Raw genomic sequence first — 55,991 nt, forward strand, 5'->3', positions numbered from 1 at the left:
CGGTACGGCCCGGCACCCGCGCCGTCGTCGACCGCGCCGATCAGCGCCGCCGTGGCGGCGATGCCGAGGGCGCCGCCGAGGGTGCGCAGGATGGTGAACAGGCCCATCGCACGGCCCATCGCAGGCGGTGGGACATCGGCGAAGCCGGCGATCTGCACGGTGAGGACGGCGGTGCCCAGGATCAGGCCGACGGCGAACATCAACGCCCTTACGGCCCACGGGTTCTCCGCGAAGCCGAGGGCGGCCAGCACCGCCGCCGCCAGCAGCAGCCCGGGCAGGGCGAGCCGGCGCGGGCCGAGCCGCGGCAGCAGGCGGTCCACCACCTGGGAGGCGGCCATCAGGCCGATCGCCTCGGGGAAGACGCTCAGCCCCGCGTCCAGCGCCGACGCGCCGCGCACGGCCTGGACGAGCAGCGGCAGCGCGAACAGCGCGCCCATCAGCCCGGCCGAGGTCAGCAGGGCCAGCCAGCTCGCGGCGCCGAAGGTGCGGTCGGCGAGCAGCCGCAGGTCCACCAGCGGTTCGGGTGCGCGGAGTTGGTGGCGTACCGCCGCTCCCAGCAGGGCCAGACCGAGCAGTCCGCCGATGGCCACCCCCGGCGAGGTCCAGCCGTGCGCCGGGCCGAAGCCCAGGGCGTAGGTCAGCAGGCCGAGGCCCGGGGTGGCGAGCAGGAAGCCGGTGGTGTCGAAGCGGCCGGCCGGCGGCTCCTCCTCGCCGCGCAGGCCGATCAGGCCGATGAGCACAGCGGCCGCCCCGATCGGCACGTTGACCAGGAACAGCCAGTGCCAGGAGAGGTGTTCGGTGAGGAAGCCGCCGAGCGGCGGCCCGAGGGCGGGCATCAGCGCGGTCGGGACGATCAGGAAGCGGCCCAGGCCGGCCCGCTCGTGCGGGGCGAAGGCCCGGAACAGCAGGGTCATCCCGACCGGGGTGAGCAGCCCTCCGGCCACCCCCTGGACGGCCCGGGCGGCCGACAGCGCGCCCAGTCCCGGTGCCGCCGCGCAGAGCGCGGAGACGAGGGTGAAGGCGGCGAGCGATCCGAGGAAGACCCGCTTGACGCCGTACCGGTCGCCCAGCCAGCCGGCCACCGGCAGGCCGAGGGCGAGGCCGACCAGGAAGGCGGTCTCCACGGCGTTGGCCGCCGAGACGGGCCGGCCGAAGTCCTCGGCGATGCTGAACAGCGCCGGGTTGACGATGGTCGAGTCCAGGCCGTTCATGCACATCGCGGCCGTGTAGACGACCACCACCGCGGCGCGCCCCGCGAGCAGGGGGCGCGCCGGGGTCCCGACCGCCGGAGGGGTCACAGGGTGGTCCAGTGCGCGCTGATCCACTCCAGGGCGGCCGCGCGCTCGCACGGGCCGTGGGCGACGCCCCAGCCGGCCGGGACGGCGGCGAAGGCGGGCCACAGGGAGTGCTGTCCCTCGGGGTTGACGAGCGCGAGGAACGCGCCGTCGGCGTCGAAGGGGTTGGCGGGGGCGTCACTCATCGGTGGTCTTCTCCATCGTCGGTCTTCTTCGGGAGGTCGGCGAGGTGGTCGGCGATCACGCTCGCGATGTGCGCGATCGGGGCGGGCAGGGTCATGTCCTTGTGGGAGCAGGCCACGTCGGTGTTGGCGATCAGACCGGACACGTACGGCTCCCAGAGTTCGGGCACCAGGGTCTCGTCGATGGTGTCGACGGTGGCGCGGAAGAACAGCACGTCGCCCTCGAAGCGGCGGTGGTCGTAGCCGCGCACCAGGTGGTTGGTGTTGAGGTAGATCTCGTTCAGCGCGGCCACGGTGGCCTCGTCGAGTCCGGCGAGCGGGCTGCCCTCGCGGCGCAGCACCTCGGTGACGGCGCCGAGTTCGAGCGGGAGCCCGTCCAGGTCCTCGGGCCCGAAGCCGCCCATGGTGAGCAGTGCCTCCAGGGCCTCGGCCCGGTCGGGGACGGGCAGTTCGCGGAAGCCCTCGGCCGGGTAGGCGTCCAGGACGGCGAGCAACTCGACGTCCTGGCCCAGCTCCTGGAGCCGGACGGCCACCGCGTGCGCGATGATCCCGCCGGTGGACCAGCCGAGCAGCCGGTACGGGCCCTCGGGCTGGACCTCGCGCAGCCGGTCCGCGTAGTGCGCGGCCAGCTCCTCCAGCGTCGCGGGCAGCGGGAGCCCTGCGGTGGCGGCGCCGACGCCCTGGGCCTGGAGGCCGTAGATCGGGATCTCGCCGGGCAGGTTGCGGATCAGGCCGGTGTAGCACCAGCTGAGGCCGCCGGCCGGGTGGACGGCGAACAGCGGGCGCTGCCGGCCGGGGGCGACGGGCCGCAGCGGGAGCAGTACGTCCAGGGCGTCGGCGTCCGGCGCGCCCGCCGCGAGGGCGGCGTCCAGGGCGGCCACGGTGGACGCCTGGAACAGCGCGCCGATGCCGACCTCAAGGCCGAGCACCTCGCGGATCCGTCCTGCGAGCCGCACGACCAGCAGCGAGTGCCCGCCGAGCGCGAAGAAGTCGTCCTCGACGCCGACCGCGGCCACCCCCAGCACCTCGGCGAACAGTTCGCACAGCTGCTGCTCGCGCGGGGTGCGCGGCGGGCGTCCGGCGCCCGCCACGGGGGCCTCGGGGGCGGGCAGGGCGCGGCGGTCGAGCTTGCCGTTGGCGGTCAGCGGAAGGCGGTCGAGCAGCACCACGGCGGAGGGCACCATGTGGACGGGCAGTCCGGCGGCGGCGTGGGCGCGCAGTTCCTCCGGCGTGGCGTCGGCCGCGACCGCGTAGCCGACCAGCCGCTTGTCCCCCGGGACGTCCTCGCGGACCACCACGGCGGCGTCGGCGACGGCCGGGTGGGCGGCCAGCACGGCCTCGATCTCGCCGAGTTCGATCCGGAAGCCGCGCAGCTTGACCTGCTGGTCGGCGCGGCCGAAGTACTCCAGCACGCCGTCGGTGCGGCGCCGGGCGAGGTCCCCGGAGCGGTACATCCGGGTGCCGCGCTCGCCGAACAGCCCGGCGTACGGGTCGGCGACGAACCGGGTGGCGGTCAGCTCGGGGCGGCCGAGGTAGCCGCGGGCCAGGCCCGCCCCGGCCACGTACATCTCGCCGGTGACGCCGGGCGGGACGGGCTGGAGGTGCTGGTCGAGGACGTAGACCCGCAGGTCGGGGATGTTGACGCCGATGGTGCTGCTGCTCCCGGCGGCGGCGCTCGCCCGGTCGAGGGCGACGTACGAGACGTGCACGGTGGTCTCGGTGATGCCGTACATGTTGACCAGCGTGGGCGCGTCCTCGGCGTGCCGGTCGTACCAGTCGTCCAGCCGGCCGAGTTCGAGCGCCTCGCCGCCGAACACCACGTAGCGCAGGGCGAGTTCGCTGCCGGGGCGGTCCCGGTCGGCGGCGCTCAGCTGGTAGAAGGCGGACGGCGTCTGGTTGAGCACGGTGACCCGCTCGCGGGCGAGCAGGTCGAGGAAGGCCGCCGGGTCGCGGCTGACCAGGTGCGGGACGACGACCAGCCGGCCGCCGTGCAGCAGGGCGCCCCACAGCTCCCAGACCGAGAAGTCGAAGGCGTAGGAGTGGAACAGCGTCCAGACGTCCTCGGCGCCGAAGCCGAACCAGTGGTCGGTGGCGCCGAACAGCCGGACCACGTTGTGGTGGGTGACCGGCACGCCCTTGGGCTTTCCGGTGGAGCCGGAGGTGTAGATGACGTACGCGGTGTCCTCGGCGCGCAGCGGGCGGGTGCGCTCGTGCTGCTCCAGCGGAGTGGCCGGGAAGGCGGCGGACTCGGGCCCGTCGACCAGGAGTTGCCGCACCTCGTGGGCGGGCAGCCGGGGCGCGGTGGCGCGGTCGGTGAGCAGGGCGGCGGGGGTGGCGTCGGCCAGCATGTAGGCGAGCCGGTCGGCCGGGTAGTCCGGGTCGAGCGGCAGGTACGCGGCGCCGGACTTGGCCACCGCCAGCAGGGCGACGACGAGGTCGAGCGAGCGGGGCAGGGCGAGCGCGACGATGGTGCCGGGGCCGATGCCCTCGGCGGCCAGCAGCCGGGCCAGCCGGTCGGCGCGGGCGGCGAGTTCGGTGTAGTCGAGCCACTCGTCCCGGTAGTTGACGGCGACGGCCTTCGGGTTGGCGGCGGCGGCCGCCTCGAACAGCTCGGGCAGGGTCGCGCTCGGGGCGGAGGTGACGGGGGCGCCGTTCCACTCGACCAGGGCGCGCAGCCGCTCCTCCTCGCCGATCAGCGGCAGCCGGCCGATCGGGGTGTCGGGGGCGCTCGCGGCGGCGGTGAGCAGCCGGGCCAGGCGCTCGCCGAGGGCGGCCACGGTGGTGGCGTCGAAGAGGTCGGTGCGGTACTCCAGGAAGCCGCCGATGCCGCCGCCGGGCAGCTCGCCGGCGTTGAGGGTGAGGTCGAACTTGGCGGTGCCGCTGGGGATCGCGGCGATGTCGGCGGTCAGGCCGCCGCCCAGCGCGACCCGCTCGTCCGGGCGGCTCTGCCAGGCGAGCATCACCTGGAACAGCGGGTGCCGGGCGAGCGAGCGGGCCGGATTGAGCGCCTCGACCAGCCGGTCGAAGGGCAGTTCGGCGTTCTCCTGGGCGGCGAGCACGGTGCCGCGGACCCGGGCCAGCAGCTCGCGGAAGGTGGGGTCGCCCGACGTGTCGGTGCGCAGCACCACCGAGTTGACGAAGTAGCCGACCAGCGCGGCCGTCTCCTCGTCCTCGCGGCCGGCCACCGGGGTGCCGACCGGGATGTCGGTGCCGCCGCCGTGCCGGCTGAGCAGGGCGGCGAGCCCGGCCTGGACGGCCATGAAGACGGTGCTCCCGGCGGCCCGGGCGAGCCCGGCCAGGGCGGCGTGCGCCTCGGCGCCGAGGGCGAAGGGCACGGTGTCGCCCCGGTGGCCCGCGACGGCCGGGCGGGGGCGGTCGAGGGGCAGCTCCAGCTGGTCGGGCAGTCCGGCGAGTGCGGCGCGCCAGTGCTCGGTCTGCCGGACGGCGAGCGGGCTGGGCGCGTCGGCGGTGCCGAGCCGTTCCCGCTGCCAGACCGCGTGGTCGGCGAACTGGAAGGCGAGCTGCCGCAGTTCGGGAGCCCGTCCGGCGATCCTGGCGGTGTAGGCGGTGGCCAGGTCGCGCAGCAGCGGGGTGGTGGAGGCGCCGTCGCCCGCGATGTGGTGGAGCAGCAGGAGGAGGGTGTGCCGCTCCGCGCCGTCGGCGACCCCGGCCATAGCGGATCCGGTGAACAGCGTGACACGCAGCGGCGGTTCGGCGGTCAGGTCGAAGGCGTGCCGGACGGCCTCGGACAACTCGGACGACTCGGCGGTGCCGTCGTGCAGTTCGACGGCCGCGGGCGGCAGGACGCGCTGGTACGGCGTGCCGTCCGGCTCCTCCCCGTAGACGGTGCGCAGCACCTCGTGCCGGGCGACGACGTCGCCGAGGGCGAGGGCGAGGGCGCTCCGGTCGAGCGGGCCGGTGAGGGTGAGCGCGAACGGGATGTTGTAGGTGGGGCTGGGGCCTTCGAGCCGGTGCAGGAACCAGAGGCCGCGCTGGGCGGGCGAGAGCGGCATCCGCTCGGTGCGCGGCACCGGCACCGGGGCGGGACGGCGCCCGGCCTCGGCGCCCTCGCCGCGGGCCTCTTCGAGCAGGGCGGCGAGACCGGCCGGGGTCGACTGCCGGAACACGTCGGCGAAGCCCACCGGGGCGGCGAAGGTGTCGCGCAGCCGGGCGGCGAGGCGGCCGGCGAGCAGCGAGTGGCCGCCGAGGTCGAAGAAGGAGGTGTCCCGTCCCGGCGCCTGCGGCAGGCCGAGGACCTCCGCGAACAGGCCGCAGACCAGCTCCTCCCCCGGCGTCGCCGCGGCGGCGCCCTCGGTGGTGGCGGCGGGCTCGGGCAGGGCTCGGTGGTCGAGCTTGTCGTGGCCGGTGCGCGGCAGTTCGTCCAGCAGCAGGACGGCCGCCGGGACCATGTGCGCGGGCAGCCGGGCGGCGAGCGCGGCGCGCAGCCCGTCCGGGTCCGGCGCGCTGCCGCTCCGGGGGACGGCGTAGCCGAGCAGGCGCTTGCCCTGCGGGCCGGGGCGGGCGATCACCACGGCCTGGGCGACGCCGGGCAGTTCGGCCAGGACGGCGGCGATCTCGCCGGGTTCGATCCGGAAGCCGCGGATCTTCACCTGGTCGTCGGCCCGGCCGAGGAACTCCAGGGTGCTCCCCCCGGCCCCGGGGCGGCGGCGGGCGAGGTCGCCGGTGCGGTACATCCGGCTGCCGGGCGGGCCGAAGGGGTCGGCGAGGAAGCGCTCGGCGGTGAGGTCGGGGCGGCCGAGGTAGCCGCGGGCCAGGCAGGCGCCGGCCACGTACAGCTCGCCGGTGACGCCGTCGGGCACGGGGCGCAGCGAGCCGTCCAGGACGTAGGCGCGGGAGCCGCGCACCACCCGGCCGTGCGGGGCGCCGTCCGGGCCCGGGGTCCAGGCGTAGGCGTCGACGGTGGTCTCGGTCGGGCCGTAGAGGTCGACCGGGTGGAGGCCGGGGACGGCGGTCAGGCGCTGCCAGAGGGCGGGCGGGGTGGCCTCGCCGCCGACCACGAGGACGGACGGGCGGTGCCGGCCCTCGTCCAGGATGCCCTCGGCGAGGAGGACTTCGAGGTAGGAGGGGGTGAGGTCGAGGTAGTCGATGCGCTCGCGGTCGAGGTGGGCGGCGAGGGCGGCCGGGTCGCGGTAGGTGGCGTCGTCCAGGAGGTGGAGCTCGTGGCCGTGGACCATCCAGAGCACCGGGTCCCAGGAGGCGTCGAAGGCGAACGAGGCGCTGTGGGCGACGCGCAGCCGCTCGCGGCCGGTGCGCCGCACGGCGGGGGCGATGTGGTCCTCGCCGAGGCCGGCGTGCAGGTTGGCCAGCGAGGCGTGGGTGACCACCACGCCCTTGGGACGGCCGGTGGAGCCCGAGGTGTGCAGCACGTAGGCGGGCTGGTCGGGTCGGGGGGCGGGCAGGGCGGCGGGCAGGGCGGCGGCGGGCAGGGCGGCGGCGGGCTCGTCGTCGGCGTCGTCCGGCCGGAGGGTGGGCAGGCCGGCGGGCAGGTCCAGTCCGGCGAGGGCCTCGGCGGTGCCGATCGCGCAGACCGGGCGGGCGTCGGCCAGCACGGCGGCCAGGCGCCCGGCCGGGTGGGCGAGGTCGAGGGAGACGCAGGCGCCGCCCGCCTTGAGGACGGCGAGCATCGCGACCAGGGTGCCGGTGCCGCGCGGCAGGGCGATCGCGACCGGTGCGCCGGCCCGGACGCCGAGGGCGGCCAGCCGGTGGGCGAGCCGGTCGGCGGCGTCGTCGAGCTGCCGGTAGGTCAGCGCGGCCGGGCCGGAGCGGACCGCGACGGCGTCCGGGGTGCGGGCGGCCTGGGCGGCGAACAGCTCGGGGACGGTCCGCTCGGCCGGGGGCTCGGTGCGGCCTTCGGTGGCGCGGCGCAGGCCGTCGGCGTCGAGCAGGTCGATCCGGGCGATCGGCGTCCGCGGGTCGGTGAGCAGCAGTTCGGCGAGGGCGTCGAGGTAGCGCAGCAGGCCGTCGCGGTGGGCGGCGAGGGAGGCGGTGCCGTGGCGGGCCGGGTCGGCGTCGATGGCCAGGCGCAGCGCGCCGTCGGGGCCGGGCGAGACGTTGAGGGCGAGGTCGTCGACCGGTCCTGCGGCGAGGTTGCGGACGGTGCCGGGCAGGCCGGCCAGGTCGAGGTCGCCCTCGAAGGCCTTGATGTTGACCATCGGGCCGAACAGGGCGCGGCGGTCGCCGGTGCGGCCGAGGTCGCGGCGCAGGTCCTCCAGCGGGTAGCGCTGGTGGCGGCGGACGGCGCGCAGTTCGCGGACCACCGCGCGCAGCAGCGTCTCGGCGCTGTCGGCGGGGCGGACGGCGAGGCGCAGCGGGAGCACGTTGGCGGCGGCGACGGGGGTGCGCAGGGCGGCCGGGCCGCGGCGGTTGGCGAGCGGCAGGCCGAGGACGACGTCCTGGGTGCCGGTCAGGCGGTGCAGGTAGCCGGCGGCGGCGGCGAGGAGCAGTTCGGCCCAGGTGGCGCGGACGGTGTCGGCGGCGAGCTCCAGGCGGCCGCGGGTGCCGGCGGGGAGGTCGACGGTGAGGCGGATCCCGGCGTCGGGGGCCTCGTCGGCGGTACCGGCGGAGGTACCGGCCGCGGGCTCGGCGGCGGGCTCGGGGGTGCCGGGGAGGGTCGCCGGGGTGTCGGCGCCGGCCATCCGGGCGGACCAGTGGGCGCGGTCGGCGGCGTACTCGGGGCCCTCCAGGTACGCGGCCTCCTCGGCGGCGGCCTCGGCGAGTGGGGCGAAGGGGCTCGGGGCGGGTTCGGTGCCGGCGGTGCGGGCCGTGTAGAGGGCGGCGACCCGCTCGCCGAGCAGCGTCAACGCGTAGGCGTCGACGGCGAGGTGGTGGATCCGGCGGTACCAGAGCCGGCGGTCGTCGGCGAGCCGGACGAGCGCGTGGGTGAACAGCGGGCCCTCGGCGAGGTCGGCCGGGCGGGCGAGGTCGGCGCGCATCCAGGCCTCGGCCTCGGCGGCCGGGTCGGCGGCGGCGTGCAGGTCGAGGCGGTGCAGCGGCCAGTCGCGGCCGGGGCGCAGCCGTTGGCGGGGCGTGCCGTCCGGGCCGGTGACGACGACGGTGCTCAGCGCGTCCGCCTCGGCCACGGCCTGCCTCAGCGCCTGCTCGAACCGGTCCTCGTCGAGCGGGCCGGTGATCTCGACGGCGTCGCCGGTGTTGTAGACCGGGCTGGCCGGGTCGAGCGCCTGGGCGTACCAGATGGCGGCCTGGGCGGCGAGCAGGGGGATGTCGTCGGTCTGGCTGTCGGCGATCTGGGTTTCGACGGCAGGCATGGGGTGGAGAGCTCCTCGGGGATCCGGAACGCCTTACTTAGGTTAGCCTAATCTAACTTCATATGATCTGGTCAACGGCCTCGCACGGCCGGGCCCCTGACACCCCGGAGGCGCCCCATGTCCCCGATCGAGCCGCTGCCGCAGGGCACCGGACCCACCGCCGCCAAGGAGGCCGTGCGCACGCGCGTCCTCGCCCTGCGGACGGAACTGCTCGCGCTCAGCCGGCGCATCCACGCCCACCCCGAGACCGCCTTCGAGGAGCACCTGGCGGCCGCCTGGTGCGCCGAACTGCTGCGCGGACACGGCTACTCGGTCACCGCGCCCGCGCACGGCCTGGCCACCGCGTTCGACGCGCGCCTCGGCAGCGGACCGGTCACCGTCGCCCTGGTCTGCGAGTACGACGCGCTGCCCGGGCTCGGCCACGCCTGCGGGCACAACCTGATCGCCGCCGCCGGGATCGGCGCGGCCCTCGGGCTCGCCCCGTACGCGGACGAACTCGGGCTCACCGTACGGGTGATCGGCGCGCCGGCCGAGGAGCGCGGGGCCGGCAAGGCCCTGCTGCTGGAGGCCGGGGCGTTCGACGGGGTGGACGCCGCGATGATGGTCCACCCCTGCCCGGTCGAGGTCGCCGACTTCCGCTCCTTCGCCCTCGGCACGCTGTCCGTCCGCTACACCGGGCGGGCCGCCCACCCGAGCCTCGACCCGCACCGGGGGCGCAACGCCGCCGACGCGCTCACCGTGGCCCAGGTCGCGATCGGGCTGCTGCGCCAGCAACTCCCCCCGCAGTGGCGGGTGCACGGCATCACCACGGCGGCCGGGACGGCGCCGAACCTGATACCGGACAGCGCGAGCGCCGAGTACGAGATCCGGGCCTCGGCGGCCGAGGACCTCGCCGAACTGCGCTCCCGGGTCGAGGACTGCTTCCGCGCCGGGGCACTCGCCACCGGGTGCGAGGTGGAACTGACCCGGCCCGAGCCCGACTACCTGGACATGCGCTCCGACCCCCGGCTGCTGGCCCTGTGGCGGGCCAACGCGGCGGCGCTCGGCCGGCCGGAGCCGGTCGAGAGCGGACCCTTCGCCTGTACGGACATGGGGAACGTGTCGCACGCGGTGCCGTCGATCCATCCGGTGCTGGACATCACGGGCGGCACCTGTGCTCCGCACGAGGCGGCGTTCGCCGAGGCGGCGCTGGGCGCGGAGGCGGAGCGGGCGGTGCTGGACGGCGCGGTGGCGATGGCCTGGACGGCGGTGGACCTGACGGTGGGCGAGGCGGCGGGCCGGGCAGCGGGCCTGGCGGCGGCCGAGCCGCGCTGACCGGCACCGACCGGCGGGTGACGGCCGACGGCCGACAACTTTCAGCGAACAGATGATGAAATCTGTCATCTGAAATCTGTTCGCTGAAAGTTGTCACTTGAAACCCGGCCCTCACCCGCCGAGCATCGCCCCGGGCGCGACCCGTACCGCCGTCACGCCCAGCTCCCGCACCAGCGTCCCGACCTCGCCCTCCCGCCACGGATCGGCGAGCACCACCGCGGCGCCCGTCCGCAGCGGCCACAGGTACTCCCAGAGCGGCAGGCCCAGGTGCAGCACCCGGTCGCCCGGGCCGAGCGGGTGGTCCGCCTGGAGCTCGCGCACCCGGCGGTCCGCCTCGGCGTGGGTGAGCCGGACGGCGGTCGGGCGCCCGCCCGGGCCGTACCCGACGCAGAGCAGGTGCTGCGGGGTCAGCGCCCTGGGCGGGTCGGTGGGCAGCTCGCCCGCCGTCTCCAGCCCGTCGAGCGCCCCCGGCACCCCCTCCCCCAGCACGCAGACCGGAGCGTTCTCCGCGAGCAGCCGCTCCCGCCGCCCCGGGGTGTCCGCCGGGTCCAGCGGCAGGTACGCCGCGCCCGACTTCACCACCGCGAGCAGCGTCGTCAGCAGCTCGGCCGGCCGGCGGGCAGGACCCAGGCCGACCACCGTGCCCGGACGGGCCCCGCGGGCGGCCAGGGCCCGCGCCAGCCGGTTCGCCGAGGCGTTCAGCTCGCGGTAGCTGACGGTCCCCCCGCCGGCGAGCACCAGCGCCGGCGCGTCCGGCGTCCGGGCGGCCTGCGCCTCGACCGGTCCCACCGCGGTGGTCGCCGGGTACCGCACCGTGCGTCTGGGCAGCGGCGGCAGCTCGGGCACCGTGGTCGGCGCCTCCCCCAGGACCGCCTCCCGGACCCCGGCGGCCATCACGCCGCACCCAGCAGCTCGGCCCAGGCCTCGATCGCCGGGCGCTCCGCGAGCTGGACGAAGGCCACCTCGGCCCCCTGCTCCTGCCAGCGCCCGGCGAGCGTCATCAGCCGGATGGAGTCCAGCCCCCAGTCGACCAGGTTCTCGTCCAGCGGGATCTCCGCCGGGTCCTCCCCGAGCAGGTCGGCGACCTCGGCCCTGATCCGCTCCACCGTGAAGCCCACGCCCGTCACTTCCCGCCCACCCCTTCGAGCACATCGACATCCGAACCACTCGCGGCGCCGACCGGCTCCGCGGTCACGCCCAGCGCCCCGAGCACGGCCCGCGCCGTGTCGACCATCCCGCAGCGCCCGGCCACCCAGGCCAGTGCGCCGCGGTGCTCCTCCGGGCCGAAGTCGGCGACCGCGTCGGCCACCACGAAGGCCTGCACGTCCCGCATCCAGGCGTCGCAGGCGGTGGCCTGGACCCCGATGTGCGCGTACACCCCGGTGATCACCAGCTGGTCCCGCCCCTGCTCGCGCAGCAGCCGCTCCAGCTCGGTGCGCACGAAGGCGCTGTACTTCCACTTGGTGAGCACGGTGTCGCCCGGCGCCGGGGCGACGGCGTCGGCGATCGCGGTGGCCCGCGGGTCGTCCGGGATGCCGGGGCCCCAGAAGTCCTGCTGCAGCCCGCGCTCGGCCGGGCTCTGCCCGCCGAGCTGCGCCGAGTACACGACCGGGACGCCGGCGGCGCGCGCCGCGTCGGCCAACGCCGCGACGTTGTCGAGGAGTTCGGGCACCGGGGCGGCCTCGGCGTCGTAGGCGCCCAGGAAGTGGTTCTGGAGGTCGTGCACCAGCAGGACGGCGCGCGCCGGGTCCACCGTCCAGGCGACCCGGTTGGCGGGCAGTTCCTCGGCGGCGGGCATGGGATAGCGGGGAATGCGGGGCAGGCCCACGGTGGTGTTCCTTAACTGGAGGGCGGTGGCCGACGGGATCAGCCGGCGGTCAGGGAGGCCGCGATCGCGGCGCGCAGGTCCTTCTTGCTCACCTTCCCGATCCCGGTGGCCGGAAAGGCCGCGACGAACTCGACCCGGTCGGGCACCTTGTACTCGGCGAGCCCGCGCTGCCGCACGAACCGCTTCAACTCGACGCCCTTCGGGGGTTTCTCACGGTTCTCGGCACGCAGCACCACGTAGGCACAGGTGCGCTCGCCCAGGTACGGGTCGGGCATCGACACCACCGCCGCGTCGTGCACCGCGGGGTGCGCGAGCAGGTGGTTCTCGATCTCCTCGGCGGCGACCTTCTCGCCGCCCCGGTTGATCTGGTCCTTGGCCCGCCCCTCGACCACCAGGTGGCCGGTCGGGGTGCGCCTGACCAGGTCCCCGGTGCGGTAGAAACCGTCCGCGGTGAAGGAGCCGGCGTTGTGCCCGGGCGCGTTCCAGTAGCCGCGGATGGTGTAGGGGCCGCGGGTGAGCAGGTGGCCGGTGGCACCGTCGGGCAGGTCCCGGTCCTGGTCGTCCACCACCCGGACCTCGTCGTCCGGCGAGATCGGCCGGCCCTGGGTGGTGGTGATCAGCTCCTCCGGGTCGTCCAGCCGGGTGTAGTTGACCAGCCCCTCGGCCATCCCGAACACCTGCTGGAGCGTGCAGCCCAGCACCGGGCGTACCCGCCGGGCCGCCTCCTCGCTGAACTTGGCGCCGCCGACCAGCAGCACCTCCAGGCTCTCGTACCCGCGGACACCGCGCTCGGCGGCGTCCATCCAGAGCAGGGCGAGCGGAGGCACCAGCCCGGTGATGGTCACGCCCTCGCGCTCGATCAGCGGGAAGGCCGTCTCCGGGGCGGGCTGCGGGCAGAGCACCACCCGGCCGCCGGCGTACAGCGTGCCGAGCGAACCCGGCGAGCTGAGCGGGAAGTTGTGGGCGGCGGGCAGCACGCACAGGTACACGCTGTCCGGGTCCTGCCCGCACAGTTCGACCGAGCCGCGCAGCGAGTAGATGTAGTCGTCGTGGGTGCGCGGGATCAGCTTCGGCACGCCGGTGCTGCCGCCGGAGAGCTGGAGGAAGGCGACGTCCCCGGGGCCCGGCTCCCCGCCGAAGGCCTCGGGCCCGGGCCCGTCGCAGGGCACGTCGGCGAGCCGGACGTGCTCCCCCGGGTCCTCCCCGGCCACCAGCACCAGACGCAGCGCGGGATTCTCCGACCGTACCCGGGTGGCGAGTTCGCGGTAGTCGTGGCCGCCCTCGACGGCCGGCACCACGTACGCGGCGGCTTCGGTGAAGGAGCAGAAGTACCCGATCTCGGTGTACCGGTGGGCGGGCAGCGCGAAGACCGGCAGCGCGCCGATCCGGAACAGCGCGAAGACGACCTCGAAGAAATCGGCGGCGTTGGGCAGCTGGACCACCACGCGGTCCCCGGCCCGGATGCCGCGGGCGAGCAGTCCGGCGGCCATCCGGTCGGCCCTGCGGTCGAGTTCGGCGTACGTCCAGCGCCGCTCCGCCGAGGCGACGGAGTGGCCGCCCGGGTCGACGACGGCGATCCGCTCACCGTGGGCGGCGGCGCGCTCGCGCAGCATCCGCCCGAAGGTCTCGCCGCGCCAGTACCCGGCGGCCCGGTAGCGCTCGGCGAACTCGGCTGGGTACGGGGTGAATCCTGCGAGAACGGTCTCCAGCGGCGTCACCGGGCCACCCCCGCGGCATCCAGGAAGGTGCGGAACTTGGCGCTGGTCTCGGCGAGTTCGGCCTCCGGCCGGGACTGCTCGACCACCCCGGCGCCGGCGTACACCCGCAGGGTGCGCTCCTCCGCCTCCGCGCAGCGGATGGTGACCACCCACTCGCCGTCGCCGCTCGCGTCCTCCCAGCCGACCATGCCGGTGTAGAGGCCCCGGTCGAACGGCTCGACCTCGCCGATCACCCGGCGCGCGACGTCCGTCGGCGTGCCGCAGACCGCCGGGGTGGGGTGCAGCGCGCAGGCCAGCTCCAGGGCGGAGACGGCGGGGTCGGCCAGCTCGCCGCGGATCGTGGTGGCCAGGTGCCACATCGCCGCCGTCCGTACCAGGGTGGGCCGTTCGGGCACCTCCAGGGTGCGGCAGTACGGCGCCAGCGCCTCGCGGATGGCGTCCACCACGACGGCGTGCTCGTGCAGGTCCTTGGGCGACTCCAGCAGCGCGGCGGCGCGCCGGACGTCCTCGCCGAGGTCCTCGCTGCGCGGCACCGAGCCGGCCAGCGGGTTGGCAAGGACGACCGTTCCCCGCCGGGAGAGCAGGAGTTCGGGGCTGGCACCGATCAGGGTGCGACCCTCGCCGGCCGGGACGGCGAAGGTGTAGCCGCCCGGGTCCCGGCGGGCCAGCCGCTGGAGGATGGCGGGCAGGTCGAACGGCTCGGCGGCGCTCAGCTCCAGCGTCCGCGCCAGCACCACCTTGCTCAACTCCCCGCCGCGCAGCCGCTCGACGGCCTCCGCGACGCCGGCACCGTACGCCTCGGGCGCGGGCACCGGGCGGATCCGCCAGTCGGTCCGCTCGGCCCGCGGCGCGGGCAGGGCGATCAGCGGGTCGTCACCCAGGGCCCCCGCGGTGCGGACCCTGGCGGGGACGGCGAGTTCGACCCGGCTGTCCCGGTCGAACGCCACCGCGCCCACCACCAGGGGCCGTTCGACCCCGGCCTGGCCCGCCTCGGCCAGTGTCTCGGCGACCCGTACGGGCAGCGGACGCCCGTCCTGCGGCACCCGGGCGTGCACGCCGGAGCCGAGCAGGGTGCGGGTCGGCGAGGCGAAGAACGCCTCGTCGGAGCCCGCCCGGTACTGGCCGAGCAGTCCGCTGGCCGCACCGATGACGGCGTGGTCCTGGCTCCCGGCAAGGGAGTTCGCCGGGGCCCCGGGCCCGGCGGGTATCGGGCCGGCAGGGGCGTGGTGCACCGTGGTCACGGTGGTTTCTCCAGTCTGGGACGGTTCTTCGGGAAGGCGAGGAGGAGGGACGGGCGGACGAGCGGGCGGACGGACGGACGGGCGCGAGCGGTACGGCTCAGGCGCGCAGGGTCGCGCCGCCGTCGACGTACAGGTCGTGCATGGTGATGTGCCGCGCCCGTTCGGAGGCCAGGAACACCACGGCTTCCGCGATGTCGGCGGGCGCGGCGATCCGCCCGAGCGGGATGCCGACCCGCCAGGCGCTCGGATCGCCCTCGATCACCCGGCGTTCGGCCGCCTCGGCGTCCTCGCCCCACAGCGCGCGCTGCATCTCGGTGTCGGTCGAGCCGGGCGACACCACGTTGCACCGCACCCCGGACCTGGCCAGTTCCAGCCCCAGGCAGCGGGTGAACATGGTGGCCGCCGCCTTGGACGCCGCGTAGGCGGCCATCCCGGCCCGCGGCACACCGGCGGCGTTGGAGCCGACGGTCACGATCGCCCCGCGCCCGCGGGCCGCCATCAGACGGCCGACGGCGCGGCCGGTGTGGAAGACGCCGGTGGTGTTGACGGCGAAGGTGTCCGCCCAGTCGACGTCGGTGAGTTCGACGACCGGAGCGGTGCGCAGGATTCCCGCGACGTTCACCAGCGTGGCGATCGGGCCGAGCCGGCCCTCGATCGACTCCACGGTGTCGGCCACGGCCCGGGAGTCGGAGACGTCCAGGACGTACGGGCGCACGGACGGAAGCTCGGCGGCCAGGGCTTCGAGCGCACCGGGGTTGCGGTCCACCGCGGCGACAACGGCACCCTCGGCCGCCAGCGCCCGGGCCACGGCCGCACCGATGCCCTGCCCGGCCCCGGTGACCATGGCGACGGCACCGGCGAATTCGGACTGTTGCTGCACAGGACATCCCCTCCGACCAGCAAGATTAGGCTAGGCTAACCTAACACAGCTGTTCGCCCGCGCCGAGAGTCTGTGCGAACGTCAACTCACTCCGGGGGCCTCGCACCGGACGCCCCGCACCGGATTCCGAACCCGGATTCCGGCACCCGGTCGGTGCCGGGTCGGGGTGCGGACCCGCCGCACGTCGCCGTCCGGGAGACCGAGGAGGGCACCGCGGCTCCTACGGCAGGCGGCTCGCGAGGGTCAGGGCGCAGACGCCGACCGGCAGGCCTGCCGGCTCCATCGGCTGAAAGCCACAGAAGTCCGGCACGGCTGGGGAGTTGTACTCACGGACGGTCGGGGAGCCGTGGCCGTGGCGCTCCCCCACCGTGGTCCGACACAGTGTTCCGACGGCCGGGTGGTTCCTCGGCCTCGGCACAGAGGCGGGCGCGCTTCGAGGGGTGGTGGCCTCGGGCTCCCGGGTCCCGGTGGGCGGCGGGGGCGGCGTCAACCTCGACGGGGGCGCAGCCGGTCGGTCGTCAGTTCCCGGTGTCCGCCCACGGCGGCACCCTAGCGCGGTGCGGCGGGGGTGGTCGCAGCCTTCGCCGGGCCCGAAGGGGCCTTCGTGGGGGCCGTGGACGGGGGAGCGGTGGGAGTCGTCTGATCGGCGGTGCCGGGAGCCCCCGGTGCCGGGGCGAGCCCGGTGCAGCCGCGCAGGCCGTCGCGGCGCTTGAGGGCGGCCTCGGCGGTGGCGCCGGTGACCGGTTCCGGGATGCCCTTGTCGTCGATGGTGGCCGGGGTGAACGCCTCGCCGGTCACCTTGCCGTCGGCGGTGAGGGTGAGGGTGGTGACGCCGGTCTCGTTGGAGTTGGCGTAGTTGGAGGTGCCGTACCAGAGGAAGTTGCCGAAGCCGTACCCGATGTAGGTGTTGCCGAGCATGCCCGAGCCCACCATGGTGTGCGCGTGGGTGCCGACCACGGCGGTGGCGCCGGCGGTGGCGAGCTTCTTGGCGATGGTGGTCTGCGGACCGGTCGGACAGGCCTTGCCCTCGTCGCCCCAGTGCAGGTAGACGAGCACCACCGGAGCCTGCTGCTTGGCCGTCTCCACCGCCTTGACCAGCGCCGGGACGTCCAGTGCCGAGGCGATGCCCGGCTTGTTGGCGCCCGCCCGCCACTTCTGGTTGGTGAGGTCCTCGACCTGGCTGGCGGCGACCACCGCGACCTTCACCCCGCGCACGGTGGTGACGTACGGCGCGTACGCCTCCTTGGCGTTGCGCCCGACGCCGACCACCGGGATCGGCGAGGAGTCCTTGGCGGCGAGGGTGTCGGTGAGGCCGTCGGCGCCGAAGTCCACGGCGTGGTTGTTGGCCATCGAGACGACGTCGACGCCTGACTCCTTGAGCGCCGGGAGCGCCTTGGGTGAGGTGCGGAAGGTGTACGTCTTCGGCTCGGGGGCACCGCGCCCGGTGATCGCGGTCTCCAGGTTGAGGACGGACAGGTCGGCGTCGGCCAGGGTGCGGGAGATCGGGCCGAGCGCCGGCTCCCCCGGCTGGACGGCCAGCCGGGCCTCGGTGCGGCCCTCGAAGTGGACGTCCCCGGCGAAGGCCACGGTGATGGTGCCGTCGGGCCGGGGCGGGGCGTTCTTGCCCGGGGCGGTGCCGGAGGGCGAGCCGTCCGTCGCCGAGGACTCGGTCGGCGGGGCGGGTGCGGCGGAGGCCGGGGCCGGGTCGGGGTCGTCCGGCCCACAGGCGGCGACGGCGGTCAGTCCGACGAGCAGCGCGACGGTGGCCGCGGCACGGCGCATGAGTGAAGTCCCCCCGAGGATGATCCAAGAGCGGTCAGCCTACGCCACCGAATCACCACCTCCCGGACCCGATCCCACAACATTCCGGCCACAAAAGGGCGCTGGCGGACGCGGCCCCGTGACGCCGCGCGAACCCGGCCCGGACGGCTGTCCCGGCCCGCCGTACCCCGTCCGGGACCACTGCCCTGGCCCGCCCGTCCCAATCGCCCCGCCCGCCCGGGCCATCCCGTCCCTGGCGCGGAGGCGGGCGGGGCGCGCAGCGTGGGTGTAGAGGGAGCAGGCTTCGTACCCGAGGGCCCGGAGGTGTGACGTGATGGGGAGCAACCGATCCCCCGCCGTGGGCGGCGACCCGTCCCCCGCCGTGAGCGGCAGCCGGGCCTCCCCCGCCCGGGAGCGCCGGATCGTGGTCGGGATCGACGGTTCCGAGCCGTCGAAGGCGGCCCTGCGCTGGGCGGTCGGCCAGGCCGTGCTGACCGGTGCGACGGTGCACGCGGTGGCGGCCTGGGAGTACCCCTCCCTGTACGGGTGGTTCGCGCCGATGGTGGACGACGGCTTCGAACGCACCGCCCGTCGCACGCTGAGCGCGGAGATCAACGAGATCCTCGGCCCGGACCGCCCGGTGGAGGTCCGGGAGAGCCTGGTGCTCGGCCATGCCGCCGAGGTGCTGCTGGACGCGGCCGAGGACGCCGACCTGCTGGTGCTGGGCAGCCGCGGCCGGGGGACCTTCGCCCGGACGCTGCTCGGCTCGGTGTCCACCCGCTGCGCGGTGCACGGGGCCTGCCCGGTGGTGATCATCCGCTCCGGCGGGACGGCCACCGGCCCGCCGCGGTCCGTCACCACCATCGCCGGTGCCGGTGCCGCCATGGGCTCCGGGCAGCCGGCCCCCGGCGCCGTGCGCACCAAGGACTGGCAACTCAGCCTGCACGTGGTCGAGGACGCCGACACCACCCGGGTGCACGCCGTGCTGGACGCCGACGGGAACGTCCTGCACAGCGACGCCCGCTCCCGCCGCAACCCGGGGGACGCCCCGGTCCCGGAGGTCGGCGACGAGTTCGCCGTCGGCCGCGCCCTGGTGGACCTCGGCCACCAGTTGCTGCGCGCCGGTGTCCACGGCGCCACCGGACCCACCGAGGAGTGAGTGCCGGGCGACGACGCGAGCACCGCCGCGTGACACTGGTCCGCGGTGTGGGCACCAGGCCCACCGAGGAATGAGCGCCGGGCCCGCGGTGTGCGCACCGACCGGGCGGGTGCGCCATGCTGAATCGCCGCACCGCCCCTCCCACGCCCCGACCGGAAGAGCCGCACCCCGCCATGGACACCAGCCCGGCCCCCGAAACCCCGGCCCCCGACGGAGGCCACTCCCCCGCTCCGTCGTCCGACTCCGCCCCGGGCCTCGGCCCCGGCACCGGCACCGGCCCCACCGCGGACCTCACCCCTGATCTCACCCCGGACTTCACCCCCGCCGAGCGCGCCCGGGGCCGGGCGCTCCGCCGGGCCCAGCTGCCGTGGGCGCTGGGCGGGCGGCTGGCGGGCCTGGCGCTGACCCTGCTGCTCGGCCTCACCCCGGCCGGCGCCGCCCTGGTGACGGCCGTCGGCGGCCGGCTCGGCGGTTCCAGGACGGCCGAGGTACTGGCCGGCGCAACGGCCCTGGTACTGCTCGGCCAGGCGCTGCAACTGCCGTTCGGAGCCGGGGCGCGGACCGTCCGGGCCAGGTACGGGCTGGTGACCCAGGGCTGGGCCGGCTGGGCGCTGGACGCCGTACGCGGTCTCGTCCTCACCCTCGTCCTCGTCCTCCCGCTCGCGCTCGGGCTGTTCGCACTGACCGCCTGGTCCCCGCAGCGCTGGTGGCTGCCGGCGGCGGGCGCGGCGGCGCTGCTGACGGCCGCGCTCTCCTTCCTCCACCCGCTGCTGATCGAGCCGGTGTTCAACCGCTTCTCCCCGATGCCCCCGGGCGAGCTGCGCACCGCCCTGCTGGCACTGGCGGAGCGGGACGGCGTCCGGGTCCGAGACGTCCTGGTGGCGGACGCCTCCCGCCGCACCACCGCGCTCAACGCGTACGTCTCCGGGTTCGGGGCGACCCGCAGGATCGTCGCCTACGACACGCTGCTCACCGCCGCCGCGCCGCGCGAGGTGGAGCTGGTGGTCGCGCACGAGCTGGGCCACGTGAAGCACCGGGACGTGCCGGTCGGCACCGCGCTGGGCGCGCTCGGCGCGGCCGTCGCGGTGGCCGCCCTCGGACTGCTGTCGGCCTGGCGCCCGCTGCTGGACGCCGCCGGGGCGACGGACGCCGCGGACCCCAGGGCGCTGCCGCTGCTGGCGGCGCTCGCGGCGCTGCTGGGCGCGCTGTCGGGGCCGCTACAGTGCGCGGTGAGCCGCCGGATCGAGGCCAGGGCGGACCGGCACGCGCTCGAACTGACCGATGACGCCGAGCAGTTCGTGGCGATGCAGCGCAGACTGGCGGTGGCGAACGTCTCCGATGTCGACCCGCCGAGGGTGCTTGAGCTACTGTTCGCCACTCACCCGAGTGCGACCAGCCGGATCGCCGCTGCCCGCGTCTGGCAGGCCACACCGGAGCGGCGAGCGCCGGAGCGACGCGCGACCCCGGGCGAATATGTTGTATAGTGCAACAAATATCGAGGAGGTAGGAACGCCGTGCCCGGCCGCCAGTCGTCCATCGAGACCATCCAGCGCGAGCTGACCGCCTTCGCCCGCCGCGCCCGGCACAAGGCCTCCCAGCTGCACCCCGACCTCTCCCTGGTCACCTACAGCATCCTCGACCTGATCACCGAGCGCGGCGGCTGCCGGGCCGCCGACGTGGCCGCGCACTTCATGCTCGACAAGTCCACCGTCAGCCGTCAGGTCACCGCGCTGGAGAAGCTCGGCCTGCTGGCCCGCGAGACCGACCCCGACGACCAGCGCGGCCAGATCCTGCGTGCCACCGAGGCCGGGCTCACCCTGCTGCGGGACGCCAACGAGCAGCGCCGCCTCTCGTTCACCGCGCGCTTCACCGAGTGGTCCGACGACGACGTCGCCCGCTTCGCCGCCTACCTGGCCCGCTACGGCGACGAGGGCTGAGGAAGGCCGAAGAAGGCCCCGGCAACCGGCCGGAGAACGGCCGGTGCGGCGCCTCCGGGTGCGCCCCGCCACCTCCACGGTGTACAGAGGAGGAGTGCCCCTCCGGCAGCGCCCCGATGCGCCGCACCCACCCCCCGCGCCGCATCCACCCGACCGCCGCCGCGCCTGGCGGCCCGACCGCCGGGTGCTGACGGCGCTCACCCTCGCGCTGATCGTGCTGATCACCGTGGTCGACATCCTCTCCCCGCCGGAGATCCACCTCGGACCGCTGCTGATCGTCGCCCCCGCCCTCACCGCCTCCTTCGCCGGCCCCCGGGCCACCGCCGGGGTCGCCGCGCTCGCGTTCGCCGCGCTGACCGTCATCGGCGCCGTCCGCGACAGCCTGACCAGCGCCAACATCGAGACCCAGCTGAGCGCGCAGCTGATCGTCTCGGTCCTGATCGTCGGACTGCGGGTGCTGCGCGAGCGGCACGAACGGGAGCTGGCCCGGGTGCGCTCGGTGTCCGAGGCCGCCCAGCGGGTACTGCTGCGCCCGCTGCCGGAGCGGATCGGGCCGCTGCACCTGGCCTCCGTCTACCTGGCCGCCGAGGCCGAGGCCCAGGTCGGCGGCGACCTGTACGCGGCCGCCCGGACCGCCACCGGCACCCGGCTGCTGGTCGGCGACGTGCGCGGCAAGGGCCTGTCCTCGCTCGGCGACGCGGCCCTGCTGCTCGGCGCCTTCCGCGCCGCCGCGCACCTGCACGCCGAGCTGCCCGACCTGGCCGCCTACCTGGACGGCAGCGTCAGCTGGGACCTCGCCCAGCTCGCCGAACAGTCCCGACGGGACCGGTGGGACCGGCAGGACTCACGGGCCGCACGGGATGGACGGGACCGGCAGCCCCGGCCGACGCTGTCCGCACTGGCCCGTCCGGCGCCCGAGGAACCGCCCGAGGAAAGCAGCGAGTCCGGGGAGTCCTTCATCACCGCGGTGCTGCTCGACATCCCCGACGACGGCTCCCCGGTCCGCCTGATCGACTGCGGCCACCCGCCCCCGCTGCTGCTGAGCGGCGGCGGCATCACCACCCTGGCCGCCCGCCATCCCGCCCCGCCGCTGGGCCTCGGCGAGCTCGCGCCGGTGCGGTACGAGGTGGAGACCGTCCCGTTCCACCCCGGCGACCGGCTGCTGATCTACACCGACGGCGTGATCGAGGCCCGCGACGCCCAGCGGCGCTTCTACCCGCTCACCGAACGCGTCGCCGCCTGGCGCGCCGAACGCCCCGCCGCCCTGCTCCACCACCTCCGCCGCGATCTGCTCGCCCACGTCGGCGGCCGGCTGGACGACGACGCGGCCATGGTCGTGGTCGAGCGGCTGTGGTGAGGGACCGCGGACGGCCCCGCGGCCGACGCCGGACCGACGGACCGACGGACCGACGGACAGGTCGCGGCTCCCCGACGACGGGTAACGGATGACAGATGACAGATTTCAGCTTCTGAAATCTGTCATCTGTTGGCCGTTATCTGCTCCGGGCCGGCGCCGAACGCATGGGTGAGGAACTCCCGGCCCGGCCGTCGCCGCAAGAGCCCGACGACAGACCCGAGGACGAGCAGGGCGGACAGGACGGCGGCCGCCCGGGGGCAGCGGGCGTGGAGGAGGCTGGACGACACGACGGGGCTCCTTTCCACGGGAGCCCGGACGGCCCCCGATCGCGGTGCCACCACGATGACCCCCGTACCCCCTCCCGCACATGTACCGAACGGCACACCCCGAGCGGCGACACCCCCGCCCACCCCGGCCCGCCCCTGCCGATCGGCAGGGGCAGGCGCAGGGAAACAGGCAGGCGCAGGGGCAGGACACCCGGCGTCAGGCCGTCAGGCCACGCCCCGCACGTACGGCGTCGTCGTGCTCAGCCAGGCGAAGCCGAGACGCTGGAGGATGGGACGGCTCTGGTCGCTAGCGTCGACCTGGAGGTACTGGTAGCCGAGGTCGGCCGCGAGGCGGGCGCGGTGGGCGACGAGGGCGCGGTAGATGCCCCGGCCACGCCACTCCGGCGCGGTGCCGCCGCCCCAGAGCCCGGCGAACCCGGTGCCCGGGATCAGCTCCATCCGGGCGCCGCTGACCGGACGGTCCCCGGCCATCGCGACGACCATGCTGACCGTCTCGGTGCCTGCTCGCAGCTGGTCGAGCATCCGCTCGCGCAGGCCGGGGTGCTCCGCGCCGAAGGCCAGGGCATGGGCCTCCATCAGCAGCTCCACCCCGGCCGGGTCCGTCACCGGGAGCAGCCGGACGCCCTCGGGCAGCGCGGAATCGGTGGGCAGGTCGGCGATCCGGGCGATCATCAGCGCCTCGTCCGGCTCCGGGGTGAAGCCGGCCGCCAGCAGCCGGGCGCTGAGGTCGGCGGGCCGGTCGTGGGAATAGGCCTTCCACTCGAACTCCAGCCCCAGCCCGGCGAAGTGGCGCACCTGCGCGGCGATCGCCGCGTCCGCTCCCGCCTCGTCCAGGCCGGACCAGACCACGCCGTTCCAGCTGTGCTCCGCGCCGACCTGCCGGACCACCGCGCCGTCGCGTTCGACGCGGCAGCCGGGGTCGGGCGGCGCGTTGCGCCGGAGTCGGTCGTCGTACAGGGCGAGCACCTCGTCATGATCCATCCGCTCACTCCAGCACGGCACGGGAACGCGCGCCATCGAGTTTCCCCGCCACCGGCCGCGGGCCGCGGGCCCCGACGGACGTCACGTCCGCGCCGGACGTCCGGTCACCGACGGACGCCCCCCGACGGACGCCCGGCCCCCTGCCCGGAACCGGCCGGAGCGGATCGCCTCGCTCGGCGCCTCCGCACCCATGATGGAGTCCAACAGGGCCACGGACTCGCCGAGTTCGTCCATCCGCCGGGTGATCCGGGCACGTTCCCCGGCCAGGACCGCGAGCAGTTCCGGGCAGGTCGGGCCGGGCCGGCGCCGCCCGGGGAGCGGCAAGCCGTGGAGGACCTCGGCGATCACGGCGCTGTTGAGCCCGGCCGCGAGAAGGGTGCGGATGCCGCGGACGGTCTCCACGTCCCGCTCGCCGTACTCGCGGTAGCCGCTGGGGCGGCGCTCGGGGGCGAGCAGCCCCTGTTCCTCGTAGTAGCGCAGGGCGCGCGGGGTGACGCCGGCCCGCCGGGCGAGTTCTCCGATCCGCATCGCGGTACCTCCTGTGGCCACACGTCCGCCTGGACCCTCCACCCGGACTCTCCGCACCGGCTCCGCGTCGCGCCGCTCCATCGCGCCGCCCCGTCGCGGTCCTCCGCCTTGACTCTGCCGTCGGCGTGAAGCTCTAGCGTAACCGCCATGCCGAACGAACGATCTTCCTCAACCACCCTCACCCGTACCGCCGTTGCCGTGCTGGGCCTGGGCCCGATGGGCCGGGCGCTGGCCGGGGCGCTGCGGGGCGCCGGCCATCCGGTCGTCGTGTGGAACCGCACGCCGGGCCGGGACTCCGAGCTCCTCGCCCTCGGCGCGCGGTCTGCCGCGAGCGCCGCCGAGGCGGTGGCGGACGCCCCGCTCGTCCTGCTCTGCGTCCGCGACCAGCCGGCCGCCCGGGCCGTGCTGGAGGCCGCCGGGCCCGCGCTGCGCGGCCGGACCGTCGTCAACGCCACCTCGATCGCGCCGGGCGACGCACGGGCGAACACCGTCGACGCCGAGGCCCGGGGCTTCGACCTCCTGGACGCCGCCATCCTCACCCCCACCCCGACCATCGGCCGCCCGGAGGGCACCGTCCTGCTGAGCGGCGACGCCGCGGTCTTCGCCGCCCACGAGGCGACGCTGCGGGCGCTGGGCACCGTACGGCACATGGGTGCGGACCCCGGCCGGGCCGCGGCCTTCGACGCGGCCCTGCTCGACCTGTTCTGGACCACCGTGCACGGCTGGCTGCACGCCCTGGCCCTGGCCCGTGCCGAGGGCGTCGGCGGCGCCGAACTCGCGCCGTACGCCCAGGGGTTGCCGCGCATGCTGCCGCCGCTGATCGACGACTTCGCCCGGCGCGCTGACGAGCGCCGGCACCCGGGCGACCGGAGCAGCCTCGCCTCCGCGGAGGCCGGGCTGGCGCACGTCGCCCACACCGCCCGGGCGCGCGGCCTGGACACCTCCGTACTGGACGCGGCACTGGCGCTCACCCGGCGGGCGGTCGCGGCCGGGCACGGGCCGGAGGGGGTGTCCGCCCTGGTCGAGCTGCTCGCGGCGGAGCCCGGCCTCCCCGGCCGGCCGTAGCACCGGCGGCACGACCGCACTGCCGCACAGCCGCACGACCGCACGACCGCACGACCGCACGACCGCCCTACTGCGCCAGGTACCCGCCGTCCACCGGCAGCACGACCCCGGTGACGAAGGACGCGTCGTCGGAGGCGAGGAAGAGGACGGCGGCCGCGACCTCGGCCGGGTCGCCGAGCCGGCCCATCGGGTGCAGCTTCTCGATCGCCGCGAGGTACTCGGAGCCGCCGGGCTCGTCGTACAGCCGGGCGACGCGCTCGGTGGTGATGGTGCCGGGGGCGACGGCGTTGACCCGGATGCCGCGGTCGGCCCACTCGACGGCGAGGTGCTTGGTGAGGCCGGAGGCGACGAACTTGGCGGGCCCGTACACCGCCTGGCCGCGCTGGCCGGCCTCGCCGGAGATGGAGGAGAGGCAGACGATCGAGCCGCCGGGCCGCTCCTGCGCGGTCATCGCCTCGATCGCGTACTTGCAGGTGAGGAACATGCCGCGGCCGTCCACGGCCATCACGTGGTCCCAGTCCTCGGCGGTGGCCTCGGTGATCTCCATCAGCGGGATGACCCCGGCGTTGGCCACCAGGACGTCCAGCCGCCCGTGCCGCTCGACGGCGGCGGCCACCATCCGGCGGGCGTCCGCGTCGTCGGCCACGTCGCCGACCACCGTGCTGACGGCGCCCGGGAACTGCCCGGCCAGCCGGCCCAGCCCGGCCGCGTCCACATCGGTGGCGACCACCGACGCGCCCTCCCGGACGAATCGTTCGGCGGTGGCCCGCCCGATGCCACTGGCCGCGCCCGTCACCACACAGGAGCGGCCGGCCAGCCGCCCGGCCGCGGGGGTTCCCGCGTTCACAGTCACCATGGCGGCGACTCTACCCAGCGGGCGGGCGGGAGCGGGGGCCCTTCGGCCGGGGCGCCGGATCCGGCCGGTCGGCGGCTCGAAAGTCGCCGGGTGGAAACGACGGCAGCGACGGCCGGGACCGTCAGTACGGTCCCGTCCGTCGCTGCCGTCAATGCCGTCCCGGCCGTCCCGGCCGTCGCTGCCGGCTGGACCGCGGGAGCTACACCCGCGCGTCCGTGGCCAGCGCCTCCGCCACGGGGAGGTTGGGCTGCGGGTGGGTGAGCAGGTGCACGCCCGCCGCCAGCGCGCCGCCGACCAGCGGGGCGAGCAGGAACAGCCACAGCTGCGAGAGCGCGTCGCCGCCCGCGAAGAGCGCCGGGCCGAAGCTGCGCGCCGGGTTGACCGAGGTGCCGGTGAGCGGGATGCCGACCAGGTGGACGACCACCAGCGCGACGCCGATCGGCAGCCCGTCGAAGCCGACCGCGGCCAGCCGGTGGGTGACCGACAGGACGACGTAGACCAGCAGGAAGGTGAGGACGACCTCGGTCAGGAACGCGCCGCCGGCGTTGATGTGCATCTGGGAGCGCTCGCCCCAGCCGTTGGTGCCGAGCTTGCCGTGGGTCTCCAGGCCCGGTATCTGCTTGGCCAGCAGCAGGACCAGTGCCGCGCCGGCGGTGCCGCCGAGCAGCTGCGCGATCCAGTACGACACCGCCGTGCGCGCGTCGATCCGGCGGGCCAGCAGGAAGCCGAGCGTCACCGCCGGGTTGACGTGGCAGCCGGAGATCGGCCCCAGCGCGTACGCGAGCGCGAGCAGCACGAAGCCGAACGCGAACGCGATGCCCACCGGGCCGATCGCCTCCCCCGCGAGCACGGCCGCACCCACCGCCAGCAGCACCAGCAGCAGAGTCCCGAGGAACTCGCCGATCACCGCCCGCCTGTCCGTTCCACCCATACGCCTGGTCCTCCTGACCGTCAGGGCAGGCGGTTAGGTGCCGCCCACGTTCGGCCAACCCTGGTCGACCGTTCGAGGGACCGCATGTCGGCCGAACGGCCCACCGCCGTGTTCACGGCGCGCCCGCCTGCCGAATTACTCCGAACGGATGAAACCGTACGGAAATGGCAAGGCTTACGCAAAACGGTCATAGGTGATCAAGGCTGGTCAGGGTGGGCGGAGGCCGGCCCGGCGGCCGGGCGGCGGACGCCTGTCAGACCGTCAGCACGATCTTGCCGCGCACGTGCCCGGCCTCACTGACCCGGTGCGCCTCGGCCGCCTCCGCCAACGGGAACACCCGGTGCAGCGGCAGCCTCAGGGTGCCCGCCTCGTGCAGGGCGAGCGCGGCCGCGTAGGCACTCCGGTGGTAGGGCTCGACGCCCTCGGCCCCGCCGTTGAAACGGACGCCGTGCTCCTGCGCGCCCTCGATGTCGGCGATCGTCAGCACCCGGTCCGCACTGCCCGTCAGCTCGATCGACAGCGGCAGCACCCCGCCCCGCCCGGCCGCGTCCAGCGCCCGGTCCACCCCGCCCGGGGCGGCCGCCCGCACCCGCTCGGCCAGGCCCTCGCCGTACGTCACCGGGATCGCGCCGAGCTCCCGCAGGTGCGCGTGGTTCGGCTCGCTCGCGGTGCCGACCACGGTGATCCCGCGCGCCCGGGCGAACTGGAGCAGCACGGTGCCCACCCCGCCGGCGGCGCCGTGCACCAGCAACGTCTCGCCGGACCGCACACCGAGGACGTCGAGGGCCCGCTCGGAGGTCTCGGCGGCCGTCGGGATCGCGACGGCCTCCTCCCAGCCCAGCGTGGCGGGCTTGTGCGCCAGCCTCGCCACGTCCACCACCGCGTGCTCGGCGTAGCCGCCGCCCATCGGCGCGCCGAACACCTCGTCGCCGGGCGCGAAGCCGCTCACCCCGGCGCCGACGGCCTCGACCACACCGGACACCTCGAAGCCCGGCACGATGGGGAACGCGAACGGGAACAGCCCGGCCAGCTCGCCGGTGCGCAGCCTGCGGTCCGCCGGGTTGACGCCCGCCGCGCGGACCGCGACCCGCACCTGACCGGGGCCGGGGACGGGCAGGTCGATGTCGGTCAGGCGCAGTACGTCCGCGCCGCCGAACTCGGAGTAGGAGATCGCCTTGGTCATGGAAGGCCCTTCGGTTCCAGGGGAGTTGGTTTCTCCCGACACCTCCATCCTGGAACCGGGGCCGGACACGACCAGCCGGTCCTTCGGAGGGTTCGACCTGTCCGAACGGCCAGGCGGGATCGACGGCACCCGAACTAGGCTGGGCCGCATGGACGGCATCGACGGCATGGACGGCACGGACGACGCGGACGGCACGACTGCCAGGGGCGGCACGAGCGGCACGGACGGCACCCCCGAGGCCTGGCGGCAGCACTGGGGCCGCCCCGAGGACGCGCTGGCCCGCGCCGTCGAGGTGCTGCGCGCTCCCCGGCCCGACGTCCTGCCGCGGCTGTCCGAGGTGCTCGCCACCCTCGTCCCGCACACCGCGCTCGCCCAGCTCAGCGGCGTCTGCACGTTCAGCCCCACCCGCAGCTGCGGCCCGGCCGAGCTGACCGGGGCGATCAGCGCGCTGGACCTGTCCCGGCTGGCCGAACGCGCCGCCGGGACGACCTCGGCCGGCCGGCCCTGGCAGGGCGAAGCCGAACTCGCCGGACGGCCCCGGCCACTGGTGGTCACCGCGGCCACACCGGGCGACGACAACGGCGCCGTCCTGGTCCTCGTCCGGTCGGACACCGCGCCGGTGCCACCCGGGGCGCTCGCCGTCCTGCAACAGCTGTGGGACCTGGTCATCGCCCACTCCGACCACCGCGCCACCGACGCCGCCCCCACCCAGACGGCCGCCTCCCGCGCCTCCGCCAACGGTCGCGCCCGCGCCATCGCCGAGTTCACCGGCACCCACAGCGCGGCGCTCACCGCGATCCTGGCGCCGCTGCGCTCGGCCGACCTGGACGACGCCACGGCCCGCCAGCACGCCACCGAGCTGGCCGTCACCGCCCTGCTCGACCTGCGCCGGAGCGCCGAACTGGACCGCACCCTCAGCGAGCAGCCCGCCGACGCCGCCTTCGCCCGGCTGGTGCGCGAGCTGCGCCCGCTGCTGCGGCACACCCGGGTCCGCCTCGACGTCGCGCCGCCGGCGCAGGCCGACCGGTCCGTCCCCACGGACGCCGCGCACACCGCCCGCGACGCCGTCCGGGCGGCCGTGCTGCTGATGCTGGAGCAGGAGAAGCCGACCCGGCTGCACGTGAGCTGGCGGTTCACGGCCGACGGCCTGCTGCGCGCCGTGGTGCGCGGCGACGGCCTCGGCCTGCTCGCCGCCGACGCCCTCACCGTCCACCGCACCGTCGACCGCATCACCGCCCTCGGCGGACGCCACGGCGTCGAGGCCGTGCCCGGCTGGGGCACCACGGTGACCGTCGACCTCCCGCTCGCCCTGCCCGAACCCTCCCTCTCCGGGGACCCGTTGGACGGCCTCCAGCCGCGCGAGCTGGAGGTCCTCGACGAACTGGCCCTGGGCCGCCGCAACCGGGACATCGCGGCGACGCTGCACATCAGCGAGTCGACGGTGAAGTTCCACGTCGCCAACATCCTCGCCAAGCTCGGCGTCTCCTCACGCGGCGAGGCCGCCGCCCTGGCCCACCGCGCCGGACTGCCGCGCGGGCCGGTCGGACTGCACGCGGCATCCTGAACACCCCGCCCCGAGAGGAGACCCCGTGCCCGACCCGACCACCTGCGGCCCGGCCGCCTGCGACCCCACTACCTGGGACCCGGCCGCCCCCGGCATCCTGCGACTGCCCTCCGGCCGGCTGCTGCGCGGCCGCGGCCTCAGCCGCCCGCTGCCGCCGGGCCCGCCGCCGGCCTTCGGCCTCTACCTGCTGGGCCGCCCGCCGACCGTCGACTGGCCGAGCCGCTGGGTGCGCTGGCCCGACTTCCGCCTCCCGACCGACCGCGCGGACGCCGCCGACGCCTTCCACGAGGCCTGGGAGCGATCGGCCACCGAACGCGTCGAACTCGCCTGCGCCGGCGGCCGCGGCCGCACCGGCACCGCCCTCGCCTGCATCGCCGTCCTGGACGGCGTCCCGGCCGCCGAGGCGGTGGCCTACGTGCGCGAGCACTACAGCCGGCACGCCGTCGAGACCCCGTGGCAGCGCAAGTTCGTGGAGCGGCTGGGAAGGTGACACACCGTGGCCGCGGGGCGCGGGGCGCGGGTCACACGCTCATGCCGTAGCCCAGCTCCTCCGCCGCGACGCACCAGAAGGCGTTCTCGTCGGCGACGGCCTCGGCGTCGAGCTCCGCGAACCGCTCCAGCAAGGCTTCGGTGAGCTCGTCGGCGTCCCGCTCGGCCAGGTCCACGGCCTCGTTCCCGTCCAGCCCCTCGTCCGGCCCGTCGTCCGGCCCCGCACCGGGGCCGTCGTACGCGTCGGCCTCGGCGGCGGCCTTCTCGTAGGCGCGGGTGAAGGCGACGAACGCCTCGACGCCGGAGTTCACCAGCTGGGGTTCGCCGCCCTCCGGCAGGCACCACAGCGAGCCGTCCTCCCGCCGCACCCCGAGGGCACTCACCTCGGGATCCACCGCGACCAGGACGTACCGCACCCCGTCGACCGCGCGTTCCGTCAGCGGCCCCTCCTGCCAGGCCCCGGGGTAGGGGCAGCGGGCGGCGCATCCGGCCAGGAGTGAGGAGAGTTCGGCATCGTTCATACCGGGAGAACCTAGCCTCCGCCTCCGACAGGCAGGTCCGCCCGGATGGTCGCCCGGCAACGGGACGAGGCGGACCGCCGCCGGGTGCTCGTCGCGGTCCGTCCCGAGGCCCTGGAGCGCTTCGGGACGGTGTGGCGCGAGCTGTTCACCGACTGGACGGCCGTCTTCGCCGAGGACACCGAGGCCGAACTCGCCTTCCTGCTACGGCACATGAACCGCACGGTCGAACTCGGCCACCGACAGGCCGCCCGCCTGGCGGCCATGGGGTCCGGCCCGGTGGACTCCCTCAGGCCCGGGGCCGAGCCGGAGTCCGCCGGCGTCCGAGCCGGCGGGCGCTACGTCTTCCGCAACTCCGGTGCCGGCACCCCGATCAGCAGCCGCCGGACCGCGTCCCAGGCGGCGCGCAGGGCGGCAGCGCAGGCCCTGGTGTCGGAACCGAGCAGCCGCAGCCAGGCTCCGCCGTCCTGCGGCAGCACGCTGACCCCGGACAGCAGGTCGCCGCCCGGCTGCCCGCACCCGGCCACCGCCTCGTGCAGGACGTCCGCGATCCTGGCCGCCGGGGCGAGCGGGCTGAGCACGTACAGGCTGGACATCACGTCGTGCCCGGCCAGCACCGCCGGGCCGGTGACGCCTGCGCCCCCGGCCCCGCCGCCGGCCCAGGACCCGGCCCGCGCGGGCACCAGCCGCACCGTGTCCAGGGCCACCAACCCGCCGTCCGGACGCCGCACTTCGAGGTCCGAGGCGAACACCCGGTAGGCGTTGCGCTCGCCCCTGGCGAGCCGGCCGGCCAGGACGGTCTCACCGGCCAGCACCGTCGCGGCCGGGTCGACGGTGAGGACGGTCCGCTGGTAGAGGCGCGAGTCGACGAAGGGGATCACCGGCTCGGGCAGGTACTCGACGTAGGCGCCGGGCCCGGCCGTCAGGTTGACCAGCTGCGTCGCGTAGTCGTGCTCCATCCGGTAGACCTTGGTGGCCGCCTGGGTGGTCAGGTGGACGGCGGTGCCGGCCCCGCAGCGCAGGTCGGTGCGGAGCCGGTCGGCCTGGAGGATGCCGCCGCCGGTGGACATCAGGAAGGTGACGGCCAGGTCGGGGCGGGCCGGGTCGAAGTACAGCGGGCGCATGATCTGCAACGGCGACTTCTGGTAGTGGCCGGTGAGTTCGGTGCGCCCGCCGACCTCCTCGAAGGCCAGCTCCAGCAGCCCGACCTTGCCGGGACGCCCGACCGCGAGGGTGTCGGGCGTCCCGGCGTACCGCAGGACCTCGGACGGGACGCGGTCCGGCTCGTAGTGCCGGGGATCCAGCCGGGGATCCAGCCGGGACGCCGCCGCGGTCGGGAACGACGGGGAAGGCGTCACGCCGAGACCTTGCGGAAGGCCTCCAGGAAGGCCGCGATGGCCACGAAGAAGAGCCCGCACACGACGGACGGCATGAAATCGACCTGTGCGACGCCCCGGAGGACTTCCGCGACCACCCTGCCCGATATCGGACGAGCCGCCACCGAGGCGCTCTCCCCACCCTCTTGCTGACCCATCCCGCGCACCAATTTCCGGTACGGCCGGCATGCCCGGAAGCAGGCCCCGGCGATTCCTCCGGAACCGTACTCCTGCGGAATGCGAAGTTCAGGGAGCACGACGGGTCATGCCGAATCCACGGAAGGTGACCGACGGGGCACTGAGCTGCAACAATCTGTTGAACCAGGCGCCGGTCACGACCGTTGCAGGGAGAAATCCTTTGCGAAGTTCTACTGACGGTTGGCGTAGCCGGCGCCGGTGCCCCCGGTCAGCTCGTCCGGATCAGATGCCGGGCCAGGAACCGTTCGGACGAGGCCAGTTCGAGCTCCGGCACGTCCAGGTGGCCGCCCGGACCGGCGTGCAGCGTCTTGTCGCGCGAACCCAGAGCGCCGAACAGCGCCAACGCCCCCGCCCGCGGGACCAGTTCGTCGTCCCACTGGAGGAGGAACTCCACCGGCACGCCGACCCGCTCGGCCGCCGCCGTCTGCGACGCGTGGCCCGTCAGCCCGAACACCGCTGCGACGATGCGCGGTTCGGCCGCCACCAGCGGGATGCCGATCACGCTCCCCAGCGACAGCCCCCAGTAGCCGACCGGCCCGAGGCCGCCCGGCTCCCCGCCCGGCTCCTCCAGGGAGTCCAGCGCGTCCAGCACGGCCACCCACTCGGGCACCGCCCGCTCCGCGACCGCCGCCGTGTGCCGCGCCACCCAGGCGCTGACCGGCCGGCCCGCCGCGATCAACTCCCCTGTCTCGGTGGCGAACCGCTCGTCCTGCGCGCTGCGCGACCGCTCCCCGTGCCCGGGCGCGTCCAAGGACACCGCCGCGAACCCGAGCCGCACGCAGCGCCCGGCCCGGTCCACCACCCCGGGCCCCAGCTTGTGCTGACCGCCGCCGTGCCCCAGCAGCACCAACGGCCGCCCGCCGAGGGGCGGTCCGTCCGGCTGCCAGAGCACACCGGGCACGCCGTCGAGGGTGAAACGGCGCTGGGTCACGCCGTCCGCGCTGGATTCCGAGGTGAAGTGCACCCAGCCATCATGGCTCCCGACACTCGTTCGAGTCCCGGCTTTTCCGGTTGCCGCCGGAACGCCTGCCGGAACGGTCGTCGGACCGCCCACCGCAACGGTCGTCGGACCGGTCGTCGGACCGCCGGGCGCTACCGCGCGGCCGGGACGGCTTCGCGCAGGAAGGCGAGCAGCAGTTCGGTGGTCTCGGCCGGGCGCTCCAGGCTGGGGAGGTGGCCGGCCCAGGGGAGCTCCCGGTGACGGGCGTCGGGGAGGAGGCCGGGGAGGGCGGCGGCGATCTCGCGGAAGTCCGGGAAGTCGTGGGCGCCGGACACGGCCAGGGTGGGGGCGGTGATCCGGCCGAGGTCGACGTCCTCGCGGTCGGGGCCGACCGTGGCCTCCAGCTGGACGTCGAAGGCGTGCCGCTGCATCCGGCGGACCCTCGCCCGGGTCTCCTCGTCGGCCTCCGGGCCGAGCCAGGACCCGACGTTCAGCTCGACGGCCGCGTCGATCTCCCCGGCCTCGATCAGCTCGTCCTCGCGCCCGCCGAAGGCGCGCAGGGTGTCGCTGGGCCGGTGCCCCGGCATGCCCGCCCCGAGCAGGGCCAGCGCGGTGACCGCCTCGGGGCGCAGCGCCGCCGCCGTGAGCGCGATCCGGCCGCCGTGGGAGGCGCCGACCAGGGCGGCGGCCTGGATGCCCAGGTGGTCGAGCAGCGCGAGGACGTCCCGGGTGTCGCTGTACGGGACGTCGGAGAGCGGCGTGTCGCCGAAGCCGTGGAAGTCGCAGCGGACCACCCGGTACCCGGCGTCGATCAGCGGCTGCCACTGGGCGTCCCACATCCGCCGGTCGCACACCGAGGAGTGCAGCAGTACGACGGCGGGCCCGCTGCCTGCCACGTCATGAGAAATGATCACCGGCGGATGGTAGTGCCCCGGCTGCCGTTCCCCAAACGGTTTCCGGCGGGCCCGCACCGCCGGCCCTCCGCCCCACCGACCCTCGGCGCCCCGCCCGCCCGTACCTCCCTGATGAAGGCCCCGTCCGGATGAGCCCCGCCCGGAGGCGGGCTCGGCGGCACCGGTAAGCGTTTCCGGCCGCCCCGGGCTCTGGACGGGTGAAGGAGGTGCTCATGGGAGAAGCGAAGAGTGTTCGGGACGAAGGGTTCCAGGCGTTCATCGTCGCGGTCTGGCCGCGCCTGGTGCGGACGGCGTACCTGCTGGCCGGCGAGCAGTACGCGGCCGAGGACCTGGTGCAGTCGGCCGCGGAGAAGGCCTGCGCGGCCTGGTCGAAGGTGCGCAGGGCCGACGATCCGTACGCCTACGTGCGACGGATCCTGGTCAACCAGCACGCGCGCCGCTGGCGCCGCCGGCCGCCGGAGCTGCTGGTGGACGCGGTGCCGGACGCGGCCCGGGTGGAGGACGGCTTCGCCCGCTCCGACCAGCGCGGGGCCCTGCTGGCCGCGCTGGCCACCCTGCCGCCGCGGCAGCGCGAGGCGGTGGTGCTGCGGCACTGGGAGGACCTGAGCGACAGCCAGACGGCGGCGGCCATGGGGTGCTCGGTGGGCGCGGTGCGCAGCCACGCCGCGAAGGGCATCGCGCGGCTGCGGCAGGTTTCGGCGCTGGTGGAGCTCAAGGACACGACACACATCGGAGGAGCGGCATGAGGAACGGTACGGACCCGGACGGCGTGGGGGCGGACATGGCGGACGGCAAGGACGTGTGGGTGGGGCTCGGCCTGGCCGAGGCCGCGGCGGGCGCGCGGATCGGCCAGGCGCCGGTGGCGGACATCGTGGCGGGCGGCCGGAGGCTGCGGCAGCGCCGCCGCACCGTGGTCGGCACGCTGGCGCTGGCCTCGGTGATGGCCCTGAGCGTCGGGGCGGTGGCGCAGCTGCGCCCGGACCGGGCGCCCGCCCGGGAGATCGGTCCGGCGGGTGTCGGCGCCGTGCTCCAGCCGGCGGCGAGCGCCACCCCGACCGCCTCCGCCGTGCGCGACCCGTTCGTCCCCGTACGGGTGCTGCTGGGGCAGGGCAGCACCCCGGACGGCAAGCAGTGGCAGCTGTGGGAGGCCCTGTGGCCGGTGGCCCCGAAGGAGCGGGCGTTCGAACAGGCGACGGCGGTGTGGGAGGAGCGCAGCAAGTACGACTCGGCGGTGCCCAAGCCGACGGAGGAGTTCGTCCAGCGGTACTGGCAGCCGGACTCCGATGTCACCAACGTCTACTTCACGGTGGACGGGGTGCGGCTGAGCCACGACTCCGAGGGCTCCCAGGCGGCCCCCGGCAAGCTCGACCCGCGCAACCGGACCACCTTCGGCGGGGGCCTGGTCGGCCACCGGGGCAAGGGCGACACCGTGGCCCCGCTCGACGTGGTGCTGATCTCCCTCGGCCCGGACGTCGGCCGGGTGCTGGTGACCTGGGCGGACGGCTCCACCACCGAGCCGCCGTTCGTCACCGTGGCCGACTCCCCCATCCGCGAGATGGTGGTGGCCCGCCCGGGCACCCTGCGGGCGACGTCCTGGCAGTTCTTCGACAAGGACGGCAGGAAGCTCCCGGACGCCGGCGCCAAGTACCTGACCGAACCGGTCTCCTGACGAGCCGGTTCCGGTCCCGGCCCGGCGGCGTCCTCCGGCGCGTCGCGCTCGCCCCCTGGGCGCCGCTGGCGGTCATGGCGGTCTGCACCGCCGTCCCCGGCCCGCCGGAGGGCACCGCGGCCCCCTTCACCTTCGGCCTGGCCTGGCCTGGTCGACGCATCTCGCCCTGCGGCGTGCCCGGGGTGTGGTGGTCGGTCAGGAGGCCGTTTCCGCCGGCGGTTGACGGAGTGGGAAGTCGGCCCGGCCGACTTCCCACTCCTCGCCGTTCCTCAGCCCAGCAGCAGTTCCGCGGCCCGCTCCGCACCGTCCGTGCGAATCCCGGCCGCGAGGGCGGCGGCGCGCTCGCGGGTCCTGGGGGTGAGCGCCAGGTGCAGGGCGATGGCGAGGGAGCCGGCGGTCGGGGTCCGGCCACTGCTGTGGGCGACGCCGATGCCCAGCTCCGCGACCCGTGAGGCCCAGTACGGCTGGTCCACCATCTGCGGGACCAGCACCTGGGGCGTGCCGGCCCTGGCGGCCGTGGTGGTGGTGCCCGCGCCGCCGTGGTGGACGACGGCGGCGACCTGCGGGAACAGTGCCTGCTGGTTGACCTCGTCGACCGCGAAGCAGTCCGCGGCCCCGTCCACCTCGGCCAGCCGGGCCCAGCCGCGGCCGAGCAGCACCCGGCGGCCCTGCGCGCGGACCGCCTCGACGGCGGCCCGGGCGGTGTCCGGGGCGTCGCGCAGCGGCATGCTGCCGAATCCGACGTACACCGGCGCCTCGCCGGCCGCCAGGAAGGCCGACAGGCCGGCGGGCAACGGGCGTTCGTCCGGCAGGATCCACGCGCCGGTCTGCACCACCTCGGGCCAGGCCACGCCCGCACCGCCCTCGGCCCCGCCCGGGCCCGGCCACGGGTCGAGCAGCGGGTCGGTGGCCAGCCAGGGCCGGCCGGTGAGGACGTGGTCCCGCACGTTGTCGGGCTCCGACAGCCCGACCGCCGCCCGGTGGGTGTTGACCGCGGCCCCGAACAGGGCGTTCATCGTCCCGATGTTCAGCTCCCACAACTCCCGGAGGTCGGTCACCTCCGCCGGGTACGGCAGCATCGGGTACTCGAACGGCCGGTGGTGCGGGGAGGGCAGCATGGTCGGCTGGAGGGCGACGCACACGAAGCGGGCACCCAGTTGCTCGGCCGCCGCCTGGGCGCCGGCCACCGCGGGGAACAGGCCGGTGGCCACCACCGCGCCGCCCGGTCCGGCCGCCCCGAGCACCGCCGCGTGGAACTGCCCGACCAGCGCGGCGGCCCGCTCGGGCAGGTCCGAGGGCGCCGGGGGCGGGCCGCTGACCAGCGCGCGCACCGACTGCCCGACGGGCACCAGGTCCACCCCGGCCTCGGCCAGTCGCGTCGAGAACTCCTCGTCCGGCGGCGCGCACACCCGCACCTCGGCGCCCAGGTCCTTCAGCCGCAGCGCCAGCGCGGCCATCGGCTCGACGTCCCCGCGCGACCCGTACGTCGACAACACCACTCGCACGTCGTGACTCCCCGTTCCTTCGGCTTGCGTCCTCAAGCCGGTGATTCTGCGGCATCACCGGGGCCTTGTGGCAAGGCCCTCCGTGCGCTATACGTTGAGAGTGGCGAGGAGTGGGTACGCCTCCGCGAGCGCCGGCGCAGCCCCGAACTCCCCCTGACCGCAGGGCCCTTCCGGCCGCCGGTCGGCCGGGAAATCCCCGGCCGTCCCCCGCACCGCCTGCCAGACTCCTCCCATGCGCGCGATCATCGAGGACATGGCCGGTCGACTCGCCCGGGTGCCGGGAGTGGTGGGGGTGATGCTCGGCGGGAGCCGGGCGCGGGGCGAGGAGCGGCCGGAGTCGGACTGGGACCTCGGGGTGTACTACCGGGGCGGCCTCGACCTTGACGGGCTGCGCGCGCTGGCCGGCCCCGGGGTGGAGGTGGCGGGCCCGGGCGGCTGGGGTCCGTGGGTGAACGGCGGGGCGTGGCTGGAGGTCGACGGGGTCGCGGTGGACTGGATCCTGCGGGACCTCGACCGGGTCGGCCGGGTGTGGGCGGACTGCCGCGAGGGCCGCTACGAGGTGGGCGTGCAGGCCGGCCACCCGCTCGGCTTCTGGTCGCCCTGCTACCCCGGCGAGGTCGCCCTCGGGCAGCCCCTGGCCGACCCCACCGGCGAGTTGACGGACCTCAGGCGGCAGACGGCCGCCTATCCGGAGCCGCTGCGCGAGGCCCTCACGGCGGCCGCCTGGGAGGCCGGCTTCCTGCTCGACACCGCGGCCAGGAGTGCCGCCCGCGCCGACGTCCTGCACGTCTCGCTCTGTCTGTCCCGGGCCGTCGGCGTCCTGGTCCAGGCCCTGTACGCCCACCACCGCCGCTGGTGCCTGAACGAGAAGGGGGCCCTCGCCGTCGCCGGCCGGCTCCCGGACGCCCCGGCGGACTTCGGCGACCGCGTCCGCGCCCTGCTGGGGGCGCCCGGCGGTTCGGCGGCCGAGCTGACGGCCACCGTCGCCCGGGCGCGGGAGCTGGCCCGGGAGACGGTGGCCGCGCTGGACGGCTGAGCCGGGGGACGGTGGCCGCGCCGGGGCGCCGGCCCGGCCTCAGCCGGAGTGGACGAACGCCTCCTGGTAGCCGGGCCCGGTGATGGGCCGCCGGGCGTAGAAGGAGTCGGGCAGGGCGAAGGCGTCCACCAGGGCGAGCGCGTGCTCGGACAGTCGTGCGACGGATCGTTCCTGCAATCCGGGCAGCTGGGCCGCCTGGCAGGCCGTCAGCTCTCCGGCGCCGAGCAGCAGCGTCCCGTGCGCGTCGATCCGGCGCAGCGTGAACACCCGGTGCAGGTCGTGCAGGAGCGAGCGGGCGGTGTCCTCCCGGGCGTCCTCGGCCCAGGCGAGCAGGGCCGCGGCCGCGTCGTGTTCGGCGCGCGCGGTGACGGCGGCCAGGGCGTCGGGCGCGGCCGCGTTCCACCGCCGCAGGCCGTCCCCGGCCGGTGCCTCGCGCAGCCGCGCCCGGGCGCGGGCGAGCCGCAGCCGGACGACGGTGCGCAGCAGGCCCTGGCGGACGGCCGGGTCGTCGAGGCCGCCCGTCACCGGCGCGGTGGCGGGCCGGGGGTCCTCCAGCAGGAGTTCGGCCGCCGCCTTGGCCCAGAGCGCGAGGTTGTCGCCCTCGGCGGTGATGGTGCCCTCCACGTCCGACGCGTAGGCGGTGATCCCGTTGACCGTCAGCAGCCCCTGGGCACCGCACCGTTCGCGCGCCTCGGTGACCAGGTCCCGGGCCTGCCAGGTGGTCCAGCCCTTGGCGATGGCGACCTGCCGTTCGGCGGCGGCCGGCTCCTCGGGGGCGGCCGGGTCGTGCCGGGCCCAGCACTCGGCGGCTGCGCGGTGCAGGGCGGTCATCGCGTACGCGGTGGCGAGGCCGTCCAGCAGCGGGCCGTGGTGGGTGCGGTGGGCCCAGACCGGGACGCGCCGGTCGGGGCGGGCCCCGGCGACGTCGCGGTGCTGGGCGTACCGGACGGCGGTGGCCAGCGCGGCCCTGGCCCCGCCGATCGCGGCGGCGCTCATGCACAGCTTGCCGACGGTCACCCGGCCGATCGCGGTGAGGAACCGTTTCCGCTTGCTGCCGACCGCGCTGGTGAACGTGCCGTCGTCGGCGAGCCGGCCGTGGGCGCCGGTGAGCAGCGCCTCGTACGGCAGGCCGACCCGGTCGAAGGAGGTGAGGCAGTGGTCGACCGGACTGCCGGGACGCTCCGGCAGCGGGTCGACGGCGATGCCGGGCAGCGGGCGCCCGTCCCCGCCGGTGAGCGGTACGAGGAACAGGAAGACCCCGTGGTCGCGCCCGTCGACCCGCAGCCGCGCGGCGACCACCGCGGACTTGGGGCCGCCCGCGGGGCCGGTGTTCGGCATGAACTTCCGGGCGGACGGGCCGGGGGTGTGCAGGGTGAAGCCGCGGTCGGTCCGGTCGTAGTCGGCCACGGTCTCCAGGGCGGCGGCGTCGTTGCCGTGGCCGAGTTCGGTGCACAGGAAGGTGCCGGTCCGGTCCATCCGCAGGTAGTCGTCCAGCGGGCGCTTGGGCGACCGGTCGTGGTCGAGCAGGGTGCCGAGGAACAGGTTGTAGTGGATGCCGGCGAGGACGGTGAGACCGCCGTCCACCACGGCGGTCCACTCGTGCAGGGCGGCGAGCAGCAGCGGGTCGCCGGCCAGGGCGGCCGGGTCGGTGTGGGCGTTGAGCTGCCGCAACCGCCGGTAGGACGCGGCGATCCGGTCGGCCACCGGGGCTTCGGGGCGGCTGTGCAGGGCGGGGTCCGCGGTGAGCTCCCGCCAGGGCTCGTGGACGCGTTGACGGTCGGGGCCGAAGAGGAGGCGGGACAGCTCGGCGGTCGTCGGTGTCATGTAACCGATCAAAGGCCGGGCGCCGCAGAGGTTACGGCCCTGTGACCGAGATCACCGCACCCGCGGGCGATTCCGGCGGGCGGTCAGCCCCGGTACCAGGAGGCGACGATCGGGCTGTCGGCGGAGGCCGCCACCACGGCGGCGGCTTCCGCCATCTCCCGCTCCCAGTTCCGCGCCGCCTCGGCCGGCCAGGTGGTCTCCACGCAGCCCGGGCAGCAGATCTCGGCGACGACGTCCTCCAGCCGCCGCTCCGCCGCGGTCGGCTCCGAGAGGCTCCCGGCCCAGAGCGCGACGGCGGCCTCCCCCGGCGTGATCTCCCCGGACGTCAGCCGGGCCGCCGTGTGGTGCAGCCGGCAGCGCCGGGCGAACTCGTCGTCCGGGACCGGCAGGCCGAGCTCCCCCAGTGCCCGGTGCAGCAGCCCCGTCAGCTCGTCCGAGGGCTCCCCCCGGCCCTGCCGCCCCGCCAGTTCGCACAGCGCGGGCGAATCCCCGCCGATGCCCCGCCCCAGCAGTTCGGCGGCGGCCATCGGCAGGTCCTCGGGGAACACCAGGCCGGCGGTGTGCCGCCAGGCCAGGGTGAATGCGGCGTCCATCGCGCCATCCTGCCCCGTCGGCCGGGGATGCCGCCACCGAGTTCACCGCGGGCCCGGTCCGCCGCCTTCGCCGATGCGCCGCCGCCCTGCGGAAAACCGCAGGGCGCGGCGGTACGGAAACCCGCAAGCGGTTCGCCGGAAACCCGCATACCGCGGCTGACCTGCACTTTCTAGCGTGGAAACAGCCGGGGACGAGCCGTCCCCCGACCACTCTGGAGCCCCGCATGCAGCACACGATCCTCGCCGTCGCCCAGCAGCCCGCCGACGGCTTCGCCGGCTGGGCGGCCGACCTGGTGGACACCATGGGCGGCCCCGGTCGGTCAGTCGGCCACCACCGTGGACGGGGTTCCGCCCGTGACGGCGAGGAGTTCCCGGTAGCTCATCGGCACGACGGTGTGCGGGTGTCCGGCGGCGGCCCAGAGCACCTCGTACGCTTCGAGGGCCGTGTCGACGACGGTGCGCAGCGGTGCCGGGTGGCCGGTCGGGGCGACGCCGCCGATGGCCTGGCCGGTGGCCTCGCGGACCTGGGCGGCGGTGGCGCGCTCGATCGGTCCGGTGCCCAGCCGCCCGGCCAGGTGGGCGGTGTCGACCCGGTGGGCGCCGCTGGTCATCACCAGCAGGGGCGCACCGTCGCAGACGAACACCAGGCTGTTGGCGATGGCGCCGACCTCGCAGCCGAGCGCGGCGGCGGCCTCGGCGGCGGTGCGGGCGGAGTCGGGCAGGACGCGGATCTCGCCGGGGACGCCGGCCGCCGCCAGCGCTTCGGCGACGGCCCGGCTGCGGGTGGGGAGGGAGGAGGTCATCGGCCCATCATGCCCTCTGCGCCGAGGAGTTCCGCACCGGCGGTGTCCCTCTCGTCGGCCTGCCGTGCCGAGGCGCGTCCGACGGCGCTCAGCACCGCCCGTACGCCCGCGGTGAGCACCGAGGCGTCCCGTCCGACGCCCCACACCACCCGGCCGCCGGAGCCGTCCTGGCCGCCAGGAGCACCGGAGCCGTTCGGAGTGCCGGAACCGTCAGGACCGCCCACCCTGGCCTCCACGTACGCGACCGCGTCCCGCCCCTGGCCCACCGCGTGCTCGCTGAAGGAGAGGATCTCCACGCCCACCGCGTCGGCGACCGCGTCCAGCGGCCCGGCGCCCCTCCCCCGGCGGCCGTCGACCTCGGCCCAGTCGTCGCCGACCCGCCACCGCCGCCCGGCTCCCGCGTCCAGGTACTCGGCCCGGAACAGCCCGTACAGCTCCTCGGCCGTCACCTCCCGCCCGCTGTCGTCGGTGGCCTCCTGCACCACCCGGGCGAACTCGATCTGGAGGCGCCTGGGCAGCTCCAGCCCCTCGCCGGCGTGCAGCAGGTAGGCGATCCCGCCCTTGCCGGACTGGCTGTTGACCCGGATCACCGCCTCGTAGTCCCGCCCGAGGTCGGCCGGGTCGATCGGCAGGTAGGGCACCGACCAGGGCGCCTCCCGCTCCGGGACGCCCAGTTCGGCGGCGGTCGCGGCGTGCCGGGCGAAGCCCTTGCGGATGGCGTCCTGGTGGGTGCCGGAGAAGGCGGTGTGCACCAGGTCGCCCGCGTACGGGTGCCGCTCGTGGACGGGCAGCCGGTTGCAGTGCTCGACGGTGCGCCGGATCTCGTCGATGTCGGAGAGGTCGAGCATCGGGTCGACGCCCTGCGTGTGCAGGTTGAGCGCCAGGGTCACCAGGTCGACGTTGCCGGTCCGCTCGCCGTTGCCGAACAGGCAGCCCTCGACCCGCTGGGCGCCCGCGAGCACGGCCAGTTCCGCGCAGGCGACGCCGGTGCCGCGGTCGTTGTGCGGGTGGACGGAGAGGATCACCGCCTCGCGCCGTTCCAGGTGGCGGTCCATGTACTCGATCTGGTCGGCGTACACGTTGGGGGTGGCGATCTCGACGGTGGCCGGCAGGTTGTGCACGACGGGCCGCTCCGGGCTCGCGTCCCAGAGCCGGGTCAGGCCGTTGCAGACCTCCAGGACGTAGTCCGGCTCGGTCAGGTTGAACACCTCGGGCGAGAACTGGAACCGCAGGCCGTCGCGGCCCTCCCCGAGCCTGGCCATCAGGGTCGCGGCCTCGGTGATCAGCGCCCGCAGTTCCGCGCGCTCCTTGCCGAGGACGACCTCGCGCCACTGCGGCGCGGTGGCGGTGTAGAGGTGGACGACCACCCGGGGCAGTCCGGCGACGGCCTCGAAGGTGCGCTCGATCAGGTCGGCCCTGGCCGCCGTGAAGACCACCACGGTGACGTCCTCGGGGACGGCCCCCGGGGTGGTGGCCAGTTGGCGGACGAAGTCGAAGTCGGTCCGGCTGGCGGAGGGGTAGCCGACCTCGATCTCCTTGAAGCCCATGGCCAGGAACAGGTCGAACATCCGCTGTTTGCGCGCCGGGTCCATCGGCTCGGCGAGCGCCTGGTTGCCGTCGCGCAGGTCGACGGGCACCCACAGCGGCGCCCGCTCGGTCCGCCGGCCGGGCCAGCGGCGCAGCAGGGCGGGCACGTGCACCCGCTCGTGGGCGGGGCGGTAGCGGTGGGAGGGCATGGTGCCGCCGCGCTGGGGGTTCCAGGCGGGGGCGCCGGCCGGGACGGGACCGGCGGGGGCGTGCAGGTTCGGGAATCGTGCGGACGATGGCATGAACGGTCCTCATCGGCAGGCATCGGCAGGTACCGGAGACCGGCAGGACGGCGCCCCGCAGCGGGGTGCCGGTCAGGTCACGCCCCGCTGCGGCCACCAAGAAGAAGGCCTCCCGGGGGGAGCGTCCACGGCTGCATGCCGGGTAGACTAACCACGACACAAGTCCTCAGACAACCTGACAGGTGAACCCGATGGCCGCGCTCCGCCCCTCCCCCCTCGCCGAACAGGCCGCCGCGCGGCTGGAGGAGCAGATCCGGGCCGGGCAGTGGCCGGTGGGCGGCAGGCTGCCGGGCGAGGTGGCACTGGCCAAGGAGCTGGGTGTGGGCCGCTCGACCGTCCGGGAGGCGCTGCGCACCCTCGCGGCAGCCGGGATGGTGCAGAGCCGCCAGGGCTCCGGGGTGTTCGTCACAGCCGACCGGCCCACCGGGGACTGGGCGTCCCGGCTGCGCCGCGCCGAGCTGGCGCACGTCTACGAGGTGCGGACGGTGGTCGAGGTGCAGGCGGCCCGGCTCGCGGCCGTCCGCCGCACCGAGGCTGACCTCGTCGCGCTCGACGCGGCGCTCGCGGTCCGCCGGGCGGCGGGCGGGGCCGGCGACGCCGCCTTCGTGGACGCGGACATCGCGCTGCACACCGCCGTGGTGGCGGCCGCGCACAACCCTGTCCTGGATGACCTGTTCGCCCAGTTCGCCCCGGTTCTGCGCGAACAACTGGTCGTCCTGGTCGGCCTGTTCGGGCTGCGCGCGGAGGACCCGGACCACGGCTACGGCTCGCACGCCGACCTCGTCCTGGCGCTGCACGACGGCGATCCCGAGGCGGCCGGGCGGGTGCTGGCCGCGGAGCTGGAGGCCACCCGCTCGCGCCTGCTGACCCACTGAGCGACGCCCGACAGGACACCCGACAGGACATCCGACAGGGCACTCTCCAGCACGCCCACCGCCCCGCCGAGTACCTTCCGGCGGGGCGTCACACACTTTTCACACCCCGGCCATTCGCCGGCCGCGCGTTGCATTGACACTGTGTCAAGCAAGTCCGGAACCGCCTGCTCCGCATACGTACAGTCAACGAATGAATGACATTGTGTCCGTCACGTGCGCAAGCACGGATCAGGCGGCGAACGGATTTTCACTTCAATCACACGGTGCGACTAGTATCGCTTCGTCAAAAATCCCGTGCCCGGACGGCCCGCCCCTCACCGGCCGGCCGCCAGCCTCAAGGAGTCAGCTCTGCGCGCGCGTGCGAATCGGCGGCCCCCGACGCCGAAGGGCCCCCGCAGGCGTCCACGCCTGTCCCTGCGGACGGCGCTGCTCGTCCTGGCCGTCGTCCCCAGCATCGCCCTGGTCGCCCTCTGGGCCGTGACCAGTGGTGAGACCATTTCCGACTTCCAGCGACTGGCCGACCAGGCCACCGTCGCGCAGAAGGCCGGTCAGCCCTCCAACATCGTCTACTACAACCTCCAGGAGGAGCGCCGGCTCAGCGCCGAGGCGCTCGCCAGGCCGGGCTCCAACGCCGACCAGCTGCGCCGCCAGCGACAGCTGACCGACGAGGCCGTGCGGCAGTTCCAGTCCCTCTCCTCGGCGGCCGCCGACAACGCCCCGGCCGAGGTCCTCGCCTCCGTCACCGAGGCGCGCCAGGCCCTCGGCAAGCTGGCCGAGCAGCGTTCCGCGGTCGACCGCGCCACCACCGACCAGCAGAGCGTCTTCACCTACTACACCGACCTGATCAGCGTCGACATGCAGCTGTTCACCGCGCTCAGCCGGGTCGACACCGGCGAGGTCACCTGGCTGTCCAAGACCCTGGTCAACGCTTTCTGGGCCAAGGAGATGATCTCCCGCGAGGACGCCATCCTGGCCCGCGGCTGGCCCGGCGGGCGGCTGTCCACCGCCGACTACCAGCAGGTCCAGCAGCTGATCGGCGCGCAGGACCACCTGCTCAACGTCCAGGTCATCCCCTACATCCCGGACGGCGAGGCGCAGGGCTGGCGCGACCTGGTCAACAGCCCGTCCTGGCAGGGCAAGGCCGCCGTCGAGCAGGCCCTGCTCAAGCCCACCGCCGCCGACGCCAACGGCACCGTCAGGCTCCCGGCGACGCAGGACCAGTGGCGCCAGGCCGTCGACGGGCTCAACCCGGCGCTGGTCAAGGTGATCGAGGTACGCACCGACGGCATCATCGAGGTCGCCAAGTCCGCCATCATCGGCATGCTCACCCGCGTCGTGCTGACCACCGCCATCGGCCTGATCACGGTCGTCGCGGTGATCATCGCCTCCTGGCGCCTGAGCCGCTCGCTGCGCCGCCGCATCAAGGACCTGCACACCCAGGCCGAGGAGATGCGGCGCACCCTGCCCGAGGTGGTCGACCGCCTCGGGCGCGGCGAGCAGGTCGACGTCGAGGCCGAGACCCACGCCATCACGGAGGGCTCGCACGGCACCGGCACCGACGAACTGGCCCAGCTCGGCCAGGCCCTCAACCAGGCCCGCTCCTCCGCCCTGGAGGCCGCCGTCGGCCAGGCCGAGCAGCACCGCGGCTTCGAGCGGCTGCTCCAGCGCATCGCCCGCCGCACCCAGCTGCTGATCGGCCGCCAGCTGCGCAAGCTGGACGAGCTGGAGCGCAAGCACGACGACCCGGAGGTCCTGGAGGGCCTCTTCGACCTCGACCACCTCACCGCCCGCCTGCGGCGCTACGAGGAGAACCTGGTCATCATGGCCGGCGGTCAGCCGCAGCGGCGCTGGCGCAAGCCCGTCCCGCTGCTGGACGTGCTGCGTGCCGCCCAGGGCGAGGTGCAGGACTACCGCCGGATCTCGATCGACATCGAGGGCCACCCGTGGCTCTCCGAGCGGGCCGTCGGCCCGGTGGCCCACGTGCTCGCCGAGCTGATGGAGAACGCCACCACCTTCTCCAAGCCGCCCACGCCGGTCGAGGTGCGGGCCGCCATGGTCGGCCGCGGGCTCGCGATCGAGATCGAGGACCGGGGCCTGGGCATGGACCCGGAGCAGTACGACGCGGCCAACGAGCTGATGAGCCGCCCGCCACGCACCGACGTGCTGGCCAGGGCCGACGACATCCGCCTCGGCTTCCACGTGATCTCCCGGCTGGCCTCGCTGCACAGGCTGAAGATCGAGTTCCGCCCGTCCGCCTTCGGCGGCACCCGGGTGGTCGTGCTCGTCCCGGACGAGCTGGTCATCGAGGGCGACACCGGGCTGCCGGACGGCGCCGGCGGCACGGCCACCGAGCCGATCCCGCTGGTGCGCCGCTCGCGCCGGGCGGTGCGCTCGGCCTCCGACGAGACGCCCGCCCCGGTGCCGGCCGGTCCGCCGGTCGCGCCGGTGGAGTCCTTCCCCCAGGGCGACTTCGCCCCGCAGGCGGCTCCGCTGCCGCTGCCCGTGGCGGGTGCCGGGGTGGAGGCCGGGCCTGGGACCACCCTCCAGGACATGCCGCTGCCGGAGGCTCCGTTCCAGCCGCCCGTCATCCAGCCGCTCCCGCTGCCGGTGCCGGTACCGGTGCCCGCGGACGGCCCGGAGGCCTTCCCGGCCGCGCCGTTCGCGGCGCATCAGGAGTTCCCGGCGGCCCAGGCGTTCCCGGGGCAGCCGGAGTTCCAGCCGGAGCCGGCGTTCACGGCGGAACAGGCGTTCGCCGCGGAGCAGCCGCTCCCGGTGGAGCAGCCCTCCCCGGCGTACCCGGCCGAGCCGTCGTACGGCACCGGGCAGCCGTACGGTGCTGAACCGCCGTTCGCCCCGGAGCCGTCGTACGGGTCGGAACACCCCTTCCAGCCGGAGCAGCCGATCGAACACAGCTCCCCGGCCGACCCGGCACCCGCCCAGGGGGCCACGGCCTACCCGGACATCGCCTACGCCAGGGTCACCGAGGCCGAGGCGCCGTACGCCGACGAGCAGTACCGCCCGGCCGACCACTACCGGCTGGCCGAGCGGCGCCGGCGCCGCGAGTACCAGACCTCGGTGCCGTTCAGCCCGGCCGAGAACAGCCAGCCCCCGCTGCCGCAGCGCGTCCGGCAGGCGAGCCTGGCCGCCGAGCTGCGGGTGCCGCCGCCGGCCCAGCCGCAGTGGGTCGAGCGCCCCGCCGAGGAGGCCGCGCAGCCCGCGGGCCCGTTCCAGCGCACCGAGCGGCGCTCGGGTGCGGCGATCGGCGCCTTCCAGCGCCAGTCCCGCGCCGCCCGGGCCCAGGACAGCGGTGAGCACCCGCTGCCCGCGCCCGCCACCCCGCCGGTCCCCTCCCCCGCACCCGAGCCCGCCCCGGCCCCCTGGGCCCTCCCGGCCGCGGACTCCCGAACCACACGAACGGATGAGCAGTCATGAACCGCACGATCGCCACCCACCAGGATCTGGACTGGCTGCTGGACGGACTCGTCGACTCGGTGCCCGGGACCAGGAACGCCGTCCTGCTCTCCGACGACGGACTCGTGGTCAGCCACTCCCGCACCATCGAGCGGGCCGACGCCGAGCGCCTGGCCGCCGTCGCGACCGGCCAGCAGAGCCTGGCCCGCGGCGTCGGCGCGTTGTTCGACGGCGGCCCGGTGCACCAGGTGATCGTCGAGCTGGCCGAGTGCTGGCTGTTCATCATCGCCGCCGCCCAGGGCACCCACCTGGCCGTGGTCGCCTCCCAGGAGGTGGACGCCGAGGTGATGTCCGTCGCGATGCACACCCTGGTGCAGCAGGTCGGCCAGAAGCTCAGCACCCCGGTCCGCCAGGACGGCGCGCCCGCCGCCCCCGCCGCCCCCGGCTCCTTCGACGCCTTCGCCGCCAGGAACCGGGGCTGACGCGGGTGGAACCGTACGGGAACGACGCCTGGGGGGACGGCCGCGACGACGGCCGGCAGGCCGGTCCGCAGTCCGGTCCGCAGTCCGGCTGGGACGACCGCTGGCGGCGCGGCTCGGTGCCGCACTGGAGCGAGCTGGAGGAGGAGGACGCGGAGGACGAGACGGGCAGCATGGTGCGCCCGTACACGATCACCCGCGGCCGAACCGCGCCCGAGCGCGACGACCTCACCCTCATCACCGTGCTCACCACGGTCGAGGAGGAGGCCGAGGCGGCCCTGGCGCGGGGCAACCGCGCCGGTGCCCGCGGCCTCCAGCCCGAACACCGGCTGATCCTCGAACGCTGCCGGCGCCCGGTGGCCGTCGCCGAGGTGTCGGCGGGCCTGGACCTCCCGGTCTCGGTCACCAAGATCCTGCTGGGCGACCTGGTCGCCCAGGGCCTGCTGAAGGCCCGGGCGCCGCTCTCGGTGGCCCGGGCCGCCGGGGGCGTGGACCTCGGCCTGCTCACGGCCGTACGCGAAGGACTCCGGAGACTCTGAACATGGCCACACCCCACTCCGCCATCGGCCCCGCCGCCGCCCCGGTCGCCCCGGCCGCCGTCAAGATCCTCATTGCGGGCGGCTTCGGCGTCGGCAAGACCACCCTGGTCGGCTCGGTCAGCGAGGTCACCCCGCTGCGCACCGAGGAGTACCTGACCCGGGCCAGCGTCGGCGTCGACGACCTGTCCGGCGTCGACCAGAAGACCACCACCACCGTCGCGCTCGACTTCGGCCGGATCACGGTCAGCCCCGAGCTGGTCGTCTACCTGTTCGGCACGCCCGGCCAGGAGCGCTTCTGGTTCATGTGGAACGACCTGGTCAACGGCGCCCTCGGCGGGATCGTCATCGCCGACACCCGCCGGCTGGACACCAGCTTCGCCTCGATCGACTTCTTCGAGAGCCGGGGCATCCCGTTCGTGGTCGCGATCAACTGCTTCCACAACACCAACACCCGCACCCCCGACGAGATCAGGGCCGCACTCGACCTCGACCCGCAGGTGCCGATGCTGCTCGGCGACGTGCGCGAGCGCGCCTTCGGGCGGGACCTGCTGCTGGCCCTGGTCGACCACCTGATGGACCTCGCCGCCGCACCCGTCGGCTGAACCGGCGCCGGCCGGGCCTCCCCGCCCCGGCCGGCCGGCCTTCGCACCTCTGGACTTCTGAACTTCCCTTCGGAGCACACCTCATGACCACACCCCTGCGCGTCCTCGTCCACGGCGGCGGCATCGGCGGCCTCACCCTCGCCACCGCCCTGGCGCGGCGCGGCCACCACGTCGACGTCGCCGAGCTGCGCGAGCAGCCGGAGGCCCTCGGCGTCGGCATCATCCAGCCGTCCAACGCCCTGCACGTGATGCGCGAGATCGGCGTCCTGGACGACTGCCTGGCGGCCGGCTTCGAGTGGGAGGTGCTGACCATCTGCGACCCGGCCGGCGCCACCCTCGCGAAGATCCCGCAGCCCCGGATGGGCGACGCCCCGTCCAACAACGGCATCCCGCGCCCCGCGCTGGCCCGCGTGCTCGCCGACGCCGCCGCCAAGGCGGGCGCCACGGTCCGCTTCGGCACCACGATCGACACCCTGCGCGAGAACGCCGACGACGTCGACATCGCCCTCACCGACGGGCACGGCGCCCGCTACGACCTGGTCGTCGGCTTCGACGGCATCGGGTCGCCGCTGCGCCGCCACCTGTACGGCGAGAAGTACCTCCCCCAGTACACCGGCTTCGCCAACTGGCGCGTCACGCTGCCGCGTTCGCCCGAGGTGATGGGCGTGGTGATGTCCTCGGGCAACCTCAGCGCCAAGGCGCTGCTCACCCCGATCAGCGCGGAGCAGATGTACCTGGGCTCGGTCTTCGCCGAGGCCGAGGGCTTCCGTCCGGACCCGGAGCGCGCCCACGAGCAGCTGCGCGAGCGGCTGGCGGGCTTCGGCGGCCCGATCGCCGAGGCGCTGGCGCGGATCACCGACCCGGACGCGGTGGTCTACTCGCGGATCTCCCAGGTCACCGTCGAGGAGCCCTGGCACGTCGGCCGGATCGTCCTGGCCGGCGACGCCGCCCACGCCTCCACCCCGCACCTGGCGCAGGGCGCCGCGATGGCCGTCGAGGACGCCCTCGTGCTCGCCCTGAGCCTGGACGCGGCCGACACCGTCCCGGCCGCGCTCACCGCCTGGGAGGAGCGCCGCCGCCCGCGCGCCATGTGGGTGCAGGCGCTGTCCCGCGCCGTCCTCAAGCAGGAGACCGGCACCGCGACCACCCCGGAGGAGGACGAGCTCCTCAAGGTCGGCATCCCGGGGGCCGCGCACGTCCTCGTGCAGCCGTACTGACGGCTCCGGCCGTCGCCGTCCCGCCCCGACCGGTCCCGCCGGTCGGGGCGGTCTTGTGCCGCACCGGATCACGGGGCAGGCTGACGGCCGTCCGGTCAGCCGACGCCTGGGGGTACGGTGCCGTCCCTGTTCCGCATGCTCGACCTGCACGAGGCCGTGGAGCGCGAACGGCAGGACGCGCACGGGCGGTTGTTCGTCTCCGACTACAACGGCGGGCACCCGTACGTCGCCGACTACCTGGGCCCGCTCGCCGACACCCCGCCGTACCTGCTCGGCGACGTCACCCGGTACTCCGCGATCGACGAGGACCGCGCGCTGCGGGCCAAGATCGCCCGGCTGCACCGCGAGTACGACGACGCGGAGTACGGGCCCGGCCAGGTGATCCCGGCGGGCGGCTCCAGCAGCCTGCTCGGCACCTTCTGCACCTGGCTGCACCTCAACGGCGTGCGGCGCGTCCAACTCACCGGCCGCGAGGGGTTCGTCCGGATCAACCTGCTGAACGAAGCGGCGCTGGACGGGCTGACGACGCTCGCCCGGTGATCTGGTCGCGCCGGTCCCACACCGCCTTGGAGATCCGGGCGATCAGCCGGGCCGCCGGGTCGGCGCGGTCCGTGCCGTCGGCGAGCGGACCGGTGTAGCAGACGGCGATCAGGTACGGCGGGCAGTCGGCCGACTGGACCAGCCCGACGCTGAGCCGGACTCCGGGGAACCAGCCGTTCTTGAAGGCGATCCGGGTGTCGGCGGGCAGACCGGCGGCCAGGTCCACCCGGAACTCGTTGCGTTCGAGGAGCGCGAGCAGCTCCGGCTCGCCGGCGAGCGAGCGCAGCAGCCGGACCAGGTCGTGGGCACTCACCCGGTTGTGCACGCCCTGGGCACGCGCCGCGTAGTCCTCGATCCCGCGCGGGGTCGCGCTGCGGGTGGCTCCGGCACGGCGCCAGACGTCCGCGACGGCCTGCCGGGTCGTACGGGCCAGGCAGATGTTGGTGGCGAGGTTGGAGGAGTGGGTGATCATCCGCTCGGCGAGCAGCCGGAGGGGGACGTGGGTGCCGAGCAGTTCCCAGGGCAGCGGGTCGCTGTCCCAGTCCGGGTCGTTGCCGAACTCGCCGCCCACGACGGACTCGAAGCGGTTCACCACCGGCACCTCCGCGTCGAGGTTCGCCCCGCCGCGGCAGAGAGCGGCGAGCACCGCGACCTTCATCGTGCTCGCGGCGTCGTGCAGTTCGTCCGGGTCGCGGACGTACACCGGATCGGAGTCACCCACCCAGGGGGCCACCACCACAGAGAGCATGGGGGAAGGGTAGGGGAGACCGGGTCCGGAACTCGACGGTTGCGGAGTACGACACGAGCGCTCGTCCGCCTCCGCCGGGAGCGGCCGGGAGCGGGAGGCCGGACTGTCCGGCCTCCCGCTCCCTCAGCCCTCCGCCGTGTCAGTCGACGGAGCAGGCGTCAGTTGACGTAGTAGCTGAACCCGAGCGTCGCCGCGGTCATCCCGGCGGCCACCTCGCGGGTCACCGTGCCCTGACAGTTCGGCGCGGAGTACACGTCGACCGCCACGTCCGTGAGGTTCTCGACGATCACCGGCGACAGGGTCGGGTAACAGCCCCGCGCCGGGTTCTGCTTGACCACACCGTTCACGACCAGGGTTCCCGTCGCGGCCTGGGCCGGAACGGCGAGTGCGAGCACTCCGGCGGCGGCCAGCATCCCGGCCACTGCGAATCGACGACGCATGACTGTCTCTCCCTTGCTTCCGCGGGCGCACGACCGGTTGCGGCGCCCGTCCCGGCCATGGATTCCCCCGGCGCCGCGCTCGTGCCGGAACGGCCCGCCGCAATCCCCCGAACCGCCGAAGGCCGGCTGCCTCCCGTCGACCGGTGCCGGGGGCGGGCCCGTGACCTGTGAGGATGGGAGCGGGCCGCCACCAGGGCGGCGACGACGAGCGGCACGAGGGAGCAGTCGGGTGTCTGGGCAGGGACCGCGGGGCCTGGTCGAGCGGATGGAGCACCACCAGGTGGTGATCTACCTCGCGGCGATGGCGGCCGGCGGGCTGCTGGGGTGGCTGGCGCCGTCCGCCGGGCCCGGGCTGGAGCACGCCATCAACCCCGTGCTCGGCCTGCTGCTGTTCGTGACCTTCCTCCAGGTCCCCGCCGCCGAGCTGCTGCGGTCCCTGCGCGACGGCCGCTTCCTCACGGCCGCGCTCGTGGTGAACTTCGTGGTGGTGCCGCTCGTGGTGGCCGCGATGTTCGCGTTCCTGCCCGCCGACCGGGCCGTGCGGATCGGCGCGCTGCTGGTGCTGCTCTGCCCGTGCGTGGACTACGTCACCGTCTTCTCCGGCCTGGCCGGCGGCTCCAACCGCCGCCTGCTGGCCGCCACCCCGCTGCTGCTGGTGGCGCAGATGGTGCTGCTGCCCGGGTTCCTCTACCTCTTCATGGGGCCGGAGCTGGCCGACGTCGTCGAGGCCGGACCGTTCGTCGGGGCGTTCGTCTCCCTGATCGTCGTCCCGCTCGCCGCGGCGTGGCTGCTCCAGGCCTGGGCCGCGCGCCGGCCCGCCGGGCGGCGGGTGTCCGACGCCGCGACCACCACGATGGTGCCGCTGATGGCCGCGACCCTGCTGACCGTCGTCGCCTCCCAGGTCCCCAAGCTCGGCGGCAGCCTCGGCGACGTCGCCGGTGTCATCCCCTTCTACGTCCTGTTCCTGGTCGTGATGGCCTTCGCGGGGAAGGCCGTCGCCCGGCTGTTCCGCCTCGACGCCGGGGCCGGGCGCGCGATCGTCTTCACCGGCGCGACCCGCAACTCCCTGGTCGTGCTGCCCCTGGCGCTCGCCCTGCCGGGCTCCCTCGCGCCGGCCGCGTCCGTGGTCGTCACCCAGACCCTCGTCGAGGTCCTCGGGATGCTCGTCTACGTCCGGCTCGTCCCCCGTCTGGTCCCCTCCTGACCGCCGCCTGACCGCCGCCCCCGGGCCGGCCGGGGGCGGCGGACCGTCAGGGCAGGTAGGTGCGCCAGCAACTGGCGGTCGGCGAGGGGGTGGCGCTCGGCGAGGGGGTGGCGGGGCCGCCGCTCGCCGTCGGCGAGGCGGAACCCGGCTCGCCGCACGGGCTCGGGGGGACGCCGGGGCCGACGAAGGACACCCCCCGCACGTCGTAGGGCCCCTGCCCGTACCAGCCGTGGAAGTACACCGTCAGCTCGGTGGTGCCGGGCCCGGTGGTGACCCGTACCGTCAGGTCGTTCCAGTCGCGCTCGTCCGACCAGGCGGCGGTGGGCGCGGTGCCCGCGCCGGAGACGCCGACGAACGCGTACGGGCCACGCACCGAGGCGGTCAGCGTGTAGGCGGAGTCCGGCTGGACCCTGACCTTCTGGGTGCAGCCCGCATAGCTGTCGGCGGTCGGCCGGCCGGTGGTGTAGTGCTCGTGCGGGATGGTGCTCCGCGACGTGGTCGGCTCGCAGTCCCAGATCCACGGGTAGGAGTCGAACCGCCCGTTGACGATCAGTTCGACGTTCGGCAGGGCCGCCGTCGCCGAGGCGGCCAGTCCGACGGTGGAGCCGGCCACCGCGAGCACGGCGGTGGAGAGGCCGAGGGGAAGGGCGGCGCGGCCGCGCCGGCGGGTCGGGCGGTTCCGGTGGGTCGGGTGGGTCTGGCGGGTGTGTGCACGCATGCCGTCTCCGGGTGGGAGTGCCGATGGGGGCAGCGGTGCGAGGGAGTGGAGCACACCCTGGGGGACGGCGCCCGCCGCCGTCAAGGGAGGCGGCGGGGGTGCCGTTCCGGCGCGCCGGGCACCGGGCACCGGGCCGCCGGGCACCGGGCACCGGGCGGCCGTCACCGAACCGCCGCCGATTCGAGGCCGTCCCCGTACTTCGGCGGGCCGCGGCCGCGGGGCATCCTGGCCCGGGGGTGGGTGTATGGGCGCACAGGAGCGGGAGAACGGCCGCGCGGAGCGGTCCGGCGCGCGGCTGACGGCGCTGCTCGTCGGGCTGGTCGCGGCCGGCGCGGCGGTCGGCATGCTCCTCGGGGTCGGCGTCTTCGGTCTGGTGACGGTCCTGTCCCTGGTGCGCCGCGTCGTCGCCTGCTTCCTGCACGGCTGCTGACTCCGCGCCGGACATCGCAAAGGCCCCCGTCAAGTCACAGCAGTTCACCCGGGGTTCGCCGGAGCGCACCCGGCACCGTCCGCGGACCGGGACCCGGCAGCTCACGCCGGAAAATCCCGTCCCACCTGACAGTGGCGCGCTGTACGCTGAACGCGCATTCGAACTGTGTGGAATCTGTTCGTCTTTGAACACATTTATGGGGGAATCGGTGCGTAATCGCCGAATTGTGGTAGTCGCTGCCCTCGTGGCGGCCGGTGTCGGTATGGCCTCCTCCGGGATCGCCCAGGCGGCCGGGCCCGCCTCGGCGCCCGCCAAGTCCGCGCCCGCCGGCTCCGCGCCCACCGGGCCCGCGGCCGGCAGCGCCGGAGCGGACGCGATCAAGAAGCTTCCCGGCAAGACCTTCGACAGCCCCGCCGACCGCACGGTGACCTCGCCGGTGCCCGGCGAGCAGGCCGGCCAGGCCGCGCCCGCCCAGGGCGACACCGGTACCCGGAAGCTCTCCGCGGTCATCGGCGTCGGCCTGCACGCCACGGCCGCCAGCGCCCACGGCATCGACCTGGAGACCAAGCTCTTCCCCACCGACACCTCCAACCTCGCCGTGACCATCGCCTGGGGCGACGGGACGACCAGCACCTTCAACACCACCGTCGGCGGGGGCGGCAACGACACCCGCATCACCAAGCACAAGTACGCCACGGTCGGCGTGTTCGACATCAAGGTGACGGCCAAGGAGGCCTCGCAGGGCGTCCAGGGCTCGAACCAGGTCACGGTCGGCACCCTGGGCGCCGAGTTCACGCCCCACACGCCCACCCGCGTGCTGGACACCCGCTCCGGCGTCGGCGCCGCCGCGGCCAAGGTCGGCGCCCGCAGCACGGTGGCCCTGAAGATCGACGGCGCCGCCCAGATCCCCGTCGGCGCCTACGCGGTGGTCCTGAACGTCACCGTCACCAACGCCGACGGCCCCGGCCACATCTCGGTGCAGCCCACCAAGAGCTCGGCCGAGAACGCCACCACCTCGAACCTCAACTTCACGGCCGGCCAGACCGTCCCGAACCTCGTGGTCGCCACCGTCGGCAACGACGGGTACGTCTACCTGTTCAACGCCGGCTGGCAGTCGGTGGACCTGCTCGCGGACGTGACCGGCTACTTCACGCCGCAGACCGCCAGCGGCTACAAGTCGGTGACGCAGAGCCGCGTTGTCGACACCCGCTCGGGCCTCGGCACGGCCCAGGGCCCGGTCGCCGGCCAGAGCGGCTTCGACGTCGCCATCGCCGGCCGGAACGGCGTGCCGTACGGCGTCACCGCGGTGGCGCTGAACCTGACGGTCACCAATCCCCAGGACGCCGGCCACCTGACCGCCTACCCCAGCGGGCAGGCCGCGCCGACCACCTCCAGCGTCAACTTCACCGCGGGCCAGACGGTCGCCAACGCGGTGATCGTGCCCGTCAGCGCGGACGGCAAGGTCTCCATCCGCAACGGCAGCTGGCACCCGGCCGACGTGGTTCTCGACGTCGTCGGCTACTACACCCCCACCAGCCGCTCGGCGCTGGTCCCGGTCGGCGTTCCGGTCCGGCTCCTCGACACCCGCGTGCCCGACGGCAACCGTCCGGCCGCCCCGGTGCCGGCCCGCGGCTACTTCGTGCTGGGCCTGGAGGGCGACACCACCACCCCCGAGGTCGACGGCTGGGTGCTGAACACCACCGTCACCAACACCAAGGGCCCGGGCTTCCTGTCGGTCGAC

The 55,991-nt window shown here is 75.2% G+C and carries 48 protein-coding genes and 1 pseudogene (1 of these 49 only partly in view); 21 read left to right on the forward strand and 28 right to left on the reverse strand.

Going from position 1 to position 55,991, the window contains the following annotated elements; genetic code table 11:
* The 3 genes and pseudogenes from ACZ7C5_RS05305 to ACZ7C5_RS05315 all read right to left on the reverse strand — a co-directional run.
* Nucleotides 1–1,298: pseudogene (locus tag ACZ7C5_RS05305) on the reverse strand (DHA2 family efflux MFS transporter permease subunit); the annotation flags it as partial.
* Entirely contained in the window at nucleotides 1,295–1,480 is a 186-nt protein-coding gene (locus ACZ7C5_RS05310) for an MbtH family protein (RefSeq protein WP_401084831.1), read from the reverse strand. The gene ACZ7C5_RS05310 and the pseudogene ACZ7C5_RS05305, both read right to left, overlap by 4 nt.
* Nucleotides 1,477–8,763, reverse strand: a complete 7,287-nt coding sequence (locus ACZ7C5_RS05315) for an amino acid adenylation domain-containing protein (protein ID WP_470322024.1) — start codon at nucleotides 8,761–8,763, stop codon at nucleotides 1,477–1,479. The genes ACZ7C5_RS05310 and ACZ7C5_RS05315 overlap by 4 nt, the downstream gene beginning before the upstream one ends.
* A 117-nt stretch (nucleotides 8,764–8,880) precedes the next feature.
* On the opposite strand from ACZ7C5_RS05315, the gene ACZ7C5_RS05320 reads away from it, so the two are divergent.
* On the forward strand, nucleotides 8,881–10,077 hold the full coding sequence (locus ACZ7C5_RS05320) for an amidohydrolase (protein ID WP_470322025.1): 1,197 nt from the start codon (nucleotides 8,881–8,883) through the stop codon (nucleotides 10,075–10,077).
* A gap of 111 nt (nucleotides 10,078–10,188) precedes the next feature.
* On the opposite strand, the gene ACZ7C5_RS05325 is transcribed toward ACZ7C5_RS05320, so the two are convergent.
* From ACZ7C5_RS05325 to ACZ7C5_RS05355, 7 genes are all read right to left on the reverse strand, one after another.
* Nucleotides 10,189–10,971, reverse strand: a complete 783-nt coding sequence (locus ACZ7C5_RS05325) for an AMP-binding protein (protein WP_401084840.1) — start codon at nucleotides 10,969–10,971, stop codon at nucleotides 10,189–10,191.
* Nucleotides 10,971–11,204: a phosphopantetheine-binding protein gene (locus tag ACZ7C5_RS05330; protein WP_401084842.1), complete on the reverse strand. Its 234-nt coding sequence runs from the start codon at nucleotides 11,202–11,204 to the stop codon at nucleotides 10,971–10,973. The genes ACZ7C5_RS05325 and ACZ7C5_RS05330 overlap by 1 nt, the downstream gene beginning before the upstream one ends.
* Nucleotides 11,201–11,905, reverse strand: a complete 705-nt coding sequence (locus ACZ7C5_RS05335) for an isochorismatase family protein (RefSeq protein WP_401084844.1) — start codon at nucleotides 11,903–11,905, stop codon at nucleotides 11,201–11,203. Before ACZ7C5_RS05335 ends, ACZ7C5_RS05330 begins: the two co-directional genes overlap by 4 nt.
* A gap of 38 nt (nucleotides 11,906–11,943) precedes the next feature.
* Nucleotides 11,944–13,623, reverse strand: a complete 1,680-nt coding sequence (locus ACZ7C5_RS05340; RefSeq protein ID WP_401084846.1) for a (2,3-dihydroxybenzoyl)adenylate synthase — start codon at nucleotides 13,621–13,623, stop codon at nucleotides 11,944–11,946.
* Nucleotides 13,620–14,831: an isochorismate synthase DhbC gene (gene dhbC, locus ACZ7C5_RS05345; RefSeq protein ID WP_401085292.1), complete on the reverse strand. Its 1,212-nt coding sequence runs from the start codon at nucleotides 14,829–14,831 to the stop codon at nucleotides 13,620–13,622. The genes ACZ7C5_RS05340 and dhbC overlap by 4 nt, the downstream gene beginning before the upstream one ends.
* 130 nt (nucleotides 14,832–14,961) lie before the next feature.
* Nucleotides 14,962–15,744, reverse strand: coding sequence for a 2,3-dihydro-2,3-dihydroxybenzoate dehydrogenase (locus ACZ7C5_RS05350; RefSeq protein WP_401084848.1), 783 nt, complete (start codon nucleotides 15,742–15,744; stop codon nucleotides 14,962–14,964).
* Nucleotides 15,745–16,293: 549 nt separating this feature from the next.
* The gene (locus ACZ7C5_RS05355) at nucleotides 16,294–17,526 is read right to left on the reverse strand and encodes a CapA family protein (protein WP_401084851.1); all 1,233 of its coding nucleotides are present in this window, start codon (nucleotides 17,524–17,526) and stop codon (nucleotides 16,294–16,296) included.
* A 313-nt stretch (nucleotides 17,527–17,839) separates the two neighbouring features.
* On the opposite strand from ACZ7C5_RS05355, the gene ACZ7C5_RS05360 reads away from it, so the two are divergent.
* The 4 genes from ACZ7C5_RS05360 to ACZ7C5_RS05375 all read left to right on the forward strand — a co-directional run bounded on the left by ACZ7C5_RS05360 (nucleotide 17,840) and on the right by ACZ7C5_RS05375 (nucleotide 21,958).
* On the forward strand, nucleotides 17,840–18,664 hold the full coding sequence (locus ACZ7C5_RS05360; RefSeq protein WP_470322026.1) for a universal stress protein: 825 nt from the start codon (nucleotides 17,840–17,842) through the stop codon (nucleotides 18,662–18,664).
* 173 nt (nucleotides 18,665–18,837) lie between these two features.
* Nucleotides 18,838–20,148: a M48 family metalloprotease gene (locus tag ACZ7C5_RS05365; RefSeq protein ID WP_470322027.1), complete on the forward strand. Its 1,311-nt coding sequence runs from the start codon at nucleotides 18,838–18,840 to the stop codon at nucleotides 20,146–20,148.
* 30 nt (nucleotides 20,149–20,178) lie between these two features.
* Nucleotides 20,179–20,601, forward strand: a complete 423-nt coding sequence (locus tag ACZ7C5_RS05370; protein WP_188299000.1) for a MarR family winged helix-turn-helix transcriptional regulator — start codon at nucleotides 20,179–20,181, stop codon at nucleotides 20,599–20,601.
* Nucleotides 20,602–20,785: 184 nt separating this feature from the next.
* Nucleotides 20,786–21,958, forward strand: a complete 1,173-nt coding sequence (locus ACZ7C5_RS05375) for a PP2C family protein-serine/threonine phosphatase (RefSeq protein WP_401085295.1) — start codon at nucleotides 20,786–20,788, stop codon at nucleotides 21,956–21,958.
* A gap of 491 nt (nucleotides 21,959–22,449) precedes the next feature.
* Here the strand turns inward: ACZ7C5_RS05375 and ACZ7C5_RS05380 are convergent, their stop codons facing one another.
* On the reverse strand, nucleotides 22,450–23,226 hold the full coding sequence (locus tag ACZ7C5_RS05380) for a GNAT family N-acetyltransferase (RefSeq protein ID WP_470322028.1): 777 nt from the start codon (nucleotides 23,224–23,226) through the stop codon (nucleotides 22,450–22,452).
* Nucleotides 23,227–23,307: 81 nt separating this feature from the next.
* On the reverse strand, nucleotides 23,308–23,754 hold the full coding sequence (locus ACZ7C5_RS05385; protein ID WP_401084866.1) for a MerR family transcriptional regulator: 447 nt from the start codon (nucleotides 23,752–23,754) through the stop codon (nucleotides 23,308–23,310).
* Between the two features lie 147 nt (nucleotides 23,755–23,901).
* Between ACZ7C5_RS05385 and ACZ7C5_RS05390 the strand changes: the two genes are divergently transcribed.
* Nucleotides 23,902–24,819 (forward strand): NAD(P)-dependent oxidoreductase, encoded by a 918-nt coding sequence (locus ACZ7C5_RS05390; RefSeq protein WP_470322029.1) that lies wholly within the window; start codon nucleotides 23,902–23,904, stop codon nucleotides 24,817–24,819.
* A gap of 67 nt (nucleotides 24,820–24,886) precedes the next feature.
* Here the strand turns inward: ACZ7C5_RS05390 and ACZ7C5_RS05395 are convergent, their stop codons facing one another.
* From ACZ7C5_RS05395 to ACZ7C5_RS05405, 3 genes are all read right to left on the reverse strand, one after another.
* On the reverse strand, nucleotides 24,887–25,675 hold the full coding sequence (locus ACZ7C5_RS05395) for an SDR family NAD(P)-dependent oxidoreductase (RefSeq protein WP_401084872.1): 789 nt from the start codon (nucleotides 25,673–25,675) through the stop codon (nucleotides 24,887–24,889).
* Between the two features lie 199 nt (nucleotides 25,676–25,874).
* The gene (locus ACZ7C5_RS05400) at nucleotides 25,875–26,606 is read right to left on the reverse strand and encodes an MIP family channel protein (protein ID WP_401084875.1); all 732 of its coding nucleotides are present in this window, start codon (nucleotides 26,604–26,606) and stop codon (nucleotides 25,875–25,877) included.
* A 253-nt stretch (nucleotides 26,607–26,859) separates the two neighbouring features.
* On the reverse strand, nucleotides 26,860–27,789 hold the full coding sequence (locus ACZ7C5_RS05405) for an NADP-dependent oxidoreductase (RefSeq protein WP_401084878.1): 930 nt from the start codon (nucleotides 27,787–27,789) through the stop codon (nucleotides 26,860–26,862).
* 148 nt (nucleotides 27,790–27,937) lie between these two features.
* On the opposite strand from ACZ7C5_RS05405, the gene ACZ7C5_RS05410 reads away from it, so the two are divergent.
* Together ACZ7C5_RS05410 and ACZ7C5_RS05415 are read left to right on the forward strand one after the other, a co-directional pair.
* Entirely contained in the window at nucleotides 27,938–29,353 is a 1,416-nt protein-coding gene (locus ACZ7C5_RS05410; RefSeq protein ID WP_470322030.1) for a LuxR C-terminal-related transcriptional regulator, read from the forward strand.
* Between the two features lie 25 nt (nucleotides 29,354–29,378).
* Complete coding sequence (locus tag ACZ7C5_RS05415) at nucleotides 29,379–29,843, forward strand: protein-tyrosine phosphatase family protein (protein WP_401084883.1); 465 nt, start codon at nucleotides 29,379–29,381, stop codon at nucleotides 29,841–29,843.
* Between the two features lie 31 nt (nucleotides 29,844–29,874).
* Here the strand turns inward: ACZ7C5_RS05415 and ACZ7C5_RS05420 are convergent, their stop codons facing one another.
* From ACZ7C5_RS05420 to ACZ7C5_RS05440, 5 genes are all read right to left on the reverse strand, one after another.
* Nucleotides 29,875–30,363: an SUKH-4 family immunity protein gene (locus ACZ7C5_RS05420; RefSeq protein ID WP_470322031.1), complete on the reverse strand. Its 489-nt coding sequence runs from the start codon at nucleotides 30,361–30,363 to the stop codon at nucleotides 29,875–29,877.
* 335 nt (nucleotides 30,364–30,698) lie between these two features.
* On the reverse strand, nucleotides 30,699–31,718 hold the full coding sequence (locus ACZ7C5_RS05425; RefSeq protein ID WP_470322032.1) for an urease accessory protein UreD: 1,020 nt from the start codon (nucleotides 31,716–31,718) through the stop codon (nucleotides 30,699–30,701).
* Nucleotides 31,715–31,894, reverse strand: coding sequence for a hypothetical protein (locus tag ACZ7C5_RS05430; RefSeq protein ID WP_401084891.1), 180 nt, complete (start codon nucleotides 31,892–31,894; stop codon nucleotides 31,715–31,717). Before ACZ7C5_RS05430 ends, ACZ7C5_RS05425 begins: the two co-directional genes overlap by 4 nt.
* Before the next feature lie 248 nt (nucleotides 31,895–32,142).
* Complete coding sequence (locus ACZ7C5_RS05435; protein ID WP_401084893.1) at nucleotides 32,143–32,898, reverse strand: dienelactone hydrolase family protein; 756 nt, start codon at nucleotides 32,896–32,898, stop codon at nucleotides 32,143–32,145.
* A gap of 128 nt (nucleotides 32,899–33,026) precedes the next feature.
* Nucleotides 33,027–33,788 (reverse strand): alpha/beta fold hydrolase, encoded by a 762-nt coding sequence (locus ACZ7C5_RS05440; protein WP_401084896.1) that lies wholly within the window; start codon nucleotides 33,786–33,788, stop codon nucleotides 33,027–33,029.
* Nucleotides 33,789–34,000: 212 nt separating this feature from the next.
* On the opposite strand from ACZ7C5_RS05440, the gene ACZ7C5_RS05445 reads away from it, so the two are divergent.
* The gene (locus ACZ7C5_RS05445) at nucleotides 34,001–34,534 is read left to right on the forward strand and encodes a SigE family RNA polymerase sigma factor (RefSeq protein ID WP_188298979.1); all 534 of its coding nucleotides are present in this window, start codon (nucleotides 34,001–34,003) and stop codon (nucleotides 34,532–34,534) included.
* Entirely contained in the window at nucleotides 34,531–35,457 is a 927-nt protein-coding gene (locus tag ACZ7C5_RS05450; RefSeq protein ID WP_401084898.1) for a hypothetical protein, read from the forward strand. Before ACZ7C5_RS05445 ends, ACZ7C5_RS05450 begins: the two co-directional genes overlap by 4 nt.
* 269 nt (nucleotides 35,458–35,726) lie before the next feature.
* On the opposite strand, the gene ACZ7C5_RS05455 is transcribed toward ACZ7C5_RS05450, so the two are convergent.
* Nucleotides 35,727–36,962, reverse strand: a complete 1,236-nt coding sequence (locus tag ACZ7C5_RS05455) for a glycosyltransferase (RefSeq protein ID WP_401084903.1) — start codon at nucleotides 36,960–36,962, stop codon at nucleotides 35,727–35,729.
* 232 nt (nucleotides 36,963–37,194) lie between these two features.
* On the opposite strand from ACZ7C5_RS05455, the gene ACZ7C5_RS05460 reads away from it, so the two are divergent.
* Nucleotides 37,195–37,998, forward strand: coding sequence for a DUF4037 domain-containing protein (locus tag ACZ7C5_RS05460; RefSeq protein WP_401084906.1), 804 nt, complete (start codon nucleotides 37,195–37,197; stop codon nucleotides 37,996–37,998).
* A 39-nt stretch (nucleotides 37,999–38,037) separates the two neighbouring features.
* On the opposite strand, the gene ACZ7C5_RS05465 is transcribed toward ACZ7C5_RS05460, so the two are convergent.
* From ACZ7C5_RS05465 to ACZ7C5_RS05480, 4 genes are all read right to left on the reverse strand, one after another.
* The gene (locus ACZ7C5_RS05465) at nucleotides 38,038–39,822 is read right to left on the reverse strand and encodes an acyl-CoA dehydrogenase family protein (RefSeq protein WP_470322033.1); all 1,785 of its coding nucleotides are present in this window, start codon (nucleotides 39,820–39,822) and stop codon (nucleotides 38,038–38,040) included.
* Between the two features lie 83 nt (nucleotides 39,823–39,905).
* Nucleotides 39,906–40,415, reverse strand: a complete 510-nt coding sequence (locus ACZ7C5_RS05470) for a hypothetical protein (protein ID WP_470322034.1) — start codon at nucleotides 40,413–40,415, stop codon at nucleotides 39,906–39,908.
* Nucleotides 40,416–40,735: 320 nt separating this feature from the next.
* Entirely contained in the window at nucleotides 40,736–41,218 is a 483-nt protein-coding gene (locus ACZ7C5_RS05475) for a YbaK/EbsC family protein (protein WP_470322035.1), read from the reverse strand.
* The gene (locus ACZ7C5_RS05480; protein WP_401084920.1) at nucleotides 41,215–43,047 is read right to left on the reverse strand and encodes a 2-isopropylmalate synthase; all 1,833 of its coding nucleotides are present in this window, start codon (nucleotides 43,045–43,047) and stop codon (nucleotides 41,215–41,217) included. The genes ACZ7C5_RS05475 and ACZ7C5_RS05480 overlap by 4 nt, the downstream gene beginning before the upstream one ends.
* Before the next feature lie 191 nt (nucleotides 43,048–43,238).
* Between ACZ7C5_RS05480 and ACZ7C5_RS05485 the strand changes: the two genes are divergently transcribed.
* The 7 genes from ACZ7C5_RS05485 (at nucleotide 43,239) to ACZ7C5_RS05515 (ending at nucleotide 50,710) form a co-directional block, all read left to right on the forward strand.
* Nucleotides 43,239–43,922, forward strand: a complete 684-nt coding sequence (locus tag ACZ7C5_RS05485) for a FadR/GntR family transcriptional regulator (protein ID WP_401084922.1) — start codon at nucleotides 43,239–43,241, stop codon at nucleotides 43,920–43,922.
* A 477-nt stretch (nucleotides 43,923–44,399) separates the two neighbouring features.
* Nucleotides 44,400–47,354, forward strand: a complete 2,955-nt coding sequence (locus ACZ7C5_RS05490; RefSeq protein ID WP_470322036.1) for a sensor histidine kinase — start codon at nucleotides 44,400–44,402, stop codon at nucleotides 47,352–47,354.
* A complete protein-coding gene (locus ACZ7C5_RS05495; protein ID WP_470322037.1) occupies nucleotides 47,351–47,815 on the forward strand; it encodes a roadblock/LC7 domain-containing protein in 465 nt (154 codons plus the stop codon). Before ACZ7C5_RS05490 ends, ACZ7C5_RS05495 begins: the two co-directional genes overlap by 4 nt.
* A 5-nt stretch (nucleotides 47,816–47,820) precedes the next feature.
* Entirely contained in the window at nucleotides 47,821–48,351 is a 531-nt protein-coding gene (locus tag ACZ7C5_RS05500; protein WP_470322038.1) for a DUF742 domain-containing protein, read from the forward strand.
* A 2-nt stretch (nucleotides 48,352–48,353) separates the two neighbouring features.
* A complete protein-coding gene (locus tag ACZ7C5_RS05505) occupies nucleotides 48,354–48,953 on the forward strand; it encodes a GTP-binding protein (protein WP_401084933.1) in 600 nt (199 codons plus the stop codon).
* Between the two features lie 83 nt (nucleotides 48,954–49,036).
* Nucleotides 49,037–50,170, forward strand: a complete 1,134-nt coding sequence (locus ACZ7C5_RS05510; protein WP_470322039.1) for an FAD-dependent monooxygenase — start codon at nucleotides 49,037–49,039, stop codon at nucleotides 50,168–50,170.
* A gap of 135 nt (nucleotides 50,171–50,305) precedes the next feature.
* Nucleotides 50,306–50,710 carry a hypothetical protein gene (locus tag ACZ7C5_RS05515; protein WP_401084939.1) on the forward strand — a complete coding sequence of 135 codons (405 nt, stop codon included), beginning with the start codon at nucleotides 50,306–50,308 and terminating at the stop codon, nucleotides 50,708–50,710.
* On the opposite strand, the gene ACZ7C5_RS05520 is transcribed toward ACZ7C5_RS05515, so the two are convergent.
* Both ACZ7C5_RS05520 and ACZ7C5_RS05525 read right to left on the reverse strand, forming a co-directional pair.
* Nucleotides 50,658–51,458 carry a serine hydrolase gene (locus tag ACZ7C5_RS05520; protein ID WP_401084942.1) on the reverse strand — a complete coding sequence of 267 codons (801 nt, stop codon included), beginning with the start codon at nucleotides 51,456–51,458 and terminating at the stop codon, nucleotides 50,658–50,660. The two genes, ACZ7C5_RS05515 and ACZ7C5_RS05520, sit on opposite strands and share 53 nt — an antisense overlap.
* A gap of 158 nt (nucleotides 51,459–51,616) precedes the next feature.
* On the reverse strand, nucleotides 51,617–51,898 hold the full coding sequence (locus ACZ7C5_RS05525; protein WP_401084945.1) for a hypothetical protein: 282 nt from the start codon (nucleotides 51,896–51,898) through the stop codon (nucleotides 51,617–51,619).
* A gap of 265 nt (nucleotides 51,899–52,163) precedes the next feature.
* Between ACZ7C5_RS05525 and ACZ7C5_RS05530 the strand changes: the two genes are divergently transcribed.
* Complete coding sequence (locus tag ACZ7C5_RS05530; RefSeq protein ID WP_470322100.1) at nucleotides 52,164–53,102, forward strand: arsenic resistance protein; 939 nt, start codon at nucleotides 52,164–52,166, stop codon at nucleotides 53,100–53,102.
* A gap of 46 nt (nucleotides 53,103–53,148) precedes the next feature.
* On the opposite strand, the gene ACZ7C5_RS05535 is transcribed toward ACZ7C5_RS05530, so the two are convergent.
* Nucleotides 53,149–53,820: a carbohydrate binding domain-containing protein gene (locus ACZ7C5_RS05535; protein WP_470322040.1), complete on the reverse strand. Its 672-nt coding sequence runs from the start codon at nucleotides 53,818–53,820 to the stop codon at nucleotides 53,149–53,151.
* 244 nt (nucleotides 53,821–54,064) lie between these two features.
* Between ACZ7C5_RS05535 and ACZ7C5_RS05540 the strand changes: the two genes are divergently transcribed.
* Together ACZ7C5_RS05540 and ACZ7C5_RS05545 are read left to right on the forward strand one after the other, a co-directional pair.
* Complete coding sequence (locus ACZ7C5_RS05540) at nucleotides 54,065–54,250, forward strand: hypothetical protein (protein ID WP_401084951.1); 186 nt, start codon at nucleotides 54,065–54,067, stop codon at nucleotides 54,248–54,250.
* Between the two features lie 262 nt (nucleotides 54,251–54,512).
* Nucleotides 54,513–55,991, forward strand: the 5' portion of a protein-coding gene (locus tag ACZ7C5_RS05545; protein WP_470322041.1) for a hypothetical protein. 213 nt of this gene lie beyond the right edge of the window; the window shows 1,479 of its 1,692 coding nt (coding positions 1–1,479); the start codon lies at nucleotides 54,513–54,515; its stop codon lies off the right edge, out of view.

The sequence above is a fragment of the Kitasatospora sp. NPDC036993 genome, assembly GCF_055607525.1.

Bases quoted from the DNA above. Each gene is read 5' to 3' on its own strand.
- ACZ7C5_RS05515 (WP_401084939.1), top strand. From the start codon at position 50,306: ATGCTCGACCTGCACGAGGCCGTGGAGCGCGAACGGCAGGACGCGCAC.
- ACZ7C5_RS05495 (WP_470322037.1), top strand. From the start codon at position 47,351: ATGAACCGCACGATCGCCACCCACCAGGATCTGGACTGGCTGCTGGAC.
- ACZ7C5_RS05380 (WP_470322028.1), bottom strand. From the start codon at position 23,226: ATGGATCATGACGAGGTGCTCGCCCTGTACGACGACCGACTCCGGCGC.
- ACZ7C5_RS05390 (WP_470322029.1), top strand. From the start codon at position 23,902: ATGCCGAACGAACGATCTTCCTCAACCACCCTCACCCGTACCGCCGTT.
- ACZ7C5_RS05310 (WP_401084831.1), bottom strand. From the start codon at position 1,480: ATGAGTGACGCCCCCGCCAACCCCTTCGACGCCGACGGCGCGTTCCTC.
- ACZ7C5_RS05460 (WP_401084906.1), top strand. From the start codon at position 37,195: ATGCGCGCGATCATCGAGGACATGGCCGGTCGACTCGCCCGGGTGCCG.
- ACZ7C5_RS05480 (WP_401084920.1), bottom strand. From the start codon at position 43,047: ATGCCATCGTCCGCACGATTCCCGAACCTGCACGCCCCCGCCGGTCCC.
- ACZ7C5_RS05525 (WP_401084945.1), bottom strand. From the start codon at position 51,898: ATGCGTCGTCGATTCGCAGTGGCCGGGATGCTGGCCGCCGCCGGAGTG.
- ACZ7C5_RS05325 (WP_401084840.1), bottom strand. From the start codon at position 10,971: ATGGCCGCCGGGGTCCGGGAGGCGGTCCTGGGGGAGGCGCCGACCACG.
- ACZ7C5_RS05445 (WP_188298979.1), top strand. From the start codon at position 34,001: ATGGGAGAAGCGAAGAGTGTTCGGGACGAAGGGTTCCAGGCGTTCATC.
- ACZ7C5_RS05420 (WP_470322031.1), bottom strand. From the start codon at position 30,363: ATGAACGATGCCGAACTCTCCTCACTCCTGGCCGGATGCGCCGCCCGC.
- ACZ7C5_RS05360 (WP_470322026.1), top strand. From the start codon at position 17,840: ATGGGGAGCAACCGATCCCCCGCCGTGGGCGGCGACCCGTCCCCCGCC.
- ACZ7C5_RS05520 (WP_401084942.1), bottom strand. From the start codon at position 51,458: ATGCTCTCTGTGGTGGTGGCCCCCTGGGTGGGTGACTCCGATCCGGTG.
- ACZ7C5_RS05540 (WP_401084951.1), top strand. From the start codon at position 54,065: ATGGGCGCACAGGAGCGGGAGAACGGCCGCGCGGAGCGGTCCGGCGCG.
- ACZ7C5_RS05410 (WP_470322030.1), top strand. From the start codon at position 27,938: ATGGACGGCATCGACGGCATGGACGGCACGGACGACGCGGACGGCACG.
- ACZ7C5_RS05535 (WP_470322040.1), bottom strand. From the start codon at position 53,820: ATGCGTGCACACACCCGCCAGACCCACCCGACCCACCGGAACCGCCCG.
- ACZ7C5_RS05465 (WP_470322033.1), bottom strand. From the start codon at position 39,822: ATGACACCGACGACCGCCGAGCTGTCCCGCCTCCTCTTCGGCCCCGAC.
- ACZ7C5_RS05530 (WP_470322100.1), top strand. From the start codon at position 52,164: ATGGAGCACCACCAGGTGGTGATCTACCTCGCGGCGATGGCGGCCGGC.
- ACZ7C5_RS05355 (WP_401084851.1), bottom strand. From the start codon at position 17,526: ATGCGCCGTGCCGCGGCCACCGTCGCGCTGCTCGTCGGACTGACCGCC.
- ACZ7C5_RS05430 (WP_401084891.1), bottom strand. From the start codon at position 31,894: ATGGGTCAGCAAGAGGGTGGGGAGAGCGCCTCGGTGGCGGCTCGTCCG.
- ACZ7C5_RS05510 (WP_470322039.1), top strand. From the start codon at position 49,037: ATGACCACACCCCTGCGCGTCCTCGTCCACGGCGGCGGCATCGGCGGC.
- ACZ7C5_RS05485 (WP_401084922.1), top strand. From the start codon at position 43,239: ATGGCCGCGCTCCGCCCCTCCCCCCTCGCCGAACAGGCCGCCGCGCGG.
- ACZ7C5_RS05400 (WP_401084875.1), bottom strand. From the start codon at position 26,606: ATGGGTGGAACGGACAGGCGGGCGGTGATCGGCGAGTTCCTCGGGACT.
- ACZ7C5_RS05450 (WP_401084898.1), top strand. From the start codon at position 34,531: ATGAGGAACGGTACGGACCCGGACGGCGTGGGGGCGGACATGGCGGAC.
- ACZ7C5_RS05385 (WP_401084866.1), bottom strand. From the start codon at position 23,754: ATGCGGATCGGAGAACTCGCCCGGCGGGCCGGCGTCACCCCGCGCGCC.
- ACZ7C5_RS05505 (WP_401084933.1), top strand. From the start codon at position 48,354: ATGGCCACACCCCACTCCGCCATCGGCCCCGCCGCCGCCCCGGTCGCC.
- ACZ7C5_RS05320 (WP_470322025.1), top strand. From the start codon at position 8,881: ATGTCCCCGATCGAGCCGCTGCCGCAGGGCACCGGACCCACCGCCGCC.
- ACZ7C5_RS05315 (WP_470322024.1), bottom strand. From the start codon at position 8,763: ATGCCTGCCGTCGAAACCCAGATCGCCGACAGCCAGACCGACGACATC.
- ACZ7C5_RS05365 (WP_470322027.1), top strand. From the start codon at position 18,838: ATGGACACCAGCCCGGCCCCCGAAACCCCGGCCCCCGACGGAGGCCAC.
- ACZ7C5_RS05405 (WP_401084878.1), bottom strand. From the start codon at position 27,789: ATGACCAAGGCGATCTCCTACTCCGAGTTCGGCGGCGCGGACGTACTG.
- ACZ7C5_RS05475 (WP_470322035.1), bottom strand. From the start codon at position 41,218: ATGACCTCCTCCCTCCCCACCCGCAGCCGGGCCGTCGCCGAAGCGCTG.
- ACZ7C5_RS05470 (WP_470322034.1), bottom strand. From the start codon at position 40,415: ATGGACGCCGCATTCACCCTGGCCTGGCGGCACACCGCCGGCCTGGTG.
- ACZ7C5_RS05395 (WP_401084872.1), bottom strand. From the start codon at position 25,675: ATGGTGACTGTGAACGCGGGAACCCCCGCGGCCGGGCGGCTGGCCGGC.